This is a genomic window from Stenotrophomonas sp. C-A, from assembly GCF_054030835.1.
Genome location: NZ_CM132916.1, coordinates 2,705,508 through 2,760,959, shown reverse-complemented (window position 1 = coordinate 2,760,959; position 55,452 = coordinate 2,705,508). Strand labels below are relative to the sequence as shown.

The 55,452-nt window shown below is 67.2% G+C and carries 48 protein-coding genes and 2 pseudogenes (1 of these 50 cut by a window edge); 22 read left to right on the top strand and 28 right to left on the bottom strand.

All coding sequences use genetic code 11. The features are described from left to right. Positions 1 to 23: 23 nt before the first annotated feature. Entirely contained in the window at positions 24 to 848 is an 825-nt protein-coding gene (locus ACW5IY_RS12940; protein ID WP_043402511.1) for an alpha/beta fold hydrolase, read from the bottom strand. A gap of 186 nt (positions 849 to 1,034) precedes the next feature. Here ACW5IY_RS12940 and ACW5IY_RS12935 point away from each other — a divergent pair, with 186 nt between their 5' ends. Next, entirely contained in the window at positions 1,035 to 1,421 is a 387-nt protein-coding gene (locus ACW5IY_RS12935; RefSeq protein WP_049437724.1) for a hypothetical protein, read from the top strand. 69 nt (positions 1,422 to 1,490) lie between these two features. Here ACW5IY_RS12935 and ACW5IY_RS12930 read toward each other — a convergent pair whose 3' ends face one another. The 9 genes and pseudogenes from ACW5IY_RS12930 to ACW5IY_RS12890 form a co-directional block, all read right to left on the bottom strand. Continuing rightward, complete coding sequence (locus ACW5IY_RS12930; RefSeq protein ID WP_049437723.1) at positions 1,491 to 2,204, bottom strand: DUF2968 domain-containing protein; 714 nt, start codon at positions 2,202 to 2,204, stop codon at positions 1,491 to 1,493. 99 nt (positions 2,205 to 2,303) lie between these two features. Further along, complete coding sequence (locus tag ACW5IY_RS12925) at positions 2,304 to 4,469, bottom strand: TadG family pilus assembly protein (RefSeq protein ID WP_049437721.1); 2,166 nt, start codon at positions 4,467 to 4,469, stop codon at positions 2,304 to 2,306. Between the two features lie 8 nt (positions 4,470 to 4,477). Beyond that, positions 4,478 to 4,945 carry a DUF3613 domain-containing protein gene (locus tag ACW5IY_RS12920; RefSeq protein ID WP_049437718.1) on the bottom strand — a complete coding sequence of 156 codons (468 nt, stop codon included), beginning with the start codon at positions 4,943 to 4,945 and terminating at the stop codon, positions 4,478 to 4,480. Then, positions 4,942 to 5,838 (bottom strand): tetratricopeptide repeat protein, encoded by an 897-nt coding sequence (locus ACW5IY_RS12915; protein WP_049437717.1) that lies wholly within the window; start codon positions 5,836 to 5,838, stop codon positions 4,942 to 4,944. The genes ACW5IY_RS12920 and ACW5IY_RS12915 overlap by 4 nt, the downstream gene beginning before the upstream one ends. Beyond that, entirely contained in the window at positions 5,838 to 6,773 is a 936-nt protein-coding gene (locus ACW5IY_RS12910; RefSeq protein WP_049437714.1) for a type II secretion system F family protein, read from the bottom strand. Before ACW5IY_RS12910 ends, ACW5IY_RS12915 begins: the two co-directional genes overlap by 1 nt. Before the next feature lie 28 nt (positions 6,774 to 6,801). Then, complete coding sequence (locus tag ACW5IY_RS12905; protein ID WP_049437713.1) at positions 6,802 to 7,758, bottom strand: type II secretion system F family protein; 957 nt, start codon at positions 7,756 to 7,758, stop codon at positions 6,802 to 6,804. 2 nt (positions 7,759 to 7,760) lie between these two features. Beyond that, positions 7,761 to 9,110 carry a CpaF family protein gene (locus ACW5IY_RS12900; protein ID WP_049437711.1) on the bottom strand — a complete coding sequence of 450 codons (1,350 nt, stop codon included), beginning with the start codon at positions 9,108 to 9,110 and terminating at the stop codon, positions 7,761 to 7,763. Continuing rightward, positions 9,095 to 9,604: pseudogene (locus ACW5IY_RS12895) on the bottom strand (AAA family ATPase); the annotation flags it as partial. The pseudogene ACW5IY_RS12895 and the gene ACW5IY_RS12900, both read right to left, overlap by 16 nt. Next, positions 9,603 to 10,241, bottom strand: a pseudogene (locus tag ACW5IY_RS12890) (class I SAM-dependent methyltransferase); the annotation flags it as partial. The pseudogenes ACW5IY_RS12895 and ACW5IY_RS12890, both read right to left, overlap by 2 nt. Positions 10,242 to 10,304: 63 nt before the next feature. Here ACW5IY_RS12890 and ACW5IY_RS12885 point away from each other — a divergent pair. Continuing rightward, the gene (locus ACW5IY_RS12885; protein ID WP_049437693.1) at positions 10,305 to 10,712 is read left to right on the top strand and encodes a MerR family transcriptional regulator; all 408 of its coding nucleotides are present in this window, start codon (positions 10,305 to 10,307) and stop codon (positions 10,710 to 10,712) included. Positions 10,713 to 10,727: 15 nt separating this feature from the next. Here ACW5IY_RS12885 and ACW5IY_RS12880 read toward each other — a convergent pair whose 3' ends face one another. The 3 genes from ACW5IY_RS12880 to ACW5IY_RS12870 all read right to left on the bottom strand — a co-directional run bounded on the left by ACW5IY_RS12880 (position 10,728) and on the right by ACW5IY_RS12870 (position 15,462). Continuing rightward, positions 10,728 to 11,444, bottom strand: a complete 717-nt coding sequence (locus tag ACW5IY_RS12880) for an MgtC/SapB family protein (RefSeq protein WP_010485159.1) — start codon at positions 11,442 to 11,444, stop codon at positions 10,728 to 10,730. A gap of 101 nt (positions 11,445 to 11,545) precedes the next feature. Next, positions 11,546 to 13,318 (bottom strand): chloride channel protein, encoded by a 1,773-nt coding sequence (locus ACW5IY_RS12875; RefSeq protein ID WP_049437798.1) that lies wholly within the window; start codon positions 13,316 to 13,318, stop codon positions 11,546 to 11,548. Positions 13,319 to 13,380: 62 nt separating this feature from the next. Further along, the gene (locus tag ACW5IY_RS12870; RefSeq protein WP_049437691.1) at positions 13,381 to 15,462 is read right to left on the bottom strand and encodes a TonB-dependent receptor family protein; all 2,082 of its coding nucleotides are present in this window, start codon (positions 15,460 to 15,462) and stop codon (positions 13,381 to 13,383) included. 131 nt (positions 15,463 to 15,593) lie between these two features. On the opposite strand from ACW5IY_RS12870, the gene ACW5IY_RS12865 reads away from it, so the two are divergent. After that, the gene (locus ACW5IY_RS12865; RefSeq protein ID WP_049437690.1) at positions 15,594 to 16,514 is read left to right on the top strand and encodes a M14 family metallopeptidase; all 921 of its coding nucleotides are present in this window, start codon (positions 15,594 to 15,596) and stop codon (positions 16,512 to 16,514) included. 73 nt (positions 16,515 to 16,587) lie between these two features. Here the strand turns inward: ACW5IY_RS12865 and ACW5IY_RS12860 are convergent, their stop codons facing one another. Continuing rightward, positions 16,588 to 17,439, bottom strand: coding sequence for a LysR family transcriptional regulator (locus ACW5IY_RS12860; RefSeq protein WP_019337859.1), 852 nt, complete (start codon positions 17,437 to 17,439; stop codon positions 16,588 to 16,590). A gap of 160 nt (positions 17,440 to 17,599) precedes the next feature. Here ACW5IY_RS12860 and ACW5IY_RS12855 point away from each other — a divergent pair, with 160 nt between their 5' ends. Together ACW5IY_RS12855 and ACW5IY_RS12850 are read left to right on the top strand one after the other, a co-directional pair. After that, complete coding sequence (locus ACW5IY_RS12855; RefSeq protein ID WP_010485170.1) at positions 17,600 to 17,953, top strand: SMR family transporter; 354 nt, start codon at positions 17,600 to 17,602, stop codon at positions 17,951 to 17,953. Continuing rightward, complete coding sequence (locus ACW5IY_RS12850; protein WP_049437687.1) at positions 17,953 to 18,276, top strand: DMT family transporter; 324 nt, start codon at positions 17,953 to 17,955, stop codon at positions 18,274 to 18,276. Before ACW5IY_RS12855 ends, ACW5IY_RS12850 begins: the two co-directional genes overlap by 1 nt. A gap of 171 nt (positions 18,277 to 18,447) precedes the next feature. On the opposite strand, the gene ACW5IY_RS12845 is transcribed toward ACW5IY_RS12850, so the two are convergent. The 3 genes from ACW5IY_RS12845 to ACW5IY_RS12835 form a co-directional block, all read right to left on the bottom strand. After that, the gene (locus ACW5IY_RS12845) at positions 18,448 to 21,396 is read right to left on the bottom strand and encodes a TonB-dependent receptor (RefSeq protein ID WP_197638478.1); all 2,949 of its coding nucleotides are present in this window, start codon (positions 21,394 to 21,396) and stop codon (positions 18,448 to 18,450) included. A gap of 69 nt (positions 21,397 to 21,465) precedes the next feature. Beyond that, positions 21,466 to 22,410 (bottom strand): FecR family protein, encoded by a 945-nt coding sequence (locus tag ACW5IY_RS12840; RefSeq protein ID WP_049437683.1) that lies wholly within the window; start codon positions 22,408 to 22,410, stop codon positions 21,466 to 21,468. Then, positions 22,407 to 22,925, bottom strand: coding sequence for a sigma-70 family RNA polymerase sigma factor (locus tag ACW5IY_RS12835; protein WP_049437678.1), 519 nt, complete (start codon positions 22,923 to 22,925; stop codon positions 22,407 to 22,409). Before ACW5IY_RS12835 ends, ACW5IY_RS12840 begins: the two co-directional genes overlap by 4 nt. A 150-nt stretch (positions 22,926 to 23,075) precedes the next feature. Between ACW5IY_RS12835 and ACW5IY_RS12830 the strand changes: the two genes are divergently transcribed. Both ACW5IY_RS12830 and betT read left to right on the top strand, forming a co-directional pair. Beyond that, positions 23,076 to 23,456: a VOC family protein gene (locus ACW5IY_RS12830; protein WP_010485179.1), complete on the top strand. Its 381-nt coding sequence runs from the start codon at positions 23,076 to 23,078 to the stop codon at positions 23,454 to 23,456. Between the two features lie 193 nt (positions 23,457 to 23,649). Next, positions 23,650 to 25,629 (top strand): choline BCCT transporter BetT, encoded by a 1,980-nt coding sequence (gene betT, locus ACW5IY_RS12825; protein WP_010485181.1) that lies wholly within the window; start codon positions 23,650 to 23,652, stop codon positions 25,627 to 25,629. A gap of 107 nt (positions 25,630 to 25,736) precedes the next feature. Here betT and ACW5IY_RS12820 read toward each other — a convergent pair whose 3' ends face one another. After that, positions 25,737 to 28,418, bottom strand: a complete 2,682-nt coding sequence (locus ACW5IY_RS12820; protein WP_230080592.1) for a TonB-dependent receptor — start codon at positions 28,416 to 28,418, stop codon at positions 25,737 to 25,739. A gap of 246 nt (positions 28,419 to 28,664) precedes the next feature. After that, on the bottom strand, positions 28,665 to 29,642 hold the full coding sequence (locus ACW5IY_RS12815) for a zinc-binding dehydrogenase (RefSeq protein ID WP_049437676.1): 978 nt from the start codon (positions 29,640 to 29,642) through the stop codon (positions 28,665 to 28,667). Between the two features lie 431 nt (positions 29,643 to 30,073). Here ACW5IY_RS12815 and ACW5IY_RS12810 point away from each other — a divergent pair, with 431 nt between their 5' ends. The 4 genes from ACW5IY_RS12810 to ACW5IY_RS12795 all read left to right on the top strand — a co-directional run bounded on the left by ACW5IY_RS12810 (position 30,074) and on the right by ACW5IY_RS12795 (position 34,379). Beyond that, on the top strand, positions 30,074 to 32,437 hold the full coding sequence (locus ACW5IY_RS12810) for a ribonucleoside-diphosphate reductase subunit alpha (protein ID WP_049437674.1): 2,364 nt from the start codon (positions 30,074 to 30,076) through the stop codon (positions 32,435 to 32,437). 110 nt (positions 32,438 to 32,547) lie between these two features. Continuing rightward, entirely contained in the window at positions 32,548 to 33,588 is a 1,041-nt protein-coding gene (locus tag ACW5IY_RS12805; protein ID WP_024957408.1) for a ribonucleotide-diphosphate reductase subunit beta, read from the top strand. Between the two features lie 25 nt (positions 33,589 to 33,613). Then, positions 33,614 to 34,081, top strand: coding sequence for a flavodoxin (locus ACW5IY_RS12800; protein ID WP_100049913.1), 468 nt, complete (start codon positions 33,614 to 33,616; stop codon positions 34,079 to 34,081). After that, positions 34,053 to 34,379, top strand: a complete 327-nt coding sequence (locus ACW5IY_RS12795) for a thioredoxin family protein (protein ID WP_010485192.1) — start codon at positions 34,053 to 34,055, stop codon at positions 34,377 to 34,379. Before ACW5IY_RS12800 ends, ACW5IY_RS12795 begins: the two co-directional genes overlap by 29 nt. A gap of 118 nt (positions 34,380 to 34,497) precedes the next feature. Here the strand turns inward: ACW5IY_RS12795 and ACW5IY_RS12790 are convergent, their stop codons facing one another. Beyond that, positions 34,498 to 35,829 carry an Nramp family divalent metal transporter gene (locus ACW5IY_RS12790; RefSeq protein WP_049437671.1) on the bottom strand — a complete coding sequence of 444 codons (1,332 nt, stop codon included), beginning with the start codon at positions 35,827 to 35,829 and terminating at the stop codon, positions 34,498 to 34,500. A 117-nt stretch (positions 35,830 to 35,946) separates the two neighbouring features. Between ACW5IY_RS12790 and mntR the strand changes: the two genes are divergently transcribed. After that, positions 35,947 to 36,417: a manganese-binding transcriptional regulator MntR gene (gene mntR / locus ACW5IY_RS12785; protein WP_014037494.1), complete on the top strand. Its 471-nt coding sequence runs from the start codon at positions 35,947 to 35,949 to the stop codon at positions 36,415 to 36,417. A gap of 114 nt (positions 36,418 to 36,531) precedes the next feature. Here the strand turns inward: mntR and ACW5IY_RS12780 are convergent, their stop codons facing one another. From ACW5IY_RS12780 to fabR, 3 genes are all read right to left on the bottom strand, one after another. After that, on the bottom strand, positions 36,532 to 37,080 hold the full coding sequence (locus tag ACW5IY_RS12780) for a thioredoxin-like domain-containing protein (protein WP_049437669.1): 549 nt from the start codon (positions 37,078 to 37,080) through the stop codon (positions 36,532 to 36,534). Then, positions 37,070 to 39,229: a TonB-dependent receptor plug domain-containing protein gene (locus tag ACW5IY_RS12775; protein ID WP_049437666.1), complete on the bottom strand. Its 2,160-nt coding sequence runs from the start codon at positions 39,227 to 39,229 to the stop codon at positions 37,070 to 37,072. The genes ACW5IY_RS12780 and ACW5IY_RS12775 overlap by 11 nt, the downstream gene beginning before the upstream one ends. Before the next feature lie 230 nt (positions 39,230 to 39,459). After that, positions 39,460 to 40,116, bottom strand: coding sequence for an HTH-type transcriptional repressor FabR (gene fabR / locus ACW5IY_RS12770; RefSeq protein WP_019336273.1), 657 nt, complete (start codon positions 40,114 to 40,116; stop codon positions 39,460 to 39,462). Between the two features lie 92 nt (positions 40,117 to 40,208). Here fabR and ACW5IY_RS12765 point away from each other — a divergent pair, with 92 nt between their 5' ends. Together ACW5IY_RS12765 and ACW5IY_RS12760 are read left to right on the top strand one after the other, a co-directional pair. Next, complete coding sequence (locus ACW5IY_RS12765; RefSeq protein ID WP_049437664.1) at positions 40,209 to 41,279, top strand: ferredoxin reductase; 1,071 nt, start codon at positions 40,209 to 40,211, stop codon at positions 41,277 to 41,279. A gap of 11 nt (positions 41,280 to 41,290) precedes the next feature. Then, a complete protein-coding gene (locus ACW5IY_RS12760) occupies positions 41,291 to 42,439 on the top strand; it encodes a fatty acid desaturase family protein (protein WP_005413710.1) in 1,149 nt (382 codons plus the stop codon). A 5-nt stretch (positions 42,440 to 42,444) separates the two neighbouring features. Here the strand turns inward: ACW5IY_RS12760 and ACW5IY_RS12755 are convergent, their stop codons facing one another. The 5 genes from ACW5IY_RS12755 to ACW5IY_RS12735 form a co-directional block, all read right to left on the bottom strand. Next, positions 42,445 to 42,780 (bottom strand): tetratricopeptide repeat protein, encoded by a 336-nt coding sequence (locus ACW5IY_RS12755; protein WP_049437662.1) that lies wholly within the window; start codon positions 42,778 to 42,780, stop codon positions 42,445 to 42,447. After that, entirely contained in the window at positions 42,780 to 43,355 is a 576-nt protein-coding gene (locus tag ACW5IY_RS12750; RefSeq protein ID WP_043403348.1) for a flavin reductase family protein, read from the bottom strand. The genes ACW5IY_RS12755 and ACW5IY_RS12750 overlap by 1 nt, the downstream gene beginning before the upstream one ends. Continuing rightward, positions 43,352 to 43,981, bottom strand: coding sequence for a superoxide dismutase (locus tag ACW5IY_RS12745; protein WP_049437660.1), 630 nt, complete (start codon positions 43,979 to 43,981; stop codon positions 43,352 to 43,354). Before ACW5IY_RS12745 ends, ACW5IY_RS12750 begins: the two co-directional genes overlap by 4 nt. A 413-nt stretch (positions 43,982 to 44,394) precedes the next feature. Beyond that, positions 44,395 to 45,915, bottom strand: a complete 1,521-nt coding sequence (locus ACW5IY_RS12740) for a thioredoxin family protein (RefSeq protein ID WP_049437659.1) — start codon at positions 45,913 to 45,915, stop codon at positions 44,395 to 44,397. Between the two features lie 119 nt (positions 45,916 to 46,034). After that, positions 46,035 to 46,484, bottom strand: a complete 450-nt coding sequence (locus ACW5IY_RS12735; RefSeq protein WP_049437655.1) for a GNAT family N-acetyltransferase — start codon at positions 46,482 to 46,484, stop codon at positions 46,035 to 46,037. Positions 46,485 to 46,550: 66 nt separating this feature from the next. Between ACW5IY_RS12735 and ACW5IY_RS12730 the strand changes: the two genes are divergently transcribed. The 8 genes from ACW5IY_RS12730 to ACW5IY_RS12695 form a co-directional block, all read left to right on the top strand. Beyond that, the gene (locus ACW5IY_RS12730) at positions 46,551 to 47,486 is read left to right on the top strand and encodes a TIGR03571 family LLM class oxidoreductase (protein WP_049437653.1); all 936 of its coding nucleotides are present in this window, start codon (positions 46,551 to 46,553) and stop codon (positions 47,484 to 47,486) included. A gap of 125 nt (positions 47,487 to 47,611) precedes the next feature. Beyond that, complete coding sequence (locus ACW5IY_RS12725; RefSeq protein WP_032129991.1) at positions 47,612 to 47,923, top strand: DUF3817 domain-containing protein; 312 nt, start codon at positions 47,612 to 47,614, stop codon at positions 47,921 to 47,923. A gap of 153 nt (positions 47,924 to 48,076) precedes the next feature. Then, complete coding sequence (locus ACW5IY_RS12720) at positions 48,077 to 49,273, top strand: MFS transporter (protein WP_049437652.1); 1,197 nt, start codon at positions 48,077 to 48,079, stop codon at positions 49,271 to 49,273. Further along, entirely contained in the window at positions 49,270 to 50,463 is a 1,194-nt protein-coding gene (locus ACW5IY_RS12715; protein WP_049437649.1) for an isochorismate synthase, read from the top strand. The genes ACW5IY_RS12720 and ACW5IY_RS12715 overlap by 4 nt, the downstream gene beginning before the upstream one ends. Then, on the top strand, positions 50,460 to 52,112 hold the full coding sequence (locus tag ACW5IY_RS12710) for a (2,3-dihydroxybenzoyl)adenylate synthase (protein ID WP_049437647.1): 1,653 nt from the start codon (positions 50,460 to 50,462) through the stop codon (positions 52,110 to 52,112). Before ACW5IY_RS12715 ends, ACW5IY_RS12710 begins: the two co-directional genes overlap by 4 nt. Further along, positions 52,112 to 52,744: an isochorismatase family protein gene (locus tag ACW5IY_RS12705; RefSeq protein WP_024958585.1), complete on the top strand. Its 633-nt coding sequence runs from the start codon at positions 52,112 to 52,114 to the stop codon at positions 52,742 to 52,744. Before ACW5IY_RS12710 ends, ACW5IY_RS12705 begins: the two co-directional genes overlap by 1 nt. Continuing rightward, positions 52,744 to 53,001, top strand: coding sequence for a phosphopantetheine-binding protein (locus tag ACW5IY_RS12700; RefSeq protein ID WP_049437644.1), 258 nt, complete (start codon positions 52,744 to 52,746; stop codon positions 52,999 to 53,001). The genes ACW5IY_RS12705 and ACW5IY_RS12700 overlap by 1 nt, the downstream gene beginning before the upstream one ends. Further along, positions 52,998 to 55,452, top strand: partial view of an enterobactin synthase subunit F gene (locus tag ACW5IY_RS12695; RefSeq protein ID WP_049437642.1) — the 5' portion only. Its footprint extends 1,436 nt past the window's final position; only the first 2,455 of its 3,891 coding nucleotides appear in the window; the start codon lies at positions 52,998 to 53,000; its stop codon lies off the right edge, out of view. The genes ACW5IY_RS12700 and ACW5IY_RS12695 overlap by 4 nt, the downstream gene beginning before the upstream one ends.

Genomic DNA, 55,452 nt, shown 5'->3' with positions numbered 1-55,452 from the left:
CTGGGTAGCGCCGCCGCGGTGAATCACTTACGCGCGAACGCCAGCAGGTCGGCGTTGAACTGGTCGGCGTGGGTAACGGTCAGGCCGTGCGGCGCACCGGGGTACACCTTCAACTCGGCGTCCTTGATGATCTGCGAGGACAGCTTGGCCGAGGCATCGAACGGCACGATCTGGTCGTCATCACCGTGCACGACCAGCGCCGGCACATCGATCTTCTTCAGGTCCTCGGTGTAGTCCACTTCCGAGAACTCGTGCACGCAGTCGTACTGACCCTTGACGCCACCGAGCATGCCCTGCAGCCAGAACACATCACGCATGCCCTGGGTAACGGTGTTGCCGTCGCGGTTGGCGCCGAAGAACGGCGTGGTCAGGTCCTTGAAGAACTGCGAGCGGTCACCGCCGGTGCCCTTGCGGATGCCGTCGAAGACTTCCAACGGGGTGCCGGCCGGGTTGGCTTCGGTCTTCAGCATCAGCGGCGGCACCGCGCCGACCAGCACCACCTTGGCCACGCGCTTGCTGCCGTGGCGGCCGATGTAGTGGGCCACTTCGCCGCCACCGGTGGAATGGCCGACCAGGATCGCATCCTTCAGGTCCAGTGCCTCGATCACTGCGGCCAGGTCATCGGCGTAGGTGTCCATGTTGTTGCCGTCCCAGGTCTGGCTGGAGCGGCCGTGGCTGCGACGGTCGTGAGCGATCACGCGGAAGCCGTTCTGGCCCATGAACAGCATCTGCGGGTCCCAGGCATCGGACGACAGCGGCCAGCCGTGGGCGAACACGATCGGCTGGCCGGTACCCCAATCCTTGTAGAAAATGCGGGCGCCGTCGGCGACGGTGACGAAGTTGCTCATTGCGGTTTCCTTGGCGGAAGGGAGGGAAGGCGCTGGCAGTTGTGCCGGTGCCTCCGGCAGTACAGCGCAGCGCCAGACCGGCGAATTGCACGGCTGTGCTGGATTGCACCGGATGTGACGCGTATCGCTCTGGCACGAAGCCGTTCCGGCATTGAGGATGGCGATAGCCCTGCTGAGGAGCCTGTGATGTTGAATGCCTGTTGGAGCCTGCTGTTGTGCCTGCTGCTGGCCACGGGCGCGCACGCTCAGACCAACGTCTACAAATGCGTGGACGGGCCGCATCCGGTCTACCAGCAGACGCCGTGCCAGGGGCGTGCGGAATGGCGCTGGGAGGTTCCGGCGGAGCCGGCCTCAACGGGTGCAACCGTGGCCAAGGCGGCGAGTCCAGCCTCAAGCCGTCCGCGTGTGGTACGGCAGGCGCGTGCGCGGGCTGCACTGATATCGATCAGCGCGGATCCTGCCGCCTGTGAGCGCGCGCGGCAGCAACGCGCGAAGGTGCTGGCCAATGGCAAGCGCATGGACTTCGTGCAGCGCCGGCAACTGGACGATGCCGTGCATGAGGCGTGCCGCTGAAACGAAATGGTGCCGGAAACGACAACGGCGCCCGCAGGCGCCGTTGGACAGGATGCGAGGTGCTGGACCTCAGCGACCGTCGCTGGCAGCCGCCGGTGCCGGCGAGGGCACGCTGTCAGGCTTGGGCAGGCTCAGCTCCGGGTTGCCCTGTTCGGCCTGCAGGATCTGGATGCGGCGCTGCAGGGAATCCAACTGGCTGTTGGTGCTCTGCACGTCGCTGCTCAGGCTGACCGCCTGCTGCTGGGCCTGCTGCAGGGCAGCGCTGACCTGGGCCGACTGTGCCTGCTGCTGTTCCATTTCCTGCTGCAGGGTGCGCAGGCGTTCCTCGTTGTAGGCCACCAGGCGCTCGGTATAGCGCTTGCCGGCCTCCAGGCGGGTGGTGTCGATGTAGACCTGGGCCAGCTGCTCGGACTGCTGCGCGAAGGTGCGGTAGACACGCTCGGCGTTGTCGACGGCATCGGTCTTGATCACCCGCCAGAAATTCTTCTCCTGGAACAGGGCGACGTAGTAGGTCAGGGTGTTGGCATTGAACAGCAGGCTGGCGCCGTAATTGCCGTTGTAGGTGGTGCGCAGCTCGGTCAGCTGGCGGGCATCCATCAGCTGCTTGAGCTCGTCAACGGTGTTGCGCACCACCGGTGCGGTACGTGCGGCCGGCTCAGCGGCTGCTTCGCGGTCGCTACGGGCAGCCATCGCCGCCGGTGCCACCAGCATCATGCCCACGGCCAGCAGTGCCGCGCCGCGCGCGTGCCGGGCGAAGACCGCGCCCCCTGAAGTTTCTCGCATGTCTAGACCATCCACGGATGAGTGTGGGTTGAGATGAAGGTGGTTCCCCGCCGGGAGTCTAGCATGTGCGGGGGCGCCGCCAAGGGCGCCCGTCACGGGTCAGTAGACCAGTTGTGCGGGCGTGCACTGGATGGACTGGACATGCACATCTGTACGGCCCAGTTCCAGGCCCAGCACCTGGGCCAGCAGCGAGCGCAGCAGCGAGCCGACGCTGTTGAGCAGCGGCTTCAGGACATCCAGGGCGGGCTTCAGCAGGAAGCACAGCAGGCCCGAACAACTGACCGGGCCATTGCCGGGGGCGGTGACGCCGTCGCCGGCGAACTGGTCCAGGAAGCCGTCTTGGGCGGTCTGCAGGTAAGATGCGAGGTTCTGCGTCATGCAGTTGTTGTAGGCCTGGTCGCTCAAGGAAATCAGCAGGCTTGCACACCGGTTGACGGTCAGTCCGCCGAGCAGGCTACCCAGCAGTGCCGGCAGCACGCCCAGCCCTTCGCCTGTCACCGCTGTGCGATAGCCCTTCCAGACAGAGCCATCCTCCCAGCATGTCAGCAGGCCCACCAGGCAGGGTTTTGGAACACCCTTGGGTACAACCCACGCGCCCAAAGGCTTCAGCCCCCGTGTCTGGTCGCCAAGTTCAAGCAGTTTGATGGACGCATCGACGTCATAGCGATTGCGACCAACGTTGGCTGCTTTCAGGTAGCGATCGGCCAACTGCGCTGCGGTCGAGCCCTGGCTCATGCCATCGTCGCGCGGATCGAGCACCCCGGACAGTACGCGCAGCAGTTCGCTGACCAGCTCGGACACGGCGGTGCCCACCTCCAGGGAGTTGACCTGGGTTGAACCGGTCGCGCCGGCGGGGAGGGTGAGGCTTTGCGTGTCGGTCAGCGTATTGACCTTGATGCTGTCATTGATCAACGGGGCGCCGAGCAGTGTCAGCATCTGCTCCTTCTGCAGGGTGTCGCCACAGACATTCTGCTTGGAGAACCGCTCGCTGTCGGCCACCTTGCCGACGCAGGCGCGCAGCACGGAGGACTCGACCTTGATCGTCGCCGTGGGAGGCGTGCTGCCACATTGCAGGCTGGTCAGGGTCGCCATTGCATTGGTCACGTCTGCGTGGACCGGCAGCTTCAGGCGGATGCCCAGCAGTGAAAGTACGCCGCCTGCAACGGGGATGTTGTTGGTGTCGATGTCGAGGAAGACGCGGATCTGCGCGTTGTAAGCGCGCGAGCCAATGCCTCCGATGGCGATCGACGGCGGCTCCACCACGGCGGCTTTCGCATTGACCAGGCCCAACAGGTTGAGGTCATTGACCGAGACCGCACGGCCGCCATTGGCTATGCTGATGCTGGTCCCTATGAGGTCCAGCACATTGACATCGGCCTGCAGCGCGCTGGAAATCGTTCCATCCGGCGCGACAACGCGTGCGAACAAGCCGCCGCCGCTGTCATCGGAGCCGAGTTTCACCTCCAGCTGCTTGAGGTCGATGCCCTGCACGACCAGGGCATTCTCCAGCGCACTCAGGTCCACGTGGGCAACGCCCTGCTGGGTGAGCAGGTCAACGGTCGCCTGAAGGATCTTGCCCAGCTTGACCTTGCGGCCGGCCAGCAGATTGTTGAACTCGGCCACGCCCATGTTGACGTCGATTGGAATGCCCAGTGCCTGCAGCAGTCCGTTCGGGGTGATATGCGCCTGTGCAAGGCCGTCGTAGCCGAGCAGGGTGGTCTTGTCGAGGTCGGCACCCACCAGTTTCAGGACATTTCCCAGTGGCGTGTTGCCGTTGATGCGGAGCAGTTGCGAGCCGACACTGAAAACCGCCGTGGGCTCTGCACGGCGCGCCACGGCCTGGGCGGTCACGGTCGGCAGGCTGCTGTTCTGCCCGAAGAAGGGAAGCACCGCGCGGCGGGTGATGACACGAACGGCGTTGCGTTGATTGGCAGCATCGACGGCCGGGCTGAAGTGCCCCTCGGTGGCCCGGGTCACGTTCCAGTTTCCGCAACGGATTTCCAGGCTCCCAGCGAACCTGTTCTGGGTGAGTGCACTCTGCCGCGCAGCACTGTTGTCGCTGTTGTCCGAGGTGCACAGCTCCAGCCGTTGCGCTCCAGCCAGTGCGGCCAGATCAGCGACTTTCTGCGCATCGCGCTTGGCCCAGAACAGGTAACCGATCTCGATCAGGCCCAGCATCGCCAGCAACGCCAGCATGACCAGCATCATGGTGATCGACATCCCGCCCCGTGGGCGGCTGAAACTGAACTGGCGTGGGCGTTTCATGGCCTACCTCAGCGTCCGGATGAGGATGATCCCTTGGACTTGGCGACATCGGTTTCAAAGAAGTCCGGGATCTCGTGTTCGAAGCTCTTGATGTAGCGGGCGTAGCTCAGCGTCGCCTGGTCGCCGAGGATCGGCAGGTGCTGCCCGGCCTGTTGCCCCGATGCCTGCAGGCGGAACAGGTTGCGTGTGGTATCGCCGATCTGGCTGCGGCCGGGTCGCGCGGCTGCAGCGTTGCCATCGGTGATGGCCACTGCTGCTGGCGCCGCCTGCGGCATCGGTGCTGGCGGGGCCACCAGGTCCACGGTGGCCAGTGACTCGGACTGCAGCGGCTGCGACGCCGGCGACGCCGGCGCAGCCGGCGTGCTGCCGCCAAGCATCTGCCCGGTCAGCGGCTGTTGCTGCGCCTGCACGGCGGCGGCCGGTAACAGGCAGATCAGAACGGGCAGCAGGCGTCGGGTCAGGGGCGTCGCGGTCATGGTGTGTTCCCGTTCGGGTGGTCGGAGGCGCTGAAGCGTTCCAGCATCGAGGGCGGCAGGCGCTGCGGATCGCGTTCATCGCGGCTGTCGCGGCGCGGTTCCGCGGCCAGTCGCGTGGCGGCGGGCGGGTTGCCGGCGGCATCTCTGGCGAGAGCACGCGCAGGGGCCGGCACGGCTGCGGCAGCGGCCGATGCGGCCTGGCGTTGCTGCAGGCGGGCACGGATCTGCGCCGCCTGCTGCTGGATGCTGAGCCGGGTCTCGTCGTTGAGGTTGGCCTGCTGGGCGAGGCGTTCGGCGGTGGTGGTGTCGCCACGCAGCACCGCCCACAGGGCGAGGTTGGCAGTGGCCTTGGCATTGCCCGGCGACAGCTCCAGCGCCTTGGCCAGGGGTTCGCGCGCGCGCTCGAACTGCCCGGCGCGCAGCCGCGCATAGCCGAGGTCGCCGAGATAGCTTGTATTCAATGGCTGCAGTTCGGTCGCCCGCGCCAGTGCCTGCTCACTGCCGGCGTCGTCGTCGCGGCGCGCGGCAATCAGGCCCAGGCCATGGGCGGCCGCGGCGGCCTTGGGACCACTGGAAAGATCGCGGTACAGGGCGATCGCAGCATCGGCCTGGCCGGTCTCGCGCAGCGCGTCGGCCTGCAGCAGGCGCAATGCCGGCGGATCGCCATAGCGCTGGCGGAAGGCGTCGACGTGGGCGAGTGAGGCATACCATGCGCCTTGCTGCTGCATGCGTTCGATCAGCTCCAGGTAGGCATTGCGGCTGTCCTGCGGCGCCGGTTCGGGCGCGGCCAGGCTGGGCGCGCGCAGGTACTTCGGTGTGGTCGATGCACAGCCGCTGGCGCCGGTAACGGCGGCCAGGGCAACAATCAGGCAGGAAGTGCGCAGGGCAGGCATCAGGGGGACCCCATCTTGGACATGGTAGTGGCCAGCGCGACCAGCGCCGGGCCGGCAAGGACCAGCATCAGCGCTGGCAGCAGGGTCAGCATCATCACCACGGTCATCTTCACCGAGAGCTTGCCGACCTTTTCTTTCAGCGTGTTGCGACGCTGTTCGCGCAGGCGGATGCTGAACTGCCGCAGCGGCTCCTGCACCGCGCCGCCATGGGCGTGCACCTGCAGGATCAGCTGCATCAGGCTGGTCAGGTCATCGTCGGCATAGACCTCGCTCAACCGGCGCAGCGACTGCGCGCGCGTGCGGCCATGGGTATAGGCGACGTTGGCTTCCTGCAGCTCGCCGCCGAGCACCGGCAATGCATCGCGTAGCTTGTCGCCGAGCGTCTGCAGGCTCTGGTCCATGCTGAAGCCCACGCCCTGCAGCAGGCGCAGCAGGTCGATCAGCAGCGGCAGCTCGTTGTCGACCGCGCGCCGGCGCCGCTTCACCCAGGAGGAAAGAATGAACTTGGGCAGCAGCAGGCCAGCGGCCAAGGCGCCGATGATCACCATGATCCTGGCCAGCCCGGTGACGCTGCTGAATGTCAGCACCAGTGCCAGCACCAGCACGGCCAGCAGCAGGCGCAGGCCGAGGTAGATGGCCGTACCGCGGCGGGTGTTCCACCCGGCCAGATCCAACAGCAGCCGGTCTTCATTGGCCAGCAATGCCGTTTCCAGGCGGCCGCCGCTGAGGGCACGGCCGAAGCGTTCCAGCCAGCCCAGCGAATCGTGCCGCGCAGGCTCGGTGTCACGGGACGCCTCGCGCGGCTGCAGGGCGGTCTTCAACGTGGCCGTTGTACGCTGCTCGCGATGGCTGCGTACCCAGCCGCCGATACCCAGCAGCGCAATGCCGGCAGCCAGCACGAGCAGGGAGAGGGCGAACCAGGCGCTGGCGCTCATCGGTTGTCTCCGGCGGGGCGAAGGTGGTTCATAGCGACTTGGCCAGGCGATACAGCAGGAAGCCACCGACAAGCTCCATGCCCAGTGCAAGCAGCAGGATCTTGTGGCCGAGCGGATCGTGCAGCACCGGCTGGAAGAAGTCCGGGCTGGTGATCGCCATCAATACTGCGCAGGCCGGTGGCAACAGGCCCAGCACCCACGCTGACATGCGCGTCTCCGAGGTCGTTGCCGCAAGCTCCTGCTGGGCCTGTTCCAGATCGCGCATGAAATCGCCCATGCGCTGCAGGATCTGATCGGAGCGCCCGCCGATGCGCACGCTGACACCGATCACCACCGACAACACCTTCAGCACATCCATGCGATAGGGATGCGACGCCTGTGCGAGAGCACGGTCCAGCTCCATGCCGCTGCGTGCAAAGCGCACCGTGGTGTCCAGCAGCCCGCGCAACGGCGCGCTGGTCTGCATCGACGCAACCTGGAACGCGGCCTGCAGGCTGTTGCCCAGTGCAGTCAGCCGCACCAGGTTGTCGAGGAAGTCCGGCAGCTGATGCAGCAGTTGCGCACGCAGCTTCGTGGTCCGCCGCAGCACCCACAGCCAGCAGCCAAGCAGGTACAGCAGCAGGGTCAGCGGAAACATCCACGCGGTGCCCAGCCGCAGCATCGCTACCACCGACAGTACCAGCCCCGGTACCAGCAGCATGATGGGAATTTTCCAGCCGGTCTGCAGCCCTGCGCGCTGCAGCGGGCCATCCAGCGGCAGCACGCGGCGCCCGGTGCCGGCGGGCCGCGCCGGATCGTTGGCAGCGGTGACGGACGGCCCGGCAGGTGCTCCGCCCGTGGCGCTTCCGCGCGAAAGCTGCTGCTCGGCGTGCCGCATTGAAACCTGCCGTTGTTCACGGCTGCTGGCCGTGCCCCACAGCCAGGCTGCCAGCGCCAGCAGCACCGCGATGATGCTCAACATGCCCAGCAGCGCGCCGGTTCCCATGCTCAGAATTCTCCGTAGAGCGATTCGCGCAGCTGCTGGCGGAACGGTTCCAGCTTGTGCGAGTGCGGATGGAAGCCCAGCCCGACCCAGCGATCGATCTCTTTGCCGTTGCCGTCGATCTGCAGCTCGTGGCGGAACATTTCCTGGGTGGTGATCAGGTTGTCGCTCACACCGGTGATCTCGGTGATCGATACCAGCACGCGGCGCCCGCTGCCCAGGCGCGAGATCTGCACGATGAAGTCGATGGCACTGGCGATCTGCCGGCGCAGGCTGTCCTCGCTGCCCTGGAAGCCGGCAAAGCCGGCCAGCATCTCGATCCGGTACAGGCAGTCGCGCGGTGAGTTGGCGTGGATGGTGGCCATCGAGCCGTCGTGGCCGGTGTTCATTGCCTGCAGCATTTCCAGGACCTCGGCGCCGCGCACCTCGCCCACCACGATGCGGTCGGGGCGCATGCGCAGGCTGTTGCGGACCAGATCGCGGATGCTGACGGCACCGTGGCCTTCGGCGCCACCAATACGGCTTTCCAGGCGGACCACATGCGGGTGGTTGAGCGAGAGCTCGGCGGTGTCCTCGACGGTGATCACGCGCTCGTTCGCGGGGACGTAGCTGGCCAGGGCGTTCAGCAGCGAGGTCTTGCCGGAGCTGGTGCCGCCGGATACCAGGATGTTGCAGCGGCCCAGCACCATCGCCTTCAGCAAGGCCTGCATCGGCGCATCGAAGGTGCCCTTGGCCAGCAGTTCATCGGGGGTGAACGGATCCTTGCGGAACTTGCGGATGGACACCATCGGTCCGTCCACCGCCAGCGGCGAGATGATCGCGTTGAGACGGCCGCCGTTGGGCAGGCGCGCATCGACCATCGGATTGGAGTCATCCAGCCGGCGCCCAAGCGGGGCGAGGATGCGGCGCAGGATGCGCAGCAGATGGGTATCGTCGGTGAAGCGCTGGGTGGCCCGCTTGAGCTGGCCGCCCTGGGACACGTGCACATCCTTGAAACCGTTGATCAGGATGTCTTCGATGGACGGGTCGTGCAGCAGGTCGTCCAGCGGGCCAAAGCCGGTCAGCTCCTTGACCAGGCCCTCGGCGACCACCTGCATCTCCTCTTCGTTGATCGGGATGCGCCACTCCTGGATGAAGCCCACCGTCTGCACCTGCACCCAGCGGGCGATGGTGTCAGGGGCCCAGGAGTCGATGTCGATGCGCTCGTCCTCGATGCTGTTGAGCAGGTGCTCATGCGCGGCCGAGAGCACCTTCTGGTACTGCTCGGTCTGCGCGAACGGCTGGTGGCCCGGCGAGCTTTCGGGCAGCACCGGCCGGGCAACGGCATGCGGGAACGGGGTTACCTTGTCTTCCATTGCGATCCACCCAGAGCAAGGGAGAGTCTTTCCCGCAGGCCCTGCGCCTGGACCGGGCAGGCAGCCGGATCCAGGCGCGAAACCAGCGGAGCGAGGGCACGCAGGTAGGGGTCGCGCGGTGCATCCTGCAGCAGCAGGTGGCCCTGGCTGGCAGCCAGGCGCACGCGCGGTCGTTCGGGAAGCGTCGCCAGCAGGGGCACCTCGAAGCGGCGCGCGATCTGCTCCGGGCTCATGCCGCTGCTGTCATCGTGGCGGTTGATCACCAGCTGCAGGCGCTTCTCGCGTTCGCGCTGCCCGGCAAGATGCTTCAGTGCCTGGTCGAGCGACACCAGTGTGGCAATGGAGGCATCGGTGACCAGCCAGATCTCGTCGGCCTGGTCCAGCAGCAGGGGCGGCAACTGCCGCAGCGGGCAGCCACCGGCATCGCACAGCACGCTGGCGAACACGCTGCGCAGGCGCTGCAGCAGTGCGCCTGGGTCCGACGGTGGTACAGCAGGGCAGGTCCACCGCAGTCACTTCGACGTCCTTCCAGCCGGCGTCCTGCAGCAGGCGGCGGATGCGTTCGCCGTCAGCGAAGGCGAACTGCCCGGGTGCGCCAGGGCTCCGTGGCGGCAGATCCAGCTCATCACCGATGGCCCGTTCGGCGGTCGTCATGAACGGGTTCTCTTCTGCGCTGCGCCAGGCGATGAAGCGCAGGCCCGCGTCTGGCCTGGCCGCACGCTGCAGGTTGGCGAACGCGGCCCCTGTATCCTCGAAGAACATCACCCCCAATCGCGACTGGATCCAGTCGAAATGCGCGGGGGGCAGTGGGTGCTGTTGCGCGTCGGCAAGGATGAAGTCAGCGTCCAGCCCCGCCGCCTCAGCCCGCCCGCGTGCCATTGCCAGCATCGGTTCCGAGATGTCCAGGCCGGTGCAGCGGGCGGCCGGGCGTGCCGCACCGGCGGCAAGCAGGCTTGCGCCCGTGCCGCATCCGATGTCGAGCAGTTGCGTGACGGTTTCTGGCAACTCGGCGACCAGCAGGTCGGCCATCGGCTGGAACAGGCCATCGAGGATGGCCTGCTGGGCGACCCAGATCTGGCCGCCGGGGCCGTTCCAGAGGGTGTTCTGATCAACGGGGGATGGGCTGGCCATGGCCTTGCCTTGTCGGGAAGTGGCCCATAGGTTGCTGCTTGAAGACGACTTGAGGTCAAGCCCATGCGTGAACTGGATATCGGCGAGGTGGTCAAGCGCAGCGGGGTGCCGGCCTCGACCCTGCGCTACTACGAACAGCTGGGGCTGCTGCAGGCACTTGGGCGCCGTGGCCTGCGCCGGCAGTATGACGAGCAGGTGCTGGAACGGCTGGCACTGATCGGTCTCGGCCAGGCGGCCGGGCTGTCACTGCAGCAGATCGGGGCATCGCTGCCGCCGCAGCGTGGATGTATCTCCCTGGACCGTGAGGCGCTGCTGGCGCAGGCCGATGTGCTGCAGAGGCAGATCACCCAGTTGCAGCGGGTGCGCCGGCACCTGCAGCGCGCGGCGGCCTGCCCGGAAGCACAGGATGCGCGGCAGTGCGGTTCATTCCGCAAGCTGCTGCGGGCACAGCAGCGCATGGCGGGTGGGTGAGTTGCCGGAACCGGCTTAATCGCGAGTACTGACTTCCCAGGTGGCATGCAGCACGCCCGGCACGTGCTCCATCCGCGCCAGCACCACGTCTAGCTCATCGGCACTCACGGCGGTACTGACCAGCACCGCGATCACATCGGTGGGTGCATCGGCATGCTCGACCAGCTGCACGTCACCGACCGGATACTGTGCCGCCTCCAATGCATCAACCAGCCGTTCGCGCACCCGCGGCACCGCTTCGGCGTCCACGCTTAGGCGCACCTCATAGGTGGCCTCGGTGGCAGCCTCGTTGATCGGAATGCGGTTGATCGCATTCACCAGCGGCCGCAGCAGGGTGTTGCCGGCGATGATCAAGACCGTCAGCAGCACGCCCTCGGCCAGCATGTCCGCGCCGGTGCAGCTGCCGACCGCGGCCGAGCACCACAGGGTGGCGGCAGTGTTCAGGCCGCGCACGTTCATGCCTTCCTTCATGATCACGCCGGCGCCGAGGAAGCCGACGCCGGAGACCACGTAGGAGATCACCCGCACGGCTTCGGCGCTGCCGGCGATGCGCATGCCCAGGTCGACGAAGGCAGCGGCGCCGACAGCTACCAGCACGTTGGTGCGCAGGCCGGCGGTGCGCTGCCGGTACTGGCGCTCGGCGCCGATCAGCGTGCCCAGTACGAAAGCGGCCAGCAGGCTGACCACGGTGTCGGCGAAGGGGCCGGCCTGGAAGGTTTCGATGAAGCGCATGGCCGGAGTCTACCCCGGCCATGTGACGGTAGATCCACGCCGTGCGTGGATGCCCGGATGGGCCACAAACGACTTAATCCCCTCCGTCCCCTTTTTCGGGATCAGTCGGTGTCGTCGACGCGCTCGCCCATCAGCTCGCGCTGGCGCTTGTCCAGTTCTTCGGCGTAGCGCTTGCGCACGAAGGCCTCGGAGACGACGCCCAGCACCTGGCCGTCGGCGCCGACCACCGCCAGTTCGTCGGCCTGGGTCTGGTCGAAACGCTGCATCACGCTGACCACGTCGGAGGAAGGTACCAGCGAGACGTCGCGGTTCTCGGCCAGGTCGCCGATCGGGGTTTCCGGCTTCACGCCATCGCCGTAGACCCGCGGGATCTGCACGATGCCGGCGTAGTGGCCCTCGCTGTCGATCAGGATCACCCGGCTGCCCGAGCCCAGCGGGAAGCGCTGGCGGAACGCGGCGGCATCCAGATCGGCCGGAGTGGTGGCCACGCCCTTGCGCATCAGCCGGCCGGCGTTGAGGTTCTGCACCCAGCCCACGTCGCGGGCGCTCTTGATGGTCTCGCCGCTCAGGTGCATGCGCCAGGTCGAGAACGAGTAGCCGAACCACTGCCGTACCAGCGTGCTGGACACCAGCACCGCGCTCATCACCACGCTGGTCAGCAGGAAGTCGTGGGTGCCTTCCAGCACCAGCATGGCCATGGTCATCGGCGCGCCGACCACGGCAGCAGCCAGCGCGGCCATGCCGGCCAGCGCTGCCGACGTGCCGTCGACCACCGGAACGCCAGTGGCCATGCCCAGCAGCCCGGCGAACAACGCGCCGACCAGGGTGCCCATGAACAGCGAGGCGAAGAACAGGCCGCCACGGAAGCCGAAGCCGAGCGAGATGCCCGAGGCCAGGCACTTCAGGGTCAGCAGGCCGCCGATCCAGATCAGCGGCAGGTGCGTGGTCAGGTCCAGATGCAGCGCGCCGTGACCGGACGACAGCACCTGCGGGCTGGCCAGTGCCAGGGGAATCAGCAGCAGTCCACCCACCACCGGCCGTCCCCACGCGGGCAGGGGGCTGCGCTTGACCGTGCCTTCGATGGACGCGATCAAGCGCATGATGACAATACCGACCATCGCGCAGCAGCAGCCGAGCAGGCCGTAAATGGCGTAGTCCGCCGCACGCACGTCGATGGTCGAGGCGGCAGGCAGCAGGTAGGCCTCGATGCCGGCCTGGTCGGCCACGAACGCGCCGGCCAGTGCGGCAACCGCCACCGGTGCCAGTGCGGCCGGGGTGTAGGCGCCAATGACGATTTCGAAGGCATAGAACGCACCAGCCAAGGGCGCACCGAAGGCGGCGGCGATTGCACCGGCGGCACCGGCGCCGACCAGGATGCGCACGTCATTGCGGCGCAGGCGCATCACCCGGCCCAGCTGCGAACCGCTGCCGGCGCCCATCTGGGTGTACGAAGCCTCCAGTCCGACCGAGGCGCCGCAGCCGTTGGACAGCAGGGTCTGGGTCAGCACGATCAGGTTGTCGCGCATCGACATGCGGCCGCCGTGCAGCGCATTGGCTTCCACCGCATCGAGCAGTGGCCGTTTCAGCCGCGTCGCCGCAAGGCTGACCAGGCCGACCAGCAGCCCGCCCAGTGGCAGCACCAGCAGCGCGGTCCAGGTCAGCGAGGGCAGGGAGCTCAGGCGCATGCCGTCGTCCAGCCCATACAGCGTGCCCTGCAGCCAGCGCGCGATGCCCGACTGCAGCAGGGTCAGGTAGCCGGCGATCAAGCCGACCAGCAACGCCAGCGCGATGAACCACAGGTCGCTGCCACGCAGGCGCAGGCGCAGGCCCTGGAAGGCCAGATGCAGGCGCGATGGCGAAACGGGCGAAGACATGGTGGCGGCATGATACGCCGCCACCGTGAGCGCCACCGTCACCGCATCGGGCGGCTACCGGCTCAGAAGCGGTAGCGGCCCTGCACGTAGAAGGTGCGCGGCGCGGCTACCATGCGGCCGGCGTTGCCATCGACGTTGCGGGTGTACCAGCGCTTGTCGGCCAGGTTGTTCACGCCCAGTGCGATCTCGCTGTCACCCAGCCCCGGCACCTGCCAGGCCACCTGCGCGTTCCACAGGCGCACGCCCGGCACGCGGCCCACGCGCGCATCAGCGGTTTCTTCCCAGGTGTTGGCGGCATCGGAGAACTGGCCGCTCTGGTGGGTGCTGGAGACATTGACGGTCCAGCCGGCCAGCGCGTAGCGGGCGCCGACGCTGTCGGTGTCGCGCGAGTAGAACGGCACGTCCAGGCCACGGTTGTCGCCGGACTGCTGGATCGCCTTGGTCCAGGTGTAGTTGGCGTACAGCTCCAGCCCGGCCAGCGCGCCGTCCTCGGCGAAGTGGTACTCCAGTGCGCTCTCCACACCCTTGTGGTCGGTGGCACCAATGTTCTGGAAGGTGGGCGGGGTGATGCCCGGCACCTGCAGGATCTGGTTGTCGAAGCGCATCTTGAACACGGTCACTTCCGCGCGCAGTGCCCCATCCTGCCAGCGTGCGCCCAGCTCGGTGGTCTTGGCCACTTCCGGGTTCAGCGGATTGCTGGCGGTCTGCGAATTGAGCTGGATGTTCTGCACCGGTCCGAACGAGGTGGTGTAGTTGCCGAACACGGTCAGCTGCGGAGTCAGCAGGTAGGCGATGTTGATCGAGGGCAGGGCCTTGTCGTTGCGGCTGCTGAAGGTCGCCGTGCCTCCGGCCTGGCGGCGGTCCATGTCGATCCATTCCATGCGCACGCCGGGCGTGATCCGCCACTGGCCGATCGCAATGCGGTCGTCGATGTAGAAGGCGTGCGCGTCGGTGGCGTTGTCGAAGCGGGTGGTGGCACTGGCCGCGCTGGTGCGGCGGGCGACGGTGTAGCTGCGGTCGTTGCCGCGCTCGCGCAGGAACCGGTAGCCGGCGGTGATGTCATGCACCGCGCTGCCCCAGTGCAGGCGCTGGGTATAGCGCGGCTCGATGCCAAGCACGCGGTAGTCGCGCGGCTGCACGGTCAGCTGGGTGTTGGCGGCGTTGATCAGCGAGCTGGCACGGGTGCTCTCGTTGTAATAGGCCAGCACCTCGAACTCGCTGTTGGCCGACAGCGTATTGGTGTAGCCCAGGTCGATGCCGGTGCGGTGGCCCTTCCAGAAATCGGTCGGCCGGGTGTTCTGGAACGGATCGGCCTCGTACTGCGCACGGGTCAGGCCGCCCGGCGTCAGCGAGCGTACGTCGTAGTAGGACAGCTTGGCACGCAGCTCCTGCTGTTCGTCGATGGTGTAGGCGAACTTCAGCGCGAGATCATTGAAGCGGTCATCGCTGCCCTGGCGCCAGCCGCGACCATCCTGGCCGGAGTACAGCAGGGCCGCGCCCAGGCCATTGTCGCCGGTACCGCCAAGGAAGGCGTTGTACTGGGTGCTGTCACCGCCGCCACGGTCGTAGGCGGTGTAGCGCACGCCGGCTTCGCCGTGCAGGCCGGCCTCGGTGGGAATGCCGCGGGTGCTGAAGTTGATGATGCCACCGACGTTCTGCGGCCCGTAGCGCACCGCGCCGCCGCCGCGCACCACGTCGATCGATTCGATGTTGGACAGGCTGGTCGGCGCGAACGACAGCTGTGGCTGGCCATACGGCGCCACCGCCAGCGGCACGCCGTCCAACAGGACGGTCGAGCGCGGCGAGTAGCGCCCGGTGAGGCCGCGCACGCCGATGTTCAGCGACACCGAACTGCCGGCGGTGCCGGAGTTGTCGGTGACCTGCACGCCGGGGATGCGGCGCATCGCATCGCCGAGGCTGGCCGCCCCGCTGGCCTCGATGCGCTGGCGGTCGACCACCGTACGTGCGCCGGCAAAGCTCTTGACGCTGTCATGCAGGCCGGTGCCCAGCCAGCTGCCGGAGACCTGGATGCTGTCCAGCGTGGTGGCGCTGTCCTGGGCGAAGGCGGTGGCGGTCGGGAGCAGGCACAGGGCAAGGGCGGCGGCCAATGGCAGGCGGGCCGGTTGCAGGGCAGGGATGGGCATCGGTGCAGGCTGTGGAAGGTGGTAAATGAGAATTATTGCTGATTCCATTCGCCAATGGAATGCGCCGCCAGTTCACGCTGTTCCCCTGGTGGTAGAGTGGGCGATTGCTTCCTGACTCGCTGAGATCCGCCATGTCCCAAACCGCCTTCTATCCCGTCGGAACCCCTGGCCAGCCGTGGGGAGCGGCGGAACGGGAGGCGTGGCGTGGCCGCCAGCAGCGCCTGCGTCGCTATGACGAGGAAGTGCTGCCGCGTATCGAGGCGCTGGCTTCGCGCTTCGAGAAGGTGGCCTATGGCCAGCTCGACTACGCTGGCGAGACCTACACTCTGTTCGCCCTGCGCAGCCGCGATTGGAACCCGGCGCTGCCGGCTGCCCTGGTTACCGGTGGCGTGCACGGTTATGAGACCAGCGGTGTGATGGGCGCGCTGGAATTCCTCGAAAAGCACGCCGCCGACTACGCCGGCAAGGCCAATCTGCTGGTGGCACCGTGCGTGAATCCGTGGGGCTTCGAGCGCATCAACCGCTGGAACTTCGATGCGATCGACCCGAACCGCAATTTCCGCGCCGATGGCCCGGCCCGCGAGTCGACCGCGCTGATGGAGCTGATCGCACCCGTCAAGGACCAGTTCGTGCTGCACATCGACCTGCACGAGACCACCGACAGCGACGAGAGCGAGTTCCGCCCGGCGCTGGCCGCGCGTGACGGCAAGCCGTTCGAGCCGGGCCTGATTCCCGATGGCTTCTACTTGGTGGACGACAGCGAGAACCCGCAGGCGGCGTTCCAGCAGGCAGTCATCGCCGCGGTGGAGAAGGTCACCCACATCGCGCCGGCCGACGACAAGGGCGAGATCATCGGTTCGCCGGTGGTCGCTCACGGCGTGATCGAGTACCCGCTGGTGAAGCTGGGCCTGTGCGCCGGTATCACCGGGGCGAAGTACACCACCACCACCGAGGTCTACCCGGACAGCCCGCGGGCGACCCCGCAGCAGTGCAACGACGCCCAGGTGGCAGCGGTGTGCGCGTCGCTGGATTACGCGCTCGCCCATCGTTGATGAAAAAGGGGACGGAGGGGATTAAGTCGTTTGCGGCACAAACGACTTAATCCCCTCCGTCCCCTTTTTCGGTTCACCCCAACGCGTCGGCCCACCACAGCGCCGCTGGCCCCGGCGGCGTGTCGCGGCGCCACAGCAGGTCGCTGTGGATGCGTCGTGGCCAGCCGGGCAGCACCAGTTCCACCAGCTGCCCGCGGTCGTAGCGCTGTACCAGCGCGCGTGGCAGCTCGGCCCAGCCGATGCCGTCCTCGGCCATCTCCATCACCATCAGGTAGTCGGTGGCGGTCCAGGCCAGTCCGGTAGCCGCGCGCGCATGGTCGACCTCCGCGCTCAGGCGCACCTGCCGGTGCCGTGCCAGCTGGGCGGCCGCGCGACGGCCGGCGTCGGCCAGCGGATGGTCGTGCGCCACATACACCGACAGCTCGCTGTGATGGGCCAACGGCCGTGCCACCAGACCATCCGGATAGCTTTCCTGGCGCGGCAGCAGGCCCAGCGCGGCGCGACCACTACCCACCAGTTCCAGCACGTCTTCGCCTTCGGCATCCAGCCATTCCAGTTCGATCTCGGGGAACGCTTCGGCAAAGCGCTGCAACACGCGCTGCTCCGGATCGAGCTGATAGACGTCGGAGAACACCACGGTCAGCCGCGCTTCGACCGGGGCGGCCAGCCGCACGCTCAACTGCTGCAGGCGGGTATCGGCGGCGAGAATTTCCTGGGCATGACCGAGCACCTGGCGCCCGGCTTCGGTCAACTGCGGGTAGCGTCCGCTGCGGTCGAACAGGCTGACGCCGAGGTCTGCCTCCAGGTGGGCGATGGCGGTGCTGACCGTCGATTGGGTCTTGCGCAGGCGGCGCGCCGCCGCCGAGAACGAGCCCAGCGCCGCGGCTTCCACGAAGGCCTGCAGGGATTCAGGGGAATAGGGCATTGATCCATCGCTCCTGTCGATGGAATCCATTTTGATACCACCGTAAAAGGCGATGATACTGTCCGCCGTCGCCCCTGTCTGCGGGGTGCTCCGGACCCTCCACGCACTGCGTGGATCTATTGAAAAGGCGGCGCGGTCCCCGTCCCGCAAGGAGTTTCACATGTCCCGTACTGTTCCCGCCCGTGGCGCGCTGGTCGCCTGGGCCTGCCTGACCGTGGCGATCGTTGCCGAAGTGGTCGGCACCTCGTTCATGGCCCATGCCGCCCGCGATGGTGGCTGGACCGGCTACCTGATCATGGCCGGCGCGTTGGCGCTGTCCTACTTCTTCCTTGCTCAGTCGGTGCGCCGCATCGCCGTGGGCGTGGCCTACGCAGTCTGGGAAGGTCTGGGCCTGACCCTGCTGACCGTGGTCGGTCTCACCGTGTTTGGCGAGAGCCTGTCGCTGCAGCAGCTGGCCGGCCTCGTGCTGGCGGTGGTCGGCATCGTCTGTGTCACCCTCGGGGAGGCGCACTGATGAATACCCTGGCTCTGTTTTTCGTGATCTGTTCTGCGCTGATCGACGTTGCCGCCAACATGATGGTGGCCAAGTCGGAGGGCTTCCGCCGCTGGCGCTGGGGCGTCGGCGCGGTCGTCATGGTCTGGATCGCCTTCGCCCTGCTGGGCCAGGCGGTGCGCTACATGGACCTGGCCACCGCCTATGCGATGTGGGGTGCAATCGGCGTGATCGGTACCGCCACTTGCGGCCGCCTGCTGTTCGGCAACCGCCTGCGCCCGATCGGCTGGATCGGCATCGCGCTGGTCACTGTTGCGGTGCTGCTGCTCAGCACCGCGAAGTAACGCGTTGCTGTGCCAACCAAGGTTGGCACCTACCAGTGCTGAGTTGCTGGTTGGCACCTACCCGTGCTGAGTTGCTGTGCCAACCCGGGTTGGCACCTGCCAGAGCGTGAGCCGCCACGTGCAAGCGCCCCGGGGATGATCTCCCCGGGGCGCTTGCCGTTTCTGACGAACTCAGAAGCGTGCGGTGAAGTTCAACCGCGTGGTGCGCCCCGGGCCGGGCATCAGGCTCATCGCCAGCGTGTCCATGTAGTAGGTGTTGCGCAGGTTGCTGACCACCAGTTCCACCTCGGCCTTCTGGGTGAACTGCCAGCGCGCATAGAAGTCGTAGATCGCGGTGGGCAGGTAGATGTTCTGCAACCCGGTCGAGCCGGTGGTATTCCAGGGCTTGTCCAGTTCGTGGGTGGGGCCGCTGTTGTAGGTGCGGCGGATGCCGGTATCCAGCCGCTTGTCGAACAGGCGGAAGCCCAGCGTGCTGTGGATCGAGTACTTCGGTGGATTCTGTGCGTTGACGAATGAGGTACCGAAGCCGCCATCCACGCAGTCCGGCGTGGTGTCCAGCTTGCTCCACTTCGCATAGGGGTCTTCGCGCAGGCGCTTGGCGGTGGCCGCATCGCAGGTCCGCGCACGCTGGTAGTAGCTGGCCGACAGGTCCAGGTAGGCGATGCCGGCGTCATAACCGGACTGCAGCTCGTAGCCGGACACCGTGTAGTTGTCCACGTTGTCGACGTAGAACGCCCAGTTGCTGGAATCGAAGCGGCGGGTGATCGCGTTGTCGATATCGTTCTTGAACCAGGCCACCTTGAACGCCAGGCGGTCGCCATCGCGCCGCAGGTCCTGCTTGAGCAGGCTGAAGCCGATGTCCCAGGAGCGGTTCTTCTCCGGCTTCAGGCCGGCCACCGGTGCCGAGGTGCTGTTGCCCAGCGTCGACTCGAACAGGCTGGGCATCTTCCAGCCCTGCGCGTACTTCACGTAGAAGAACATGTCCTGGTCGAGGTTGAAGCGGGCCTCTGCGTACGGCGCAAAGCCGTGGCCGGAACGGCGGATCGCCGGCTTGTAGCCCCAGGCGGTGGGAATCTGCTTGGTATAGAAACCGTTGGCGCCGCGCGGGTCGGGGATGAAGCCATCGAAGTCGTAGCTCTGGCCCAGCGTGCTGTCGCCGTAGGGCGTAGCGCGCAGCGAGTCGTAGGTGTAGTTGCCCTGTGCATCCGGGTACCACTCCTTGTACCAGCCCGGCAGCAGCTGGCCGCCCTTGCTCAGGCGCGCGAAGGTGTAGCGCAGGTCGCGCGATTCGCTGACGAAGGCCACGCGGTTGCGGTCACGGGTGCGGTAGTCGATGAAGCGACCGCCAGCGGTCAGCGACAGCCAGTCCCACGGCTGCCATTGCAGCGACGCCACAACGCTGGCTTCGCGTCGCGTGCCCGAGCGCAGGTAACGGTTGTTGTTGTAGTCCACCGGCAGCACCGGCGAGTTCGGTGCGGTGTCCTCATGCTGGAACGCAGCGCCATAGCGCAGTGTCCAGTCACCCAGGCTGTTGCTGAAGCGGGTGGTGTTGCTGCTGTCCACGCCCCAGCGCCGGGTCTTCACGTCCGACTGCAGGCCCGGGCCATAAGTTTCGCCGAGCGTGTCCGGCATCTGGTCGTTGGGCACGTCCTTGAACAGTGGCGTGTTGGCGATGTTGCTGTTGAACATGCGGCTGGTGGCTGTGGTGAACCACAGCGTGCTGCTCAGGTCCAGCCACGGATGTGCTTCGGGCCGGTAGCGGTGGCGCAGCGAGGTGGCATTGACCCGCATCTTCCCGGGCTCGAACTGGAACATGGTGTTGGCCTTGTCCACGTAGGTCACCCATTCGTTGGACTGGCCCACGCGACCGATCGCCGACGGCATGATCTCGCCGAAGCTGGAGTTGAAGTAACGATGGCTCAGCTCAAGCCGCTGGTCGGGGTTAGGCGTCCAGGTGAATTTCAGCAGCGCCGATTCGTTGTCGGTGTGGGTGTTCAGTACTTCGTCGCCGGGGTGGTACAGCTTGGAAACGGCCTGGCTGGACATGCCGGTACCGCCGCTGGACAGATGCTGGTCGTCGTAGCGGTGCGCGCCATTGCTGCCGGCGAAGTAGTTGCCCTGGCGGCGACGCGCGTAAGCGGCCACCAGCTGCCAGTCCTCGCCGCGCTGGGCGAAGGCCACGCTGCCGTTCCAGTCGCGCGGGTCACGCAGGCTGTTGCGGTTGTCGCTGCCGCGCGCGATCTGCTTGAAGGTACGGGTGCGGTCGATGCTGTTGTCGGCCACGCCACCACGCACGCGCAGGCCCCAGGCCTGGCCGTCGTCGAGGATGTCATCGACGTTCAGCGTCTCCATGTAGACCACGCCGCCGATCGCACTGGCGGCGTTGGCGGCCAGGCTCGGTCCCTTTTCGATGCTGACCGAGCTGATCAGATCCGGGTCGAGGTAGCTGCGCTGCTGCACGCCGGCATAGCCGCGGTACACGTCGATGGCCTGCTGGCCGCCGTCGATGATCACCGGCACCCGGTTCTGGCCCTGCAGCCCACGGATGTTGACGTCCAGTGCGCCGCCGTTGCGCACGTCGGCGGTATGCACGCCGACCGCACCGGCCAGCACATCGCCAATCGACTGGCCGCGGAGCCGCTCAAGTTGCTGGCGGTCCAGGTGCACGCGCGAGCCGCTGTCGCGGTACACGGCATCGGCATCGGCCAGGCCCCACGGCGATGCACCTTCGCTGGCCTGGCCGGCGACCCGCAGCGTACCGATCCGGCGCACACCGGCATCGGTGCCGGGGGCGGCCTGCAGCACCACACCGCTGGCATCGCGCTGGAAGGTCAGGCCGGTGCCGGCCAGCAGCTGCGCCAGCGCGGCCTCGGTGTTGAGCGAGGCCTGCACGCCGCTGCTGTGGCGGCCGCGGGTCAGGCGCGCATCGGCGGCGATGGACAGGCCGGACTGCTGGCCGAACGTGGTCAAGGCCTGGTCGAGCGGTCCGGCCGGGATCTGCCAGCGAACGGCTGCGGCTGCATCCTGTGCGTGGGCGGCCGCCGGCAACAGGCACGGCGTGGCCAGGGCCAGGCACAGCGCGATGGCAAGCGGGCGAGGGGAAGGGCAGGGTAGTTTCATGGGGGCGGCAACATCCGCAATGGGTTCCCTTGTAGTGCCCGCCGAGCGCGCAGAAAGGGAACCGCGATTTCAACGCGGGCGCACAACGGTCCACCACGGCCAACGCTGCTCGATGCGGATCGGCAGGGCGCGCGCCAGCAGTTTCAGGGCCTGCAGGCTGTCCAGGCGCGGCAATACCGCGGTGACATTCAATGCGGACAGTGCCGGATCACAGCCCAGATAGCCCTGATGGTGACGGGCCAGTTCGTCGATCACCCGGATCAACGGCGTGTCCTGCACCCGCAGGCGTCCGTCCTGCCAGTCGCCGCGCAGAGGATCGGCAGCGACCGTTGTGAGTCCCCCCATCGGTCCGATCTGCAGCGCACTTCCCGCAGGAACATCCAGCGCCGCACCGAACATCGGCAGGCACCGCACCCCACCCTCGAACACGTCCAACCGGCTGTCCTGCGCTTCGCGGCCGACCGCGAAGCGGGTGCCGATCGGCTGCAGGCGCGCCCCGGGTACATGCACGGTCAGGGGCAGGCCGACGAATGCGGGGTGGTGGCCGGTCTGCAGCAGCAGTTCGCCGCGCAGCAGATGCAGGGCGCGGTGGCCGTTGCCGATGTCGACGGTCACTTCGCTGCCGGCGTTGAGCCACAACTGGCTGCCATCGGCCAACGTCCAATGACCGGTACGCCCGGCAGCGGTGCGCTGCGTCTGCAGGCGGCGCTGCGCCTGAATCCCATGCAGGCCGAGCAGGGAGACCGCGCCGATGCCGAGGGCGCCACCGATGCTGCGCAGCGCCCGCCGCCTGCGAAGGCGCGCAGCATCAAATGCGGTTGCAGCTGCCGGAGCCGACAGCGGGGCGAACGATTGCCAGACCGCCTCGACCCGTCGCCAGGCGTCGGCGTGACCAGCATCGGCCTGCAGCCAGGCGTGCCAGCGCTGCTGGTCGCCGTCGCTCCAGCCCTGTTGGCGCAGCGCAAACCATTCGGCAGCCTGTTCCAGCGCCGGGCCGGCCAATGCCGCGCTCACGCTGTGGTGTCGCCGGACAGGCGCAGGCAATGCAGCATCGCCTGCGCCATGTACTTCTTGACCATGCGCTCGGACACGCCCAGCTGCGCGCCGATCTCTGCATAGCCAAGGCCGGACAGCCGCGCCAGCAGGAACGCGCGCCGTGGCCGCTCGGCGAGGCCGGACAGCATGTCGGCGACGGCGTGCAGCAGCTGCAATGCCTGCGTGCGCTCCTCGGCAGAAGGGTGCGCCGGCTCCGGTTGCGCGGCCAGCGCGGCCAGATAGGCGCGTTCCAGGTCCGCGCGCTGCCAGTGGTTGACCAGCAGGGCGTGCGCAATGGTGCTGAGATAGGCGCGCGGCAAGCGCAGTTCTGATGGATCGACACGACGGCTGAGCAGGCGCAGGAAGGTGTCCTGGGTCAGGTCGGCGGCGGAGTCGGCGTTGTGCGTGCGGCGGCGCAACCAGCCGAGCAGCCAGCCATGGTGTTCGCGGTAGAACCCCGCCAGCGCAGTGCTGGAGGCGGCGGGCACGGCCATCGGCATCGATCATTAATGAGAATGATTCCCATTATAGGGTGATCGAGGGGCGCGCGACAAACGTTGCGCGGGGCGCAGCGGGGGAGGTCGCCGGATTTGCGATGCCCGACGTGCTCGCCGACACTGCGGTTTTCCACAGGGAGTGCCCGCATGTTCAGCCACATCACCGTTGGAACGAACGACATGGACGCCGCGCATCGCTTCTACGATGCACTGTTCGGTGCGTTGGGCGCACGTCCGGGCGTCTTCGATGACAAGGGCCGTCTGGTGTATTTCAAGGATGGCCGTATGTTCATCGTCACCGCGCCGATCGACGGTCAGCCGGCATGCCACGCCAACGGCGGCACCATCGGCTTCACCCTCGACAGTGCTGAGGCCGTGCGTGGCTGGCAGGACGCCGGCGTGGCCCATGGCGGCACCGCCATCGAAGACCCGGCCGGCATCCGCAGCATGGCCGGGCGCCAGCTGTTCCTGGCCTACCTGCGCGACCCGGATGGCAACAAGCTGTGCGCGGTGCATGTGATGTCGTAATTGGACAGTACGCGCGTGTCCGCGTCGCAGGCAGTGCGCGCGGCTGTGCTCGCAGCCGTCTGCCGGCGCGCGCGTGATAACACGGAATGGTGGATCGGGCCTGTGACCGCTGGCCACAACTTCATGCTCTGTCCACTGCGGTTCAGCCACAATCGGTCGGCTAACCCTTTGATCTACCGGAGAACGCCGCCCCATGGATGTACTGGAGCCGCAACAATCCCCGGTGCGCACCCTTCGGCCTGTGTTCGCCTTCGCGGCGATCGTTGTCGTGGCGTTCGCGCTGTTCGTCAGCCTGTTCCCGCTGGGCGCAGGCCGCCTGCTGCTGAAGGCGCAGGACTGGGCCGCACTCAACGTCGGCTGGTACTACCTGCTGGCCATGACCCTGTACCTGGTGTTCGTGGTCGGCGTGGCGCTGTCCAAGTACGGTGGCATCAAGCTCGGTGCCGACCATGACGAACCGGAGTTCAGTTACCTCTCCTGGGCCGGCATGCTGTTCGCTGCAGGCATCAGCATCACGCTGTTCTTCTTCTGCGTTTCCGAGCCGCTGACCCACTACCTGCAGCCGCCGCAGGGCGATCCGGCGGCGGGCGAGGCCGGCGCGCGCCAGGCCATGCAGCTGCTGTTCCTGCATTGGGGACTGCACGGCTGGGGCGTGTTCGCGCTGGCGGCGATGGCGATGGCCTACTTCGCCTACCGCCACAACCTGCCGCTGGCGCTGCGCTCGGCGCTGTACCCGCTGATCGGCAAGCGCATCAACGGCCCGATCGGTTACACCGTGGACGCGCTGGGCATCGTCGCCACCGTGTTCGGCATCGGTGCCGACATGGGCTTCGGCGTGCTGCACCTCAATGCCGGGTTGGCGCACCTGTTCAACATCCCGCATTCCAACCTGGTGCAGATCATGCTGGTGGTGGCGATGATGGGTGCGGCAGTGGCCGTGGCCGTCTCCGGCGTGGAGAAGGGCGTGCGCTGGATGGCCAACATCAACATGCTGCTGGCGATCGCGCTGGTGCTGTTCATGCTGTTCGCCGGGCCGACGCAGTACCTGTTCAGCACCTTGATGCAGAACCTGGGCGACTACCTCGGCAGCGTGGTCGGCAAGAGTTTCGATGTGTATGCCTACGGCGGCCGACCGGAATGGCTGGGCGGCTGGACGGTGTTCTACTGGGCCTGGTGGATCGGCTGGGCGCCCTTTGTCGGGCTGTTCATCGCGCGCATCTCCCGCGGCCGCACCATTCGCGAATTCGTGTTCGGCGTGCTGCTGATCCCGCTGGGCTTCACCCTGGCCTGGCTGTCGATCTTCGGCAACAGCGCGCTGGACCAGGTGCTGCACCACGGCCAGCAGCAGTTGGCACAGTTGGCGGTGGACGACCCGCCCACCGTGCTGTATGCACTGCTGGACGGCTACCCCTGGAGCCGCGCGGTGATCACGGTGACCGTGCTGGTCAGCTTCATCTTCTTCGTGACTTCGGCCGACTCCGGGGCGGTGGTGTTGTCCACGCTGTCCTCGCATGGCGGCGCACCCGAGGACGACGGCCCACGTTGGCTGCGCGTGTTCTGGGGCACGGTGATCGCAGTGCTGACCGCCGGGCTGCTGCTGGCCGGCAGCATCGATGCACTGAAATCCGCGGTGGTGCTGGCATCGTTGCCGTTCTCGGCGATCCTGTTGTTGATGATGTGGGGGCTGACCCGCGCCTTCAGTGACGAATCGCACCGCAAGCGCGCGCTGCAGTACCGGCCATCGCCGCTGATCGGCGACGACCGCCACCACCAGGGCTGGCGCCAGCGCCTGAGCCAGGCCATGCATTTCCCGGTGCGCGACCAGGTCTACCGCTTCATGGATGACACGGTGAAGCCGGCGATGGAAGCGGTGGCCGAGCAGCTGCGCGGGCAGGGCTGGGACGTGGCCACGCGCTTCGAGGCGGGCGACATGGAGTTGACGGTCAACCATGGCGAGCAGCAGGACTTCCTGTACCGGGTGATCCTGAGCGGTTACCTGACCCCGTCGTTCGCCGCACAGCAGCTGCGCAACCAGCGCTACTACCGCGCCGAGGTGCACCTGTTCGAAGGCAGCCAGGACTACGACCTGGTGGGCTACAGCCGCAAGCAGATCATCAACGACATCATCAGCCAGTACGAACGGCACCTGCAGTTCCTGCACCTGAGCCGGTGATGCGGTGGGTGCGGACCGTTGGTCCGCACCCCCTGTAGAGCCGAGCCCGCGCTCGGCTCCTCGGTGTCGGAAGAGCAGCCGAGCATGGCTCGGCTCTACAGTGGCAATCAGAACCTGTAACGAGCGCCCAGCGAGACGAACTGTCCGCGCAGGTTGTACTGGCTGATGTCGAAACCGTTGGAGCCACCGGCGGGGTCGAACGGCGGGTCCTTGTCGGTCAGGTTCAGCACCGACAGCGACAGCGTGGTGTTGGGAATACCTTCGTACGCTACGTACAGGTCCAGCTGGTGATACGGCTTGATGCGGTCGCGCAGGCCCGGGTTGCTGGTTGCCGTCGCCACACGCTGGTCGTAGCCACTCACGTACTGCAGGCTCAGCGTACTGCTCCAGTCGCCCACCGCCCAGTTCAACGAGGTGGTGCCGCGGGTACGCGGCAGCGCGCCGTGGCGGTTGTTGCCGGCGCCGTCATACGGTGCCTGCCCAGCCACCAGCGGCTGCTTGAAGCTGAGCAGGTGGGTCCAGCTGCCGGCCACGGTGAAGGTGCCCCAGCCCACGGTGCGGAAGGTGCGGTTGGCGTCCAGGTCCAGGCCCGAGGTGGTCAGTTCGCCCTGGTTGGCGTACTGGTTGGTGATGAACTGGATGCGTCCCTGCGCATCACGTTGCACGCGACCGGGGAACAGCGTCGGGTTGTCGACGATGAACTGCGCGCTGTCTGGCTTGACCAGGTTGTCCTGCTCGATGCGGTACCAGTCCAGGCCGATGCTGGTATCGGCATCCGGCGACCACACTGCACCCACGTTGAAGTTGCGCGAGCGCTCCGCCTTCAGATCCGGGTTGCCGGTGCGGATGTTGGTCACGCCACGGCTGCCGCCGGGCTGCAGCGGATCCAGCGGATCGATCACCGAGCCGTAGCTGACGGTCTGGCCCGGCGCGATCTCCGGCAGCGAAGGTGCCCGGAAGCCGCGCGAGAACGAGCCGCGCAGCAGCAGGCTGTCCAGCGGCTGCCAGCGCAGCGCCACCTTCGGCGAGAACGCCTTGCCGAAGTCATCGTAGTGATCGCCGCGACCGGCCACCTGCAGCTCCAACGTGCGGTGCAGCGGCACGCTCAGTTCGGCATAGGCGGCGCTGACCTGGCGCTCGCCATTGACCACGTTGATGGCCGGACGCAGTTCGGTGCCCGACAGCACCTGCGCACTGGTGCGCGCGTCCAGCGATTCCTTGCGGAACTCCGCACCCCAGGCGAAGCCGACCGTACCGGCGGGCATCTCCCACAGCGAGGTGGAGGCCTTCACGTTCAACGCGTGCAGCTTGTACCAGCCCGGACGCTTGGTCTGCAGGCGCAGTGCATCCAGCGCGCCCGGCGTGCTGGACGGGTTGAGGAAGTTGTAGCTGCCCTCGCGCAGGATCTGCTCGAACGCATAGCGATTGACGAAGTTGTCGACGTACTCGCGCTGTGCACTCTGCGAGGTCAGTGCCGCCACTTCCCAGTCCCAGCGTTCGCCGCTGCCGCGCACGCCCGCCAGGGCACGGTAGAACACCTGCGTGTTGTCCTTCAGGCGCGGGCCGAGATCGAAGAAGCTGTACTCGAACGGCAGTGGCGTACTGCCCGGGTTGTTGGGATGGCCGACCGGCAGCACCGCCGGCACGTCGATGAGCGTGCCGGTAGCCGGGTTGTAGGCACGCAGGCCCGGGCCAACGGTCAGCGGCGCACTGAAGATCTGGTCGGCCTTGTTGTGGCTGTACAGCACGTCGGCGAACGCTTCGACACTGTCATTGAAGCGGTAGGTCGCACTCAACGACGCCTGCAGGCGCTCGGCGCCGGGCTGCAGGGTCTTGAACGGCTGCGCGTTGAAGGCGCAGGCCTGGCCGGGCAGGGTGCTGCCGAAATCGCTGTAGGGACGCAGCTGACTGCCATCCGGGCAGTTGGCGAACGGTTGCGGCGCGCGCGGGTTGGACAGCCAATTGCCACCGGCGGTGGACCAGCCGGCCAGGCGTCCGCCGGGCTTGTCACGGAAATCGCCGCTGCGGGTATAGGCGCGCTGGTCGGCGTCGAGGCGATCACGCTTGAGCAGGTCCAGCCCGAACAGCACGTTCCAGCCCTGCTGCTCCAGGTCGCCGAAGCCGGCCAGCAGGTTGGCCTTGCGTTCGTCCAGGCCGCCCTGGGTGGCGGTACCGAAGCCGCCGCCCACTTCCACGCCCTGGAAGTTCTTGCGCAGGATGATGTTGATGACACCGGCGATGGCGTCGGAGCCATACACCGCCGAGGCGCCGTCCTTCAGCACTTCGATGCGTTCCACCGCGCTGATCGGCAGCGCGTTGAGGTCGACGAAGGTGTCCTGGGTATTGAGCGCGAAGCCGAAGTTGGACACGCGGTAGCCGTTGACCAGCACCAGTGTGTTCTTCGGCGACAGGCCACGCAGGCCGATCGAGGCCGAGCCGGCGGCGAAGCTGCCGGTGTACTGCTCGTCGAAGCTGTTGCCGGCATTGGCCGACAGGTTGCGCAGCACGTCGGTGAGGGTGGAGCGGCCGGTCTGCTCGATCTGTTCGCGGCTGACGATCTGCACCGGGTTGGGCCCGGCGGTATCGCTGCGCTTGATGTTGGAACCGGTCACCAGCACGGTGCCGAGGGTGGTGCTGTCCTTGCCGGTGTCGGCGGATTCAGCGGCGCCGGCAGCGCCGGCGGTGAGGCCCAGCGCAATGGCGCCAGCAAGCAGGTTCAGGGTGGTGCGGTACATGGAAGCGACAACGCCGAACGGGGGAGGAGCCGTCAGTACCGCATGCAGGTACATGCACCTTCCAATGACGAAAGCGCATTCAGTTATACATCACCGGTTCTTAACGAAAGTAAGTGCTCTCGGCGGCGCGGTCTGTGCTTCGGTGGGTGCGGACCGATCTTTGGTGGGTGCGGACCGATCTTAGTGGGTGCGGACCGTTGGTCCGCACGCCCCTGTAGAGCCGAGCCTACGCTCGGCTCCACACACTGGCCGGAAAGCAGCCGAGCATGGCTCGGCTCTACAGAACGCAATGTCAGACGATCACGGCCGCAGCAACACCTTGCCGTTACGGCCCGAACCCGCACCGGCCTTCGCTGCCCGGACGATATCGTCCAGCGCGAAGATCTGCTCCACCGGCAGGGTCAGCTCGCCGCTCGCCGCACGCTTCAGCAGTTCGCCAACCAGCCGGCGCTTGTCCTCCACCGCCATCGCCTGGCTGACCTTGCTGCCCCAGAAGCCCTTCACCGTCGCTTCCTTGTAGATCAGGCCGCCGGCCGGGATGCGCATCGGTTCGCCGCTCATCACGCCGAACGACACCAGCGTGCCGTTGTGGCCGAGCAGGTCGACCAGGTCACCGCTGGCGTCGCCGCCGATGGAATCCACGGCGGCCGCCGCCTGTGCTTCGCCGGTCGCTTCACGAACGCGATCCTTCCAGCCGTCCACCGAGGTGTCGAACACATGATCGATACCCAGCGCCTGCAACTGTGCGACGGCATCCGCATTGCGCACCAGGTTGGCTACATGCACGCCACGCGCCCGCGCCAGCATCGCCAGCGACTTGCCCACCGCGCCGTTGGCGGTGTTCTGCACGATCCACTGGCCCGCCTCGACGTGCAGGAACTCCAGCAGCATCAGCGCGCTCAGCGGCATGGCGATCAGCTGCGCGGCCATTTCGTCGGGGATCGCCTCCGGCATCGGAATCACCATGCGTGCCGGCGCGATGAAGGCCTCGGCCCAGGTACCGTGTACAGAGGCTGCGGCGACGCGCTGGCCGATCTGCAGGCCGTCGACACCATCGCCGAGTGCATCGACCACGCCCAGCGCTTCACTGCCACCGATCGCCGGCAGGGTCGGCTTGTAGCCGTAGAGGCCGCGCACGGTCAGCAGATCGTGGTTGTGGATCGAGGCCAGCACGGTGCGGATGCGCACCTCGCCGGGGCCGGGCTCGGGCAGCGGCGCATCGGCAATGGCAAGGACGTCGGCCGGGTTGCCGAAGGAGGGGTACTGGGCAGCGCGCATGGGTGGTGTTCCGGGGAAAGTGGATGTTGTACCGAACTGGGGCCGCAGGGGCTGTCGACAAGGCGCCGCAGCTGCAACACGGCATCCTGCGACTGATCGTCGCGACATGTGCTGATTACCGCATCTTGTGTTGACGGTTCGGGATATCCCCACTATGTTGTGGCCGTCACTCCCGGTCAGCCGCCGCCGCCGGACATGCAGCAAACGTCCCGCGGCCCGCCCCTGAAGGCTTGCCGTGTCGACGCGGCCGCCATCGTGCGGACGCAGGTCGCCCCCACGGCCCGGATACCGGCCGCAGGCGCAGGCAGATGCCGACGACCTACGTTCCCGTGCCCTGGCAATCCACCCGTTCGCCCCGTGCGCCGGTATCGCGTTCAGGGCCGCCATGGCATCGACCGCCAACGCGCGTGCGAGCCTGGAGTTTCACCACCATGACCGACAGTACCTTCCGCGTGGCCGATCTGGCCGGCGCTGGCGACGCCTTGCGCGCCGGTGGCGAGCGCGTGCCGACCTGGATCACCAAGGAGGCCGGCAACCGCCGCCTGCCGTTCGAGGCCGAGCGCCTGCAGCGCAGCATCGACGCCGTGCATGCCGAGTTCCCGCAGCTGGACGTGAGCGACTATCGCCGCGTGGTGCAGGCGATGGTCGAGCGCAAACCGAGCATCAGCGCCGACGACCTGGTCGATCTGCTGATCCGTGAGGCCGAATCGCGGGTGGACCTGGTTGCACCCGAGTGGGAACAGTTTGCCGCGCGCATCTACCTGCGCCGCCTGTACAAGCGTGCCAGCCGCAACCGCTTCTACGATGTCAGCCTGAAGTACGGTTCGTATGTGGGCCTGCAGGAGAGCCTGGCTGACCGCGGCATCTACAGCAACGACATCCTGCGCTGCTATTCGAAGGAAGAGCTGCAGCAGGCCGGCGAGATGATCGACCCGGAGCGCGACCGCCTGTTCGCCTACAACGGCCTGTACCTGCTGGCCACGCGCTATCTGGCCAGCGACCGCAGCCGCGAGGTCTACGAACTGCCGCAGGAGCGCTGGCTGACCATCGCGCTGTACCTGATGCAGGAGGAAAAGCCGCGCGAGCGGCGCATGCAGCTGGTCGGCGAGGCGTACTGGGCGCTGTCCAACCTGTACATGACCGTCGCCACACCGACCCTGGCCAATGCCGGCAAGGTGGGTGGGCAGCTGTCCAGCTGCTTCATCGACACGGTGGACGACAGCCTGCAGGGCATCTATGACTCCAACACCGATATCGCCCGCGTGTCCAAGCACGGTGGCGGCGTCGGCGCCTACCTGGGCTATGTGCGCAGCAGCGGCGCGCCGATCAGGGGCGTGGCCAATTCCTCCGGTGGCGTGGTGCCGTGGATCAAGCAGCTCAACAACACCGCGGTGTCGGTTGATCAGCTTGGCCAGCGCAAGGGCGCGGTGGCGGTGTACCTGGACATCTGGCACCGCGACATCGAAGCGTTCATGGACCTGCGCCTCAACAACGGCGACCAGCGCCTGCGCGCGCACGATGTGTTCACTTCGGTGTGCGTGCCGGACCTGTTCATGGAAGCGGTGGAGCGCCGCGCCGACTGGTACCTGTTCGACCCGCACGAGGTGAAGCAGGCCAAGGGCTGGTACCTGCAGGACTTCTACGATGAGACGCGCGGCGCGGGCAGCTTCCGCGACCGCTATGCCGAACTGGTGGCCGACGAGCGCATCAGCCGCCGCACGGTGAAGGCGATCGATCTGTTCAAGCGGATCATGCTCAGCCAGTTGGAGACCGGCAATCCGTTCCTGTTCTACCGCGACGAGGTCAACCGCCGGAACCCGAACAAGCACGCGGGCATGATCTATTCCAGCAATCTATGCACCGAGATCCTGCAGAACATGAGCCCGACGCGGATGATCCAGGAGATCGTCAGCGGCGACCAGATCGTCACCACGCGCCGCGCCGGTGACTTCGTGGTCTGCAACCTGTCCTCGATCAACCTCGGCCGGGCAATCAGTGCGCCGGATGACCTGCTGGCCACCGACGTGCTGGAGCGCCTGATCCCGATCCAGGTGCGCATGCTCGACAACGTGATTGACCTCAACGCGCTGCCGGTGCCGCAGGCCACCATCACCAACCGCAAGTACCGCGCCATCGGCCTGGGCACGTTCGGTTGGCACCACCTGCTGGCGCAACAGGCGATCCAGTGGGAATCACCGGATGCCGAGGATCTGGCCGACCGTCTCTACGAGCGCATCAACTTCCTGACCATCCAGGCCAGCGCGCAGCTGGCGAAGGAGAAGGGCAGCTACCCGATGTTCGCGGGCAGCGACTGGCACAACGGGCGTTACTTCCGTGACCGCGACTACAGCGGCGCCGCGTGGGACAGCCTGGCCCGCGAGGTCGCCACGCACGGCCTGCGTAACGGCTGGTTGCTGGCCGTGGCGCCGAACATGAGCACCGCGCAGATTGCCGGTTCCACCGCGTCGATCGACCCGATCTACAGCGCGTTCTACTACGAGGAAAAGAAGGACTTCCGGCGGCCGGTGGCTGCGCCGGGCCTGTCGCTGGAAACCTGGCCGTACTACGAGAAGGGTGCCTACAAGGTCGACCAGTTCGCCAGCGTGCGCCAGAACGCGCGCCGCCAGCGCCATGTCGACCAGTCGATCAGCTTCAACCTGTACGTGCCTAGCACGATCCGCGCCAGCACGCTGCTGGAGCTGCATCTTAGCGCCTGGCGGGAAGGGTTGAAAACCACCTACTACGTGCGCTCCAACGACATCGACATCAGCGAATGCGAGTGGTGCTCCAGCTGATCGCTGCGCCCCCAGTAGAGCCGAGCCCACGCTCGGCTCAGAGGCGAACAGCAGCCGAGCATGGGCGCGGCGCTACATCCGCAACGCACGTAATACGAAGGTAAACGACCATGGCAACCCCCCTCGACCGCATCAAGATTCTCGAACCGCGCCATCCCAACCGCAGCACCGGCATCATCAACGGCCGTACCAGCGGCATCCTCAACTGGAACGATATCCCGTATCCGTCGTTCTATCGGGCCTACAAGGAGCTGTCGACCAACTTCTGGATTCCCGACGAGGTTGACATGAAGCTCGATGCCCGCCAGTACGGCGAGCTCAACGCACGTGAAAAGAACGCCTACGATTCGATCATCGGCCTGCTGGCCACGCTCGATTCGCCGCAGACGCGCTTCATCTACAACGTGGCCGAGTACATCACCGACCCGGCCGCGCATGCCAATGCGGCGATCATCGGCCAGCAGGAAGTGATCCACAACGAGAGCTACAGCTACGTGCTGGCCTCGATCACCGACCTGCCGAACCAGAACCGCATCTTCGAGATCGCCCGCACCCACCCGACCATCATCAAGCGCAATGCCCCGATCATGGGCGCGTATGACGACTTCATGCGCGAGAAGACCGCCGAGACCCTGCTCAAGTCGCTGATCCAGTCCTCGATCCTGGAAGGCATCAACTTCTATTCCGGGTTCGCGTACTTCTACAACATGGTGCGGCAGAACCGCATGAACGGCACCGGCAAGATCATCAGCTTCATCAACCGCGACGAGCTGGCGCATACCAAGTTCATCAGCGAGCTGATCCGCGCCATCATCGGCGAGAACCCGGAGCTGCAGACCAACGAGTTGACCGCCTACGTGCACCAATCGTTCGAACATGCGATCGAGCTGGAGACGCAGTGGTCGTCGGAGGTGCTGGATGGCATCGATGGCATCGACGTGGACGAGATGGTGCGCTACGTGAAATACCGCGCCAACAAGATGGCCGGCATGCTCGGCATCGAGCGCCTGTACAGCGACACGACCGACAACGTGATGCCGTGGATCAAGGCCTACGCCGACAACTTCACCGAAACCAAGACCGACTTCTTCGAGATGCGCAATGCAAGTTACAAGAAGACCAACGTCGACAACGGCTTCGACGACCTCTGAGCCCAGCGCCGCGCTGAGCATCCTGGTGGTGGTTGCCTCCCTGAGCGGCAATACCCGCGAGCTCGGCCGGCAGATCGCCGAGCGCTGCCGCGCCGCAGGTCATGCCGTGCACTGGCAGGAGGCCGACGACCTGCGCCAGGTACCGCCGCTGGCTGCAGACGAGGCCGACTTGGTGCTGCTGGGCTGCTGGACCGACAACGCCGGCCGCACGCCGTCGGAGATGAAGGCATGGGTGGCCGGTATCGCCGAGCGCGGCGAGCGGCCACGGCAGCTGGCGGTGTTCGGCACCGGCGAAACGCAGTGGGGGCAGGAGTATTACTGCGGTGCCGTGCACCGGCTGATCCGCTATTTCCGCAGCGACTACCCGCCGCTGGAGATCGAACAGATGCCGCATGGCGAGCGTCATGCCGAAGCCATCGAGGCCTGGACCGATGCGGTCCTGGCCCATTACTGGAGCAACACCGATGCAGATCATCGACGCCACCACGCCTGAGCAGTTCCAGCAGCTGCTGGCCGAGCACCCGCGGGTGCTGGTGGATTTTCACAAGGACCAGTGCCCGGGCTGCCGGATGCTGGAGGTGTCGTTGCATCGCGTGGCCAACAGCGTGGCGGGGCAGGGCACGACCCTGCTGCGCGTGCAGCTGGAGGTGCTGGGTGAGGCGTTCTTCAGGGAGCTGGGACTGCGTCAGACGCCGACGCTGTCCCTGTTCCGTGACGGTGATGAGCGCACGCGCCTGGCCGGGTTCCAGTCACCGCAGCAGATCGAGGCCGCGATCGCGTTGCATTTGTAGAGCCGAGCCCATGCTCGGCTGCCGTTCGCGCGGTGAGCGATGAGTCGAGCATGGCCCGACTCTACAAGGGCATCCACGCATGGCGTGGATCTACCGGGGCAGGGTCCGTGGTTCGGCGTCAGGCTCCGCTGAAGGTATCCACCAGCAGCTTCACGTTCAACACCACGATCACCAGCGCGATCACCCAGGCAATCGCGCCCAGCCAGCGTGGTGCCACCAGCGCGCCCATCGTCACTTTGTCTGTCACGATCCGCACCAGGGGAATGATCGCGAACGGCAGCTGCATCGACAGCACCACCTGGCTCAGCACCAGCAGCTTCACCGCGCCCTGGTCGCCGAACAGCATGATCACCACCACCACCGGAATGATCGCCAGTGCGCGCGTGATCAGCCGACGCAGCCACGGCGGCAGGCGCAGGTGCAGGAAGCCTTCCATCACGATCTGGCCGGCCAGCGTGGCGGTCACTGTCGAATTCAGGCCCGAGGCCAGCAAGGCAATCGCAAACAGTGTCGCCGCCGCGCCCACGCCCAGCATGGGCGCCAGCAGCTGGTGGGCCTGCTCGATGTCTTCCACATCAAACCGGCCATTGGCATGGAACACCGCCGCCGCCAGGATCAGGATGCTGGCGTTGATGAACAGTGCCAGGGTCAGCGCGAGGGTGCTGTCGGTCACCGCCCAGCGCAGCGCGCTGCGACGGCCCTCGTCGGTGCGCGGATAGGCGCGGGTCTGCACGATGGAAGAATGCAGGTACAGGTTATGCGGCATCACGGTGGCGCCGATGATGCCGATGGCGATGTACAGCGCGTGCGGATCAGTCACTACCTGCGCGCGCGGAATGAATCCGCCCAGCACCTCCATCACCGGCGGTGCGGCCAGCGCGATCTGCACCATGAAGCAGCCGAAGATCACCATCAGCAGCGCGATCACGAAGGCTTCCAGCGCCCGGAATCCGCAGTTCATCAGCAGCAGTACCAGCAGTGTATCCAGCGCGGTGATAACCGCACCCCACAGCAGCGGCAGTTCGAACAGCAGCTTCAATGCGATCGCGGTGCCGATCACCTCGGCCAGGTCGCAGGCGACGATCGCTGCCTCGCACAGCGCCCACAGCGCCAGGTTCACCGGCTTCGGGTACCGCGCGCGGCAGGCCTGCGCCAGGTCCATGCCGGTGGCGATACCCAGCCGCGCCGACAGTGCCTGCAGGATCACCGCCATCAGGTTGGATATGAGGATGACCGACAGCAGCAGGTAGCCGAAGCGCGAACCGCCGGCGAGGTCGGTGGCCCAGTTGCCCGGGTCCATGTAGCCGACCGAGATCATGTAGCCCGGGCCGAGGAAGGCCAACAGACGGAACCACCAGTGACCCTTGTCGGGCACCGCTACCGAGGCGTTGAGCGCGCCCAGGCTGGCCGCAGTGGAGGCCGAAGGGTCGCGGGGCGCCAGGGTGTTCATGGGTCCGAATATAGCTCCTGCTATAGTCATTAGCAATGTGAAACAATCGTCTTTATCGCGTTACTGGTCCAGAATTCAGTTTCAAACCCGGAGTAGACCGGAAGGACAGGCGCAGGCGTGGGCAAGACCGACGATTCGACATCGCTGAAAAGCACCCCCTTGATCGAGGCCGAGCGCCAGGTCGAGAGCTTCCGGCAAGTGCGCGAAGCGCACCGGATGGAGCTGGTGGAGGACTATGTCGAGCTGATCTCGGACCTGCTGGCCGACGGCGGCGAGGCCCGCCAGGTCGATATCGCCACCCGCTTGGGCGTGGCCCAGCCCACCGTGGCGAAGATGCTGCGGCGCCTGGCCCGCGATGGCTGGGTGGTGCAGCGGCCGTACCGCGGCGTGTTCCTGACCCCGGAAGGCGAGGCGCTGGCCCATGCCAGCCGCCAGCGCCACCAGACCGTGGAGCGATTCCTGCTGGCGCTGGGCGTGGACCCGGATACCGCACGGCGTGATGCCGAGGGCATCGAGCACCACGTGAGCGAGCAGACGCTGGCCTTGTTTGAAGCGTTCGTGCGCAAGGCCGAGGGCGGGGCGCCGTAACGGTAGCGTCGGGCCATGCCCGGCGGCCGTTCGCGCGATCCCGGTTTTTGTAGAGCCGAGCCATGCTCGGCTGCCGTTTGCACGGTGATGGAATGCGTCGAGCATGGCTCGACGCTACAGGTCAGGCGGGCAGCGGGCCTGTACCTGCGCGCACGCCCGTTTCGTCCATTCCTTCAACACCGGTTGCAGGCCTTTATAGCGCCGGCCTTGCCAGCCATTGGCCAGCACCTTGCCGTCGGCATCGATCAGCACCAGGTTCGGCGGTGCCAATCCGGCCAATGCCTGCAGGGCCGGCATGCGCGCGGCGCGGCGCGGGTCCAGCACCGGCCACGGCATGTCCTGCGCGTGCATGTAGCGGCGCAGCGCGCTCTCGCTCTCATCCTGGCTGACGTACACCACTTCGGTATCGGCGCCGGCTTGGCGCAGGGCATCACGCACACTGCGCAGTGTGGGTACGAAGGCATGGCACGGTGCACACCAGTCGTCACCGAAGTACAGCGCCACCAGTTTCGGCGGCTGCGTCCATTGCATCGGTCGCAGCGAGCGCTGTTCCGGCCGCATCAGCGAGGCCGAGACCTGCGCGTGCAGGTCCGCAGCCGTCGCCGGTGCGGCCAGCAGCACGGCACAGGCCAGCAACAACGCTCGCAGAGCTTCAGAACGCATAGCGCAGGTTGACGTACCACGAACGCGCGAAGCGCGGCCCGTAGACATAGTCGCTGTCACGCAGCGCGCCCACTTCCAGATCTTTCTGGCGCTGATCGAACACGTTCTTGACGCCCGCGGCCACCGACACTTCCTGCTGCGCCTGCGCGCCCAGGTGGCGGTGCCAGCGCGCACCAAGATCGGTGACCAGGAACGAACGCGTACGGTGCAGCTCGCCCAACCGGTTGTTCAGCACCGACATCGGCCCGGTATGGCGCAGCGCGACGAAGGTTTCCCACGGTTCGGCGGGCATCCAGCTGAGCTGCGCCAGGCCGGTCCAGCGCGGGGTCTTCAGGTAGTCGCGGCTTTCGATGATGGTGTCGCCACCGTCGCCGGTGTCGTCGTAGATGCGCTGCGGTTCGCGGAAGCGCGAGCGGTACCACGAGGCACCGGCGGTCAGGCGCCACTGCGGCGACGGCTGCCAGCCGAGGTTGGTTTCCGCCCCCAGTACGTTGGAGCCGGAGGCGTTGTAGCGCAGTTGGCTCAGTTGTCCGTCATCGCCGCGCTGGATCTCGCCCAGCGCGAAGGTATCGCGGATGCGTGCATAGGAGGCGGTAGCATCCCAGCTCCACACCGGATTGGCCGGGTCCGAGCGCCAGTCGAAGCCGAACAGGGTGGTCAACGCGCGCTCTTCCTTCAGGCCATCGGTGTTGCGCACGCGCACCTGCTCGCCACCCAGCGTATCGACGTGCACGTCCTCGACGAAGATCTCCGGTGCACGGAAGCCGGTGGCGACGCCGGCGCGCCACTTCAGGTTCGGGGTGGCCTGCCAGGCCAGCGCGATGCGCGGCGAGAACACCGCGCTGTCCAGCTCCGAGCTCTTGTCCACGCGTGCGCCCAGTACCAGGTCGACGTTGTCGCGCAGGCTCCACTCGTCCTGGATGAAGGCGCCCAGGTTGTGGAAGGTTGCATCTTCCAGCATCGCCAAGCGCTGCCCGTCACCGGTGCGGTTGTCGTCGCGCAGCGCCTCGTGCTTGTACTGCACGCCGAAGGCCAGCGCGTGCGCGCCCAGCCGCCAGTTCAACTGGCTGTCGATGTAGTGCAGCGGGTTGTGGGTGCGGCCGTACTGGCGCCACGAACGCGAGGCCGCGCTGCCGGCCACGTTGGGATCCAGCTGCGAGGGGTCATAGCCGGGTGCAGACGGATCGGTAACCACGTCGCCAAGACCGCCATAGAAACTGTCGCGGTCGATGTCGGCGAAGGCATAGGCCAGGCGGAAATCGACGTCGGCATTGATTTCCTGATCCCACGACACGCTGCCGCGCCGGTATTTCGTATCCAGCGATTCGGCGATGTTGGCCAGGTATTCGGGCTGATCCAGTCGATTGCCGCCACGCCGGGTTTCATCGGTCACCTGCAGGTCCAGGCGCAGCCGCGTGCCCGGCGTGGGCGCGTACCAGGCCTGCAGCCCGCCGACCTTGAGGTTCTTGCGGGTGATCTCGGTGTAGCCGTCACCGTTGTAGTCGATGCCGCTGTTCCAGTTGCGCTGGGCAATCACTGAAAGCCCGGCGTCGGCATCTTTCGCCACCAGGTCCAGGCGCACGTCGGCATTCTTCTGCGGTGTGCCCTTCAGGACATCCACGCCGGCCTGCACATGGCCACCGCTGCGCGCCGGCAGCGGCGGAATCAGGTTGATCACACCGGCCACTGCACCCGGGCCGTACAGCGCCGAGCCACCGCCCTTGACCACTTCGATGCGGTCGACGAACCCGGCCGGGATCTGTTCCAGGCCGTACACGCTGCCCAGCGTGGACAACAGCGGGATGCCATCGAACAACAGCTGGTTGTAGGCACCGGGCAGGCCCAGCAGCTGCACTTCGCTGGTGTTGCAGTTCTGGCAGTTGCTTTCCACGCGCAGGCCGTTGATCAGCTCGGCGGCGCGCGAGAAGTCGGTGGCCGCGCGCAGAGCGATGTCTTCCTTGCGCAGCACTTCGGTGCGGATCGGGACATCCGATAGCAGGCGTTCGCTGCGGGTGGCGGTGCTGACCTTGACCTGCACGCGGTCCAGCTCGGTCGGTTTCGGAGTGGCGGCCAGTGCGGGCAGCGGCAGGGTCAGGGCAATGGCGGCGGCCAGGGGCAGCCGATGGAAGAGGGGCGTGGCAACGGGCATGAGGGCGTCGTCCTTGGGAGAAGAAAGGCGGCGAGGGCGACCTGGCTGACGCATATGAAAGCAGTGGCTTATGAATATAGCAAGTGCTATATAACGAAGCCGAGGCAATTGCGCTTGGGGCGCCAGTCGAGTCAGATCATGTTTGTGTTATAACATTACACAAAACGACCGCAACCCTGCCGGTGGTCATGTCCATAGGATGGAGTTGCCGTGTAGGCGCGGTCGGATCGTCAGCCGCGACGGAATGCGGCGGGGGTACGGGCGCCGACGATGATCATGCGGATCATCGTGGAGATCTGTTCGACCAGTTCCGGATCCTTCTCCGGTGGCAGGTCCATGGCGGTGGCGCCCATCGCGAACACCAGCCGGGTGATGGCCTTGGCCACCAGTTCCGGGGCATGCAGTACCGCGCCATCCAGTGCGGCCAGGCGCACCAGATCGTGCTGCAGCTCTTCCTCGAAGTAGTGCAGCTCGCGTTCGACCGCGTGCTTGAAATCGTCCGAGCCGACCGCGCCTTCCCGCAGCAGTACGTGCAGCAGCTTGTCGTCGGCGCGCAGCTGCTCCATGAAGGTCTCCACCGAGACCCGCACCACGCTGGTAGCGGTGGAGGTGGCGCGCTGGCGGGCCTCGCCGATGATGGTGCGCAGCGAACGGCCGGCTGCATCGATCAGCGCCACGGCCAGTTCGTCCATGTCGCGGAACTGCCGGTAGAAGCTGTTCGGCGCAATGCCGGCCTCACGTGCCACTTCGCGCAGGCTGAGCGTGGACAGGCTGCGGTGCGGCCCGATCAGTTTCAGGGCGGCGGCCAGCAGATCCTCGCGGGTCACCGTACGGCGGGCCGGGCTGTTGGCATCTTCGGGCGTCGACAAGGCTGTGGCGGCGGCCATGGGGGTTCCGGTAGGGCGAGGCTGAATCATACCCAATCCGGTTCAATATACACATGTATACACAGGTGTATGTGCGCCCGTATAGTTCACTCATGAGCGCTGTCGTCCGTCCGTCCCTGTTCTCTCCGTACCGCTGGGTGTCGCCGTCGCTGTTCGATTTCTGGGCGGGCCAGCTCAATCCCCTGTGGACCCTGCGCGAGCCGGTGGCCCGCCTGGTCCGCCGCGAGCCGGCTGGCGAGGGCGCGGCGACCCTGGTCCTGCGCACCAACCGGCACTGGGCCGGCATGCGCGCCGGCCAGCACGTTACCCTCGGCGTCGAGATTGAAGGACGCCTGTGGCAGCGCAGCTACAGCCCCACCGCACTGGGTCGGCGCGAGCTGGCGATCACCGTCAAGGCGATCGACGGCGGCCGGGTCAGCCAGCATCTGGTCAACCATGCACAGCCGGGCGAACTGTTCCGCCTCGATGCCGCCTTCGGCGAGTTCCATATGCCGGCCGCGGCGCCGGTGCTGCTGCTGGCTGCCGGCAGTGGCATCACGCCGATGCGCAGCCTGTTGCGCGACGCCTGCCAGCGGCCGCTGGCAGCACCGGTGGACCTGTTCTACTGGGAGCGCACTGCTGCCCATCTGCAGTTCCGTGATGAACTGCGGGCGCTGGCTGCGGCACATCCGAACCTGCGCGTGCATCTGCTGGCCACCCGCGAGGGTGAGGCGCCGGCCGCGAGAATTGATACCCATGATCTGCAGGTGGCCGGTGATGACACGCCGCTTGCGCAGCGCCATGTGCTGGCTTGCGGCCCGGACGGCTTCGTTGCCGCTGCGCGCGAACGCCTGGCGCACCAGGTGGCCGGCTTCCAGGCCGAAGCCTTCACCCCGCCGGCGCCGCTGCGCGATGCCAGCAGCGAAGGAGAGGTGTCGCTGACGCTTGCGCGCAGTGGCCGCCAGCTGAGCGTGCCGCGTGGCCGCTCGCTGCTGGAAAGCCTCGAAGCCCATGGCATCAAGCCCAAGCACGGCTGCCGCATGGGTATCTGCAACAGCTGCAGCTGTGACCGCGTCAGTGGCGCCACCCGCCACCTGCGCACCGGCGACCTGCAGTCCGAGTCGGCACAGCCGGTGCGGATCTGCGTGAGCGCACCGACCACCGACCTTACCCTGGATCTCTGAGGACGCCTGCCATGACCCGCGCTACCGACCGTGCCCTGAGCACCGCCGAGATGCATGCCTTCGGTGAGGAGCTCGATGCGATCCGCGACCGTGTGATCGGCAGCCTCGGCGCCTCCGATACCCGCTACATCCGCCGCGTGGCTGCCGCCGTGCGCTGGTTCGGCGTAGGCGGCCGTGGCCTGCTGTTCCTGGCGGCATTCTCGCCGCTGTTCTGGATGCCGCTGCTGTGGCCGGCCGCGATCACCGGCACGCTGCTGCTGGCGCTGTCGAAGATCCTGGAGAACATGGAGCTGGGCCACAACGTCATGCACGGCCAGTTCGACTGGACCGGCGACCCCAAGCTCAATGGCAACACCTACGAGTGGGATATCGTTGCCACCGCCGACAACTGGCGCAAGACCCACAATTTCCGCCACCACACCTACACCAACGTGCGTGGCATGGACGATGACATCGGCTACGGCCTGCTGCGCATCTTCCCGGAACAGCGCTGGAAGCCGTTCTACCTGCTGCAGCCGATCATCGCGCCGATCTTCGCGCTGCTGTTCCAGTGGGGAGTTGCCGCGCAGGACCTGCGCCTGGGTCGTTGGCTGAAAGGTCGCATCAGCGGCCGTGCGATGTGGATGCAGACCCGCCCGGTGGCGCGGAAAATGGCCCGCCAGGTGCTGAAGGACTACGTGTTCTTCCCGTTGCTGGCCGGCCCGTTCTTCCTCACCGTGATGCTGGGCAACATGGTGGCCAACGGCCTGCGCAACATCTGGACCTACGTGATCATCTTCTGCGGCCACTTCACCGCCGAGTCGGAAACCTTCCCGAAGGAATGCCTGCGCAATGAATCGCGCGGCCACTGGTACCTGCGTCAGCTGCGCGGTTCGTCCAACATCAGCGGCGGCTTCCTGATCAATGTGCTGTCGGGCAACCTCAGCCACCAGATCGAGCACCACTTCTATCCGGACCTGCCGGCCAACCGCTATGCGGCCATCGCCAAGGAAGTGAAGGACATCTGCCGCCGCTACGGCCAGCACTACAACAACGGCTCGCTGCCGCGCCAGTTCGGCCAGGTGGTCTGGCGCATCCTGCGTCACGCGTTCCCCAGCAAGCCGCGCCGCCTGCCGATGTCGGACATCATGTCCGCACCGGCATCGGCCAACGCGGGCTGATCGACTCATCCCGCTTTTGCCAGGTCCGCGTGCTCGCGGTCCAGGCGTCGCAGGAACACCTGCATTTCCTTGCGTGCCTGCTGGTCGCCCTTGCTGCCGGCCACGCTCAAGCCGCGCTGCCATGCTTCGCGCGCCGCCTGCGGCTGGCCACTGGCCAGCCAGGCTTTGCCCAGCAGCTTCCAGGCGGCCGAGTACTGCGGATCAAGCACCACGCAACGGCCCAGATGGGTCGCTGCGCGCACCGGGTTGCCGGCATCCAGCCAGCCCTTGCCCAGGCCGAAGCGCAGCAGCGCGCCGTCCTTGCCGGCCGCAAGCATGCATTCCAGAGCTTCAATGTTCATCAGCGCACCTCCACCAGCAGTTCGGTGGGGCCGGGCTGGAAGCGGCCGCGATGGAACAGCAGCGGCGCGCCGCCGTTCTCGTGCACCTCGATGATGCGTCCGGCCAGCAGCAGGTGATCGCCCACCGGCCACATCGCGTGGCGGGTACAGGTGAGATGGGCGACTGCACCGGCGATGCGTGGTGGGCTGTCCTCGTCGTCATCCAGCAATGCCAAGCCGTCGAAGCGGTTGCGTACCTGTGGATCGGCAAAGCGGCGGGCCAATGCTTCCTGGTCGGCTGCCAGCACGCTGATCGCAAAGCGGGTGGCGCGCTGGAAGGTGGACAGGCTCTGCGCGTGCAACGCCAGGTTCCACAGCACCAGCGGCGGCTGCAATGACACCGGCACGAACGAATTGATGGTCAGGCCGATGGGTTTGCCCTGCGCATCGCGCGCGCAGACGATGGCCACGCCGGTAGGAAAGTGGCCGAGCAGCCGCCGCAGGGCCCGCGGCGGCATCTCGACCGACGGCACCGGGGCCGGGGCGGGGAAAACCCCCGCCCACGGCCCGGCGTACGGCAGTGTCTCGCCGCTCATGAGGCCCTGGCCTGGCGGTAGCGCCGGCCGACCTCGGCCCAGTTGATGATGTTGAAGAACGCACCGATGTAGTCCGGGCGACGGTTCTGGTAGTGCAGGTAGTAGGCGTGTTCCCAGACATCCAGTGCGAGGATCGGAGTGTTGCCGGACAGGCCGACGGCTGCACCCATCAGCGGGCTGTCCTGGTTGGCGCTGCTTTCCACCTGCAGGCGGCCATCGCGATCGCTGGTCAGCCAGGCCCAACCGCTGCCGAAACGGGTCTGCGCGGCCTTGGTGAAGGCGTCCTTGAAGGCATCGAAACCGCCGAGGTCGCGGTCGATGGCCGCTGCCAGTTCATGATCGGGTGCGCCACCGCTGGCGCTGAGCACGGTCCAGAACAGGCTGTGGTTGGCGTGGCCGCCGCCGTTGTTGCGGACTGCGCCACGCTGCGCCTCGGGCACGGCATCGAGGTTGGCGATCAGCGCCTCGATCGGCTGCTCGGCGATGCCGGCCTGCTCGATGGCGGTGTTGAGGTTGTTGACGTAGGTCTGGTGGTGCTTGCTGTGGTGGATCTCCATCGTGCGCGCATCGAAGTGCGGCTCGAGGGCGTCATAGGCATAGGGAAGCGGGGGAAGCGAGTACGACATCGAAGCAATCTCCGTGGGGAAGGCCAGAGAGGCTGGCCGTGGGGAGATCGTTATCGCACCTCAACATTGGTTGAGGTCAAGGGGAAGGATTGAAATGCGTGAAAGGGAGCAAGAGCGACGTTGTAGTGCCGGCCACTGGCCGGCAATCAGCGAAGGTCGGGTTGGCGGCCAGCAGCCGGCACTACGAGAACCCGCTTTTCGAACCTCACCGGCGCGCTGATGTGTTGCCCGCGCTCGCAGGAAACCGTCGGGTGGCGGGGGAAGGGGCTGGCCGGGACCGTTGGCGCCATGGATGGCGCCATCGAGCCCCCAAGGATGGGTTTACGGCGTGTCCCGGCCAGCCCCTTCCCCCGCCACAACCGATATCAACAAAAGCGCCGGCAGACGAACCCGCCGCCAGCGCCTTCATCAACTCAACTCAACCAATCCTTGCACGCACCATCCACCTGGTCCCCGCACGCCTGCTGCATCCGCTGCTGCAGCCGCGCCAGCGTCTCCGCGCCCTGGTGCTTGCCGCTCCACGTCTTCAACTGCCCGGCCAGGCGCTCGAAACGCTGGCGGGTACGCTGGTGGTAACCCGAAGGCTGCGCTTCCAGTTCGGCGATCAGCGAGGCGGTGGCCTGCTCGATGCGTGGTGCGTCGTCCGGCGCCAGCTTCAGCAGGCCCTCCACGTACAGCACGCCCCACTGCACGCGGGTGGCCGGGCCCTGCGCACCGTCGTAGGCACGCTTCAACCACTCCAGCGCACCGGCGGTGTCGCCGCGCTGCTCGGCCAGTTCGGCCAGCTCGGGCATGTAGTAGTACGGCTGTTCGCTGCGCTTCAGCTCAGCCAGCAACAGCGACTCGGCGCCTGCGTCGTCACCGACCTGGCGCAGTGCGTAGACCGCGCTGCTGATCGTGGCCTGGCGCGCATGCGCATCGGTGGCGGCAGCGTCGGCAGCAGCCACGCGCTGCTTGACCCGATCAACCAGGGCCACGGGCAGTGCGCCCTTCGGCTGCTGCTGGCGGGCCAGCGATACTTCGGTCAGCGCACGCGACAACGCGTCGTCGGCGCGGTCGCCGCGCTCGGCATCTGCGCGCTCCAGTGCGACCAGCAGCTGCTGTCCCAGCGTGTTGCTGGTGGCCGGCCCGGCACTGGCCTGCTTGACCAGCTGCACACCTGCATAGCCCAGCAACTCACGGTTGCGGCGTACTTCCGCCGGTTGCGCCAGCACGGCCTGCAGCAGCTCGCGTACTTCGGTGGGCGAGGCATCGGGCTTTTCGGCCGTTGCCAAGGCCAGCAGGGCGAAGCGGCGCTGGAGGGCAGCGTCGGGTGCGGCCTTGGACAACTGGCGCAGCACATCCTGGCTCCTGCGTTCGCCGGCCAGTCGGTTGGCGTCCACTTCCCAGCCGTAGTCACCCAGCACCTGCCAGTCTTCTGCGGCCAGTCGGTCCGGCGTTGCCAACGCGGTGGCCAAGGTGGCGGCAACAGCACTGCGGCGGCCCGCGGCGACGGTCAGTGCCCGGGTCAGTTCGGCGGCGTCATTGCCGCCGGCCACGCGGGTGATTTCGTTGCGCTTTGGGTCCAGCACGATCAGGGTCGGGTAGCCGCGTACGCCGAAGCGCTCGCCCCAGGCCTGCGCACCTTCCTCGTCGCCATCCAGGTAGACGGGAACGAATTTGCTGGTCAGCGCGATGAAGGCCGGGTCCTTGAACAGGCCCGCCTTGAGCTGGTTGCACGGCGGGCACCAGACGGCGCCCCAGTACAGCAGCACCGGCTTGCCGCTGTCGGCGGCCTCGGCGAAGGCATCATCGACGTCGCCCTGGCGCCAGGCGATTCCCTTGGCCGGCGCGGGCGCCTCGGCGGAGTTGGCGGTGGAAACCGGGGCCGGGGTGCAGGCGCTCAGCGCCGAAGCCAGCAGCAACACGGAAAGCGCGACGCGCATCGGCAGCATCTCGAAGGGCAGGGTGACAGGGCATTGTAGGAACGCGCGGGGAACCCGCTGATTCAGTTTGCTTATGACGGGCATGCGGCAGGGCATGACGGCCGCCGGGCATTGGCCGGCGGATGCCTTCAGGCCGCTGCCCGCACCATCTGCTGATACACCAGCCCATTGAACTCGCCGACGTCACCGTCCAGCGTGAAGCCGTAGCGCAGGTAGGTTGGTACTGCATTGAGTGAGGCGCGCACGGTCAGGACCGGCTCGCGCACCAGCGGGAGCACCGCGTCGAACAAAGCATGGCCGATGCCCTGGCCCTGGCAGGCGGGATCGACGAACAGCATCGCCAGGTGCCGGCCTTCCTTCAGTTCGATCACGCCGACGACGCGGCCGTCCTGCTCGGCCACCAGGATGTGGTTGTCGCCCTGCAGGCGCGTACCGAATGCTTCGGCTGCGGCGATATTGCCGAAGGTGGCGATGCCGGCGGCGCTGAGCGAAGGTGCGACCGCCGCAGTGAATGCAGCCAGGCACACCGCGCTGATCGCGGGCAGGTCATCGACGTGGGCAGGGCGGATCCTCGGCATGCAGTGTTCTTCCAGTGGTGGGCGGCGCGTCATCGTTGCCGCAGGCCTGCACGCTAAGCTGGCGGCATGAGTGATTTCAATCCTGCTTACGCTGCCTTGTTTCCGCAACAGGGCCTGAGCCTTGGCCTGATGACGCCTGTCGCCGCACACGGGCTGGCCGATCCGCATGACGCCAGGCGCATCGCACGGCTGGCAGATGACCTGGGCTTTGCCGCGCTGTGGACGCGCGACGTGCCGCTGATGGTGCCGCAGGGTCCGGACGCGACAGCAAGCGCGCTGGATGACCCGTTCCTGTGGCTGGGCATGCTGGCTGCCGCGACCGGACGCATCGTGGTCGGCAGCGCGGCCATCGTGCTGCCATTGCGGCAGCCGCTGCAGGTGGCGAAGTCGGCCTTGAGCCTGGACCGGATCAGCGGCGGACGGTTCGTGCTGGGCCTGGGTTCGGGTGACCGCCCGGAAGAGTTCGCCGCATTCGGCGAGGATCTGGAGGGCAGGGCGGCGACCTTCCGTGAGCGCTGGACCTTGTTGCGCGCGGCGCTGTCACCGGAGGCCGATGAGCGGACCGCCGTACTGCAGGCGACGGGTGGCTTCGACGTGCTGTCGGCGCCGGCAGCGCGCATTCCGATGCTGGTGGTGGGCACTGCACGGCAGAGCTTGCAGTGGATTGCACGCGAGGCCGAGGGCTGGGCCACCTACCACCGCGAGGAAGCTGCGCAGGAGGGACGCATCGGCCTGTGGCAGCAGGCGCTGGCGCAACGCGGTGGCCCATGCAAGCCGTTCGTGCAGTCGATGCTGCTGGATCTGCAGGCGGATCCGCAGGCGCCCGCCGAGCCGCTGCCGCTGGGCCTGAAGGTTGGCCGCGATGGCCTGCGCGACTATCTGCTGCGCGTACATGCGCAGGGCGTCGCGCATGTGATGTTCAACCTGGTCGACAACGGGCGGCCGATGGACGCGGTGCTGCGTGAGATCGGGGAGCAGGTTCTGCCGGATATGCTCCGGTAGGTGTCCACCTTGGTGGGCACGTTCAAGCGGTCGAGCACGGCTCGACTCTACATGGAGTTCGCATCTGCGTATCATTCGCATTTGATATCCCGATGCCGGAGCCCCGTGTGACCCAACGTTCCCCCATGCACCCGACCGGACGCCTGTTCGCCGCGGTCGCTTTCATCGAGGCCGTGACCTGGGCCGGCCTGCTCATCGGCATGTGGATGAAGTACGGCCCGATGGCCAACGTGGCGCTGGTGAAGTTGTTCGGGCCCCTGCACGGCGTGGCCTTCCTGGTGTACGTGGCAGTCACCCTGTTCGCAGCGGTGCGCCTGCGCTGGCCGTGGTGGGCCAGTGCCCTGGCGCTGCTGGCAGCCATCCCGCCGCTGGTGACGCTGCCGCTGGAATGGTGGTTCAAGCGCCGTGGCCTGCTGGGCCTGCGTGCAATGCGCTGAACCCGCTGTTGCATGCCCATTCAAGAGAATGGGTATCAAATGCAAATACGAGCCGTTATCATTTAAGGGTGGTGTCTGGTCCTGAGCAGGGCCGGTGCCGGGTGGGGCGCGCAGGTGCGCCCGCCCATCCTTTCCTGTTACGGCTGGTGTTCCATGCACGCACGTCCCGTCGTTCCCGGCTTGCCGGCGCTGGTGTTGGCTGCCCTGATCGGCACCATGGCGATGATGTCCTTCGTCGCCGTGATCGGCCCGGTGGTCCGCATGCTCGGCTTGTCCGAGTGGCATGCCGGCCTGTCGGTCACCGCCGCTGGCGTGTTGTGGATGCTGGCCGCGCGCCCCTGGGGCCAGCTCAGCGACCGCATCGGCCGCAAGCGCGTGCTGATGCTGGCGATGAGCGCCTACACCGTGGTCTACATCGCGCTGGCGGTGTTCATCGACGTTGCCCTGCAGGCGGTGCCGCCGGTGCTGGTGTCAGTGCTGGTGCTGGTCGGTGCGCGTGGCCTGATCGGCCTGTTCTACGCCGCGGTGCCGCCCACCGCTGCGGCTCTGATCGCCGACAAGGCGCCGACCGGACAGCGTGCGAAGTTCCTCGCCCGCCTGGGCAGCGCCAACGCACTGGGCATGGTGCTCGGTCCGGCCGCCGCGGGCTGGCTGGCCTATACGAACCTGTCGCTGCCGCTGTACGTGGCCGCGCTGCTGCCGCTGCTGGCACTTGCATTGCTGGCCTGGCGGCTGCCGGCCACGCCGCCCGTGGTGGGCGCGTCCTCCCAGCGCCGCACGCCGATGAGTCGCCTCGACACGCGCCTGCGCCTGCCGCAGCTGGCCGCGTTCATCGCCATGGTCTCGGTGACCATCGCGCAGGTCACGGTCGGCTTCTTCGCGATTGATCGCCTGGGCCTGGATGCGGCGGCTGGCGCACGCATGGCCGGCATTGCACTCACCGCAGTCGGCGTCGGCCTGATCCTGGCGCAGGCGCTGGTGATGAAGCTGGAGGTACATCCACGCCGCTGGATCGTCCTTGGCGCCCTGATTTCCGGCATTGGCTTTGCCTCGGTGGCAGGCGTGCAGCAGGCCTGGCAGTTGCCGGCGGCGTATGCGCTGGCCGCGTTTGGCATGGGCTTCGTCTTCCCCTCGTTCCAGGCGCTGGCCGCCGATGCGGTGGAGGCGCACGAGCAGGGCGCAGCCGCCGGCACCGTCGCTGCCGCGCAGGGGCTGGGCATGGTGGCCGGGCCGATGCTCGGCACGCTGTTGTATCGCGGCGGGCCAAGCCTGCCTTACCTGCTGGTCGGTGCGCTGCTGCTGTTGCTGTGCGCGCTGGCTGCAGCGCATCGGATGAAGGAGATCCCATGAACGATTCCCTGATGCAGGGCGCGTGGCCGGACGCCGCGCCAGCGCCGCAGGAGAGCACCGACGACGCGTCGCTGTTCCTGCTGCAGCATGCGGGCCAGCACGTGCACGCACGCGGCTGCCGCGCCACGCTGCCGGCCGGTGCACTGGCGACATTGGCAGAACGCGTCTCGGAGTTCTTTGCCCTGCAGCGTGGCGGCCCGGGCCTGCTGGTTGGCGCGGTGCCGTTCGAACCGCGTGCCGACGATGCGTTGTACCAGCCCGAGCGCCTGCTGCCGGCGCTGGCACTGCAGCCGCAGGCCGCACCGCCGCTGGACGGCGCCCTGCGCGCTGAGCCCGCGCCGGAGGCGTACGCGGCGTCGGTGGCTGCTGCGGTGCAGGCCCTGCGTGCGCCCGAGCAGAACCTGCACAAGGTGGTGCTGGCGCGCAGCCTGCTGGCACGCACCCGCCAGGCACTGTCTCCGGACGTGCTGCTGGCACGCCTGGGCGCGGATCCGTCGGTAGCGACCTACGCGGTGCCGTTGCCGGTGGAGCTGGGCCAGGCGCCGGCCTGGCTGGTGGGTGCGACGCCAGAACTGCTGCTGCGCAAGCGCGGCGCCGAGCTGTTGTCGCACCCGCTGGCGGGTTCGGCGCGGCGCAGTGCCGATGCCGCCGAGGACGAGCGTGCGGCGCAGGCGCTGCTGGCCTCGACCAAGGACCACGACGAGCACCGCCACGTGGTCGAAGCCATCGTCGAGGGCCTCGCACCGTACTGCAGCCACATCGATGCGCAGCCGCGCCCGGTGCTGCATGCCACCGCCAGCATGTGGCACCTGGGCACCCGCATCCACGCCACCCTGAAGAATCCGCAGACGTCTGCCGCCGAACTGCTGGCACAGCTGCACCCCACGCCGGCAGTCTGCGGTACGCCGCGGTTGGCGGCGCTGCAGCGCATCCGCGAGCTGGAACCGGTGCCGCGCGGCTTCTACGCCGGCGCCGTGGGTTGGTTGGACGCGCAGGGTGACGGCGACTGGTACGTGGCGATCCGCTGCGCGCGCCTGCAGGGCACGCAGCTGCGCCTGTATGCCGGTGCCGGCATCGTCGCCGATTCGCACCCCGAGGCCGAGGTGGCCGAAACCGCAGCGAAGTTCGCTGCCCTGTTGAACGCGCTGGGTGTCCATGAATCCGCGCCTGCCATCGAGCCCGCAGCATGAACACCTCCGCTGATTCCTCCCGCCTGCCACTGCAGCAGGTGTGGCCGGATGACCTGATGACGCGCTATCGCGAGGCCGGTCACTGGCGTGGCGAGACCTTCCCGGCGTTCCTGCGCGAGCGGGCGGAACGATTCGCCGATGACATCGCGGTGGTCGCCGGCGACGTGCGCCTGAGCTATGCGCAGCTGTGGCATGAGGCCGGACGGATCGGTGCCGGCCTGCTGGCGCTCGGCCTGCAGCCTGGCGAACGGGTGCTGGTGCAGCTGGGCAACACGGCAGGCTTCATCACCACAGTCTGTGGCCTGTTCCGCGCTGGCCTGGTGCCGGTGTACGCGTTGCCGGCGCACCGCATCACCGAGCTGGTGCACTTCGCCAGCAAGGCTGAAGCCAGTGCCTACATCACCACCGAGCTGCACGATGGCTTCGATCATCGCGGGCTGGCGCGGGCACTGCAGGCTGAAGTGCCGGCGGTTCGCCATGTGGTGATCGACGGCGATGCGGCGGAGTTCGTCGCGCTGGAGGCACTGCAGGGCGATCGCAGCCAGCTGCCGCCCGATCCGGACCCGCAGTCGGTGGCGTTCCTGCAGATTTCCGGAGGCAGCACCGGGCTGTCCAAGCTGATTCCGCGTACCCACGACGACTACATCTACTCGTTCCGCGCCAGCAATGACCTCTGCGGCATCGACCGCGACAGCGTCTATCTGGTCGCGCTGCCGGCCGCGCACAATTTCCCAATGAGCTCGCCCGGCTTCTTCGGCGCACTGTATGCCGGCGCCCGCGTGGTGCTCAGCCCTGGCCCCGGTCCGGATGTGGCCTTCCCGCTGATCGCCCGCGAGAAGGTGACCTGCTGCGGACTGGTGCCGCCGCTGGCGCTGCTGTGGGCGCAGGCGGCGGCTACGAGCAAGCATGACCTGTCCAGCCTGCAGGTACTGCAGGTGGGCGGCGCCAAACTGGTGCCGGAAGCCGCACGGCGGGTGATCGATGGCCTTGGCTGCACGCTGCAGCAGGTGTTCGGCATGGCCGAAGGCCTGGTCAACTACACGCGGCTGGATGATCCGGAGGAACTGATCTTGGCCTGCCAGGGCCGGCCGATCAGTCCGGATGATGAAGTGCGCGTGGTCGATGACCAGGACCAGCCGGTGGCCGAAGGCGAGGTGGGGCATCTGCTCACCCGTGGGCCGTACACCATCCGCGGCTACCACAACGACGCGGTGGCCAATGCGCGCTCGTTCACCGACGATGGCTTCTATCGCACCGGCGACCGCGTGCAGCAGCTGCCCGGAGGCTACCTGGTGGTGCAGGGCCGCGCCGGTGACCACATCAACCGTGCCGGCGAGAAGATCTCCGCCGAAGAGATCGAAGATCACCTGCTGGCCCACCCCGGTGTGTTCGATGCGGCCGTGGTCTCCATTCCCGATGAGTACCTGGGCGAGCGCAGCTGTGCCTTCGTGATTCCGCAGGGCGAGCCGTTCAAGGCCCCGGCACTGAAGGCCTGGATGCGCGGGCGCGGCCTGGCGGCGTTCAAGGTGCCCGACCAGGTCGTGTTCGCCGACAGTTTCGATACCACCGCGGTCGGCAAGATCAGCCGCCGCGAACTGCGCGCGCAACTGCGTGCGCGTCATCTGCAACAGACAGGAGGAACGCGCTGATGGCGCTGCCCCGCATCACCGATTACCCCTTGCCGACCGCCGCTGAACTCCCGCAGGCGCGCGGACCGTGGCGCCCCCAGCGCGATCGTGTCGCGCTGCTGGTGCACGACATGCAGCGTTACTTTCTGGCCGCCTTCGACGCTGGCAACGCGCCGCTGCGGCCGGCCGTGGACAACATCGCACGCCTGTTGGCACATTGCCGCGCGCACGGTATTCCGGTGTTCTACACCGCCCAGCATGGAGACCAGGACCGACGTGACCGTGGCCTGCAGGCCGATCTGTGGGGACCGGGCATGCGCCGCAGCGCCGACCACGAACCGATCATCGAGGCGCTGGCACCGCAGCCCGGCGAGCACGTGCTGGTGAAGCACCGCTACAGCGCGTTCCAGCGCAGCAACCTTGAAACGCTGATGCGGGTGCGCGGCCGTGACCAGCTGCTGGTCACCGGCGTGTACGCCCATATCGGCTGCACCGCGACCGTGGTGGAAGCCTTCCAGCGCGACATCGAAGCGTTCATTGCCGCCGATGCGGTGGCGGACTTCTCGCGTGCCGATCACGATCAGGCACTGCACTGGATCGCACGCACCAGCGGGGTGCCGATGACCACCGACCAGCTGCTGGAGGTGCTGTGATGGCTGCCGCCGGCGAGATGCTGGATCTGGAGCGGATGCGTGCCGATGTGGCGCGCGTGCTGGAGTGCACGCCGGCCGAGATCGGTGACGACGACAACCTGATCGACCTGGACCTGGATTCGATGCGCATGCTCGGCCTGGTTCTGGCCTGGGGCAACACCGGTCTGCCGCTGGAGTTCTCGCAGCTGGCCGAGCACACCACGCTGCGCCAGTGGTGGGGCGTGGTGCAGACGCTGCAGGCCGCACAGAGCGCATGAACGCCGTCGCGCTGGCCACGCCGGTGGCATTGACCGAGGCCCAGGCTGGACTGTGGTTCGCACAGCGGCTGGCACCGGACAACCCGTCATTCAATACCGCGCACGCGGTGTGGATCGACGGCCCGCTGGACGTGGCCGCGTTCGTCGCAGCGGCAGACCAGGCTGCGGGCGAGGCCGAGGCCTTTGCACTGCGTTTTGCCGAAGGGGCCGATGGCCAGCCGCTGCAGTGGCATGAGCCGGCTCACGTGCCGCTGCTTTCGGTGCGTGATGTGTCCGCCGAGGCGGATGCCGCCGCTGCGGCACGCAGCCTGATGCAGGCTGACCGGATGAGCCCGGTTGACCCCACCCGCGACCGGATCAGTCAGCAGGTACTGCTTGAACTGGGCGGGCAGCGCTGGGTCTGGTACCTGCGCGTGCATCATCTGGCCGCCGATGGCTACGGCATGGCGCTGTTCACTGATCGCGTGTGCGCGTTGTATGCCGGCCGCATGGGTGAGCCACTGCCGGGGCTGGCGGGCGTACTGGCCGATGACGCCGCTTATCGTGCCGACCCGCGCCGCACGCAGGCCGGGCAGTGGTGGCGCGAGCACATGCAGGGCGCACCGGCAGGCGTGGGCCTGGCCGGCACGCTCGCGGCCAGTGACGACGCGCTGCGCTGGGTGCAGCCGCTCGATGCGGCCTTCCGTGAGCAGCTGCTGCAGGCATCGGTACGTTGGTTGCAGGCCTGGCCGGACGTTCTGGCGGCGTTGTCAGCCGAGTACCTGCGGCGGATGAGCGCTGCCGATGAAGTGGTGCTGGGCGTGCCCTACATGGGGCGACTCGGCAACGCGTCGGCGCGGGTGCCGACGATGGTGATGAATGTGTTGCCGCTGCGCGTGGCGGCCGGCGAGGGCAGCGTCGAGGCCTTTACGCGCGGCCTGGGCCGGCAGCTCAGCCAGGGTCGCAAGCACGGCCGTTACCGAGGCGAGCAGCTGCGCCGGGACCTGGGCCTGGTCGGCGCGCAGCAGCGCCTGCACGGTCCGCTGGTGAACGTGCAGCCGTTCTACAAGCCGCTGGCGCTGACCGGCGTGCAGGCGACGTTGGAGGTGCTGTGCACCGGGCCGGTGGATGATCTGACGCTGGGCTTCCGTGGCGACGGCCAGCACCTGCTGGATCTGGAGATCGAGGCCAATCCCGCGCTGTACAGTCGCGAGGATGTCGAGGCGCATGCGGCGCGGCTGCTGCACTTCGTGTCGGCGGCATTGCAGGCTGACGATATCGCAGCCGTGCCTCTGGCGACGTCCGCGGAGGCGCAGCAGGTGCTGCAGGGCTTCAATGCCACCGCGCACGCGCTGCCGCAGACGACCCTGGTCGAGCTGCTGCAGCAGGGCATGGATCGGGATCCGCACGCGCCAGCGCTGGTGTTCGGCGACACTACGCTGGACTACGCAACGCTGGAAGCGCGCAGTTTCGCGCTGGCGGCACAGCTGCGGGCGATGGATGTCGGCCCGGGCAGCGTGGTGGCGGTGGCATTGCCGCGCTCGCTGGAGCTGGTGATCGCGCTGCTGGCGGTGCTGCGTGCCGGCGCCGCCTATCTTCCGCTGGACCTTGCCCATCCCGATGAGCGGTTGGCGCGTATTCTCGCCTCGGCGCAGCCGGTCTGCGTACTGGCTGCGGCGGAGGTTTCGGCGCGCATGGCTGGTGTGCCGGTGCTCGCGCCCGAGCAGTGGACCGCGCTGAGCTTCGCCGCGCCGTGGGCCGATCCTGCGCCCAGCGATGCTGCCTATGTGATCTATACCTCCGGTTCGACCGGCGAGCCCAAGGGCGTGGTCGTCGAACACCGCGCCATCGTCAACCGACTGCTGTGGATGCGCGAGCACTATGGATTCAAGGCAGACGACCGCGTGCTGCAGAAGACCCCGGCCACCTTCGACGTCTCGGTCTGGGAGTTCTTCCTGCCGCTGCTGTGCGGAGCCACGCTGGTGGTCGCCGGGCCGGACGCGCATCGCGACCCCACCGAACTGGCGCGGCTGATCCGCGAGCATGGCATCACCACGGCGCATTTCGTGCCGTCGATGTTGGATGCCTTCCTCGCTGCACCGGCCTCCGAAGGGCTGGAGCTGCAACGGGTGTTCACCAGTGGCGAGGCACTGGATGATTCGTCCCGGGACCGCTTCCACGCGCGTGTGCACGCCGAGCTGCACAACCTGTATGGCCCGACCGAAGCTGCGGTGGACGTCAGCTACTGGCCGGCTTCGGCGCAGGATCGTTCGCGGCCGGTGCCGATCGGGTTCCCGGTCTGGAACACCCGCCTGTACGTGCTGGACGCCCGGATGCAGCCGGTGCCGGTGGGCGTGCCCGGTGACCTGTACCTGGGTGGCGTCCAGCTGGCGCGTGGCTATCTCGGTCGCGATGACCTGACCGCCGAACGTTTCATTGCAGATCCGTTCCGGGCGGGCGAGCGTATCTACC

What these genes read in the sequence shown, in the direction of transcription:
- ACW5IY_RS12760 (WP_005413710.1), top strand. Translation starts at nt 41,291, where the DNA reads ATGACCCGCGCTACCGACCGTGCCCTGAGCACCGCCGAGATGCATGCC.
- ACW5IY_RS12885 (WP_049437693.1), top strand. Translation starts at nt 10,305, where the DNA reads ATGCGTGAACTGGATATCGGCGAGGTGGTCAAGCGCAGCGGGGTGCCG.
- ACW5IY_RS12935 (WP_049437724.1), top strand. Translation starts at nt 1,035, where the DNA reads ATGTTGAATGCCTGTTGGAGCCTGCTGTTGTGCCTGCTGCTGGCCACG.
- ACW5IY_RS12735 (WP_049437655.1), bottom strand. Translation starts at nt 46,484, where the DNA reads ATGCCGAGGATCCGCCCTGCCCACGTCGATGACCTGCCCGCGATCAGC.
- ACW5IY_RS12880 (WP_010485159.1), bottom strand. Translation starts at nt 11,444, where the DNA reads ATGCGCTTCATCGAAACCTTCCAGGCCGGCCCCTTCGCCGACACCGTG.
- ACW5IY_RS12820 (WP_230080592.1), bottom strand. Translation starts at nt 28,418, where the DNA reads ATGTACCTGCATGCGGTACTGACGGCTCCTCCCCCGTTCGGCGTTGTC.
- ACW5IY_RS12875 (WP_049437798.1), bottom strand. Translation starts at nt 13,318, where the DNA reads ATGTCTTCGCCCGTTTCGCCATCGCGCCTGCATCTGGCCTTCCAGGGC.
- ACW5IY_RS12860 (WP_019337859.1), bottom strand. Translation starts at nt 17,439, where the DNA reads ATGCCCTATTCCCCTGAATCCCTGCAGGCCTTCGTGGAAGCCGCGGCG.
- ACW5IY_RS12810 (WP_049437674.1), top strand. Translation starts at nt 30,074, where the DNA reads ATGACCGACAGTACCTTCCGCGTGGCCGATCTGGCCGGCGCTGGCGAC.
- ACW5IY_RS12765 (WP_049437664.1), top strand. Translation starts at nt 40,209, where the DNA reads ATGAGCGCTGTCGTCCGTCCGTCCCTGTTCTCTCCGTACCGCTGGGTG.
- ACW5IY_RS12725 (WP_032129991.1), top strand. Translation starts at nt 47,612, where the DNA reads ATGCACCCGACCGGACGCCTGTTCGCCGCGGTCGCTTTCATCGAGGCC.
- fabR (WP_019336273.1), bottom strand. Translation starts at nt 40,116, where the DNA reads ATGGCCGCCGCCACAGCCTTGTCGACGCCCGAAGATGCCAACAGCCCG.
- ACW5IY_RS12940 (WP_043402511.1), bottom strand. Translation starts at nt 848, where the DNA reads ATGAGCAACTTCGTCACCGTCGCCGACGGCGCCCGCATTTTCTACAAG.
- ACW5IY_RS12795 (WP_010485192.1), top strand. Translation starts at nt 34,053, where the DNA reads ATGCAGATCATCGACGCCACCACGCCTGAGCAGTTCCAGCAGCTGCTG.
- ACW5IY_RS12715 (WP_049437649.1), top strand. Translation starts at nt 49,270, where the DNA reads ATGAACGATTCCCTGATGCAGGGCGCGTGGCCGGACGCCGCGCCAGCG.
- ACW5IY_RS12835 (WP_049437678.1), bottom strand. Translation starts at nt 22,925, where the DNA reads ATGGCCGTGCCCGCCGCCTCCAGCACTGCGCTGGCGGGGTTCTACCGC.
- betT (WP_010485181.1), top strand. Translation starts at nt 23,650, where the DNA reads ATGGATGTACTGGAGCCGCAACAATCCCCGGTGCGCACCCTTCGGCCT.
- ACW5IY_RS12700 (WP_049437644.1), top strand. Translation starts at nt 52,744, where the DNA reads ATGGCTGCCGCCGGCGAGATGCTGGATCTGGAGCGGATGCGTGCCGAT.
- ACW5IY_RS12855 (WP_010485170.1), top strand. Translation starts at nt 17,600, where the DNA reads ATGTCCCGTACTGTTCCCGCCCGTGGCGCGCTGGTCGCCTGGGCCTGC.
- ACW5IY_RS12740 (WP_049437659.1), bottom strand. Translation starts at nt 45,915, where the DNA reads ATGCTGCCGATGCGCGTCGCGCTTTCCGTGTTGCTGCTGGCTTCGGCG.
- ACW5IY_RS12780 (WP_049437669.1), bottom strand. Translation starts at nt 37,080, where the DNA reads ATGCGTTCTGAAGCTCTGCGAGCGTTGTTGCTGGCCTGTGCCGTGCTG.
- ACW5IY_RS12845 (WP_197638478.1), bottom strand. Translation starts at nt 21,396, where the DNA reads ATGAAACTACCCTGCCCTTCCCCTCGCCCGCTTGCCATCGCGCTGTGC.
- ACW5IY_RS12755 (WP_049437662.1), bottom strand. Translation starts at nt 42,780, where the DNA reads ATGAACATTGAAGCTCTGGAATGCATGCTTGCGGCCGGCAAGGACGGC.
- ACW5IY_RS12710 (WP_049437647.1), top strand. Translation starts at nt 50,460, where the DNA reads ATGAACACCTCCGCTGATTCCTCCCGCCTGCCACTGCAGCAGGTGTGG.
- ACW5IY_RS12920 (WP_049437718.1), bottom strand. Translation starts at nt 4,945, where the DNA reads ATGACCGCGACGCCCCTGACCCGACGCCTGCTGCCCGTTCTGATCTGC.
- ACW5IY_RS12870 (WP_049437691.1), bottom strand. Translation starts at nt 15,462, where the DNA reads ATGCCCATCCCTGCCCTGCAACCGGCCCGCCTGCCATTGGCCGCCGCC.
- ACW5IY_RS12905 (WP_049437713.1), bottom strand. Translation starts at nt 7,758, where the DNA reads ATGGGAACCGGCGCGCTGCTGGGCATGTTGAGCATCATCGCGGTGCTG.
- ACW5IY_RS12775 (WP_049437666.1), bottom strand. Translation starts at nt 39,229, where the DNA reads ATGCCCGTTGCCACGCCCCTCTTCCATCGGCTGCCCCTGGCCGCCGCC.
- ACW5IY_RS12790 (WP_049437671.1), bottom strand. Translation starts at nt 35,829, where the DNA reads ATGAACACCCTGGCGCCCCGCGACCCTTCGGCCTCCACTGCGGCCAGC.
- ACW5IY_RS12910 (WP_049437714.1), bottom strand. Translation starts at nt 6,773, where the DNA reads ATGAGCGCCAGCGCCTGGTTCGCCCTCTCCCTGCTCGTGCTGGCTGCC.
- ACW5IY_RS12750 (WP_043403348.1), bottom strand. Translation starts at nt 43,355, where the DNA reads ATGAGCGGCGAGACACTGCCGTACGCCGGGCCGTGGGCGGGGGTTTTC.
- ACW5IY_RS12930 (WP_049437723.1), bottom strand. Translation starts at nt 2,204, where the DNA reads ATGCGAGAAACTTCAGGGGGCGCGGTCTTCGCCCGGCACGCGCGCGGC.
- ACW5IY_RS12900 (WP_049437711.1), bottom strand. Translation starts at nt 9,110, where the DNA reads ATGGAAGACAAGGTAACCCCGTTCCCGCATGCCGTTGCCCGGCCGGTG.
- ACW5IY_RS12865 (WP_049437690.1), top strand. Translation starts at nt 15,594, where the DNA reads ATGTCCCAAACCGCCTTCTATCCCGTCGGAACCCCTGGCCAGCCGTGG.
- ACW5IY_RS12745 (WP_049437660.1), bottom strand. Translation starts at nt 43,981, where the DNA reads ATGTCGTACTCGCTTCCCCCGCTTCCCTATGCCTATGACGCCCTCGAG.
- ACW5IY_RS12720 (WP_049437652.1), top strand. Translation starts at nt 48,077, where the DNA reads ATGCACGCACGTCCCGTCGTTCCCGGCTTGCCGGCGCTGGTGTTGGCT.
- ACW5IY_RS12705 (WP_024958585.1), top strand. Translation starts at nt 52,112, where the DNA reads ATGGCGCTGCCCCGCATCACCGATTACCCCTTGCCGACCGCCGCTGAA.
- ACW5IY_RS12805 (WP_024957408.1), top strand. Translation starts at nt 32,548, where the DNA reads ATGGCAACCCCCCTCGACCGCATCAAGATTCTCGAACCGCGCCATCCC.
- ACW5IY_RS12925 (WP_049437721.1), bottom strand. Translation starts at nt 4,469, where the DNA reads ATGAAACGCCCACGCCAGTTCAGTTTCAGCCGCCCACGGGGCGGGATG.
- ACW5IY_RS12815 (WP_049437676.1), bottom strand. Translation starts at nt 29,642, where the DNA reads ATGCGCGCTGCCCAGTACCCCTCCTTCGGCAACCCGGCCGACGTCCTT.
- ACW5IY_RS12915 (WP_049437717.1), bottom strand. Translation starts at nt 5,838, where the DNA reads ATGCCTGCCCTGCGCACTTCCTGCCTGATTGTTGCCCTGGCCGCCGTT.
- ACW5IY_RS12730 (WP_049437653.1), top strand. Translation starts at nt 46,551, where the DNA reads ATGAGTGATTTCAATCCTGCTTACGCTGCCTTGTTTCCGCAACAGGGC.
- ACW5IY_RS12850 (WP_049437687.1), top strand. Translation starts at nt 17,953, where the DNA reads ATGAATACCCTGGCTCTGTTTTTCGTGATCTGTTCTGCGCTGATCGAC.
- ACW5IY_RS12830 (WP_010485179.1), top strand. Translation starts at nt 23,076, where the DNA reads ATGTTCAGCCACATCACCGTTGGAACGAACGACATGGACGCCGCGCAT.